Source organism: Pseudomonas mucidolens, from assembly GCF_900106045.1.
GTDB lineage: Bacteria > Pseudomonadota > Gammaproteobacteria > Pseudomonadales > Pseudomonadaceae > Aquipseudomonas > Aquipseudomonas mucidolens.
Genome location: NZ_LT629802.1, coordinates 967,468 through 1,021,295, shown reverse-complemented (window position 1 = coordinate 1,021,295; position 53,828 = coordinate 967,468). Strand labels below are relative to the sequence as shown.

The 53,828-nt window shown below is 56.1% G+C and carries 66 protein-coding genes and 3 pseudogenes (1 of these 69 running past the window's edge); 56 read left to right on the top strand and 13 right to left on the bottom strand.

Going from position 1 to position 53,828, the window contains the following annotated elements; translation table 11 throughout:
- Positions 1-269 precede the first annotated feature (269 nt).
- Together BLU75_RS05125 and BLU75_RS05120 are read right to left on the bottom strand one after the other, a co-directional pair.
- A pseudogene (locus BLU75_RS05125) lies at positions 270-655 on the bottom strand (DUF4113 domain-containing protein); the annotation flags it as partial.
- A 93-nt stretch (positions 656-748) separates the two neighbouring features.
- Positions 749-1,456 (bottom strand): N-acetylmannosamine-6-phosphate 2-epimerase, encoded by a 708-nt coding sequence (locus BLU75_RS05120; RefSeq protein ID WP_084380533.1) that lies wholly within the window; start codon positions 1,454-1,456, stop codon positions 749-751.
- Between the two features lie 327 nt (positions 1,457-1,783).
- Between BLU75_RS05120 and BLU75_RS05115 the strand changes: the two genes are divergently transcribed.
- The 11 genes and pseudogenes from BLU75_RS05115 (at position 1,784) to BLU75_RS05070 (ending at position 10,356) form a co-directional block, all read left to right on the top strand.
- The gene (locus tag BLU75_RS05115) at positions 1,784-2,524 is read left to right on the top strand and encodes a class I SAM-dependent methyltransferase (protein WP_084380535.1); all 741 of its coding nucleotides are present in this window, start codon (positions 1,784-1,786) and stop codon (positions 2,522-2,524) included.
- A gap of 1 nt (position 2,525) precedes the next feature.
- A complete protein-coding gene (locus BLU75_RS27165) occupies positions 2,526-3,692 on the top strand; it encodes a hypothetical protein (protein WP_130909174.1) in 1,167 nt (388 codons plus the stop codon).
- A 16-nt stretch (positions 3,693-3,708) separates the two neighbouring features.
- Positions 3,709-4,053: a hypothetical protein gene (locus BLU75_RS05110; RefSeq protein WP_084380537.1), complete on the top strand. Its 345-nt coding sequence runs from the start codon at positions 3,709-3,711 to the stop codon at positions 4,051-4,053.
- Positions 3,987-4,568: a pyridoxamine 5'-phosphate oxidase family protein gene (locus BLU75_RS05105; RefSeq protein ID WP_084380539.1), complete on the top strand. Its 582-nt coding sequence runs from the start codon at positions 3,987-3,989 to the stop codon at positions 4,566-4,568. The genes BLU75_RS05110 and BLU75_RS05105 overlap by 67 nt, the downstream gene beginning before the upstream one ends.
- 146 nt (positions 4,569-4,714) lie before the next feature.
- Positions 4,715-5,034: pseudogene (locus tag BLU75_RS05100) on the top strand (transposase); the annotation flags it as partial.
- Between the two features lie 373 nt (positions 5,035-5,407).
- Positions 5,408-6,379 (top strand): ornithine cyclodeaminase family protein, encoded by a 972-nt coding sequence (locus tag BLU75_RS05095; RefSeq protein WP_084380541.1) that lies wholly within the window; start codon positions 5,408-5,410, stop codon positions 6,377-6,379.
- A gap of 20 nt (positions 6,380-6,399) precedes the next feature.
- Complete coding sequence (locus BLU75_RS05090; protein WP_084380543.1) at positions 6,400-7,365, top strand: threo-3-hydroxy-L-aspartate ammonia-lyase; 966 nt, start codon at positions 6,400-6,402, stop codon at positions 7,363-7,365.
- Positions 7,366-7,502: 137 nt separating this feature from the next.
- Positions 7,503-8,774, top strand: coding sequence for a dicarboxylate/amino acid:cation symporter (locus BLU75_RS05085; RefSeq protein WP_084380545.1), 1,272 nt, complete (start codon positions 7,503-7,505; stop codon positions 8,772-8,774).
- A gap of 150 nt (positions 8,775-8,924) precedes the next feature.
- A complete protein-coding gene (locus tag BLU75_RS05080) occupies positions 8,925-9,158 on the top strand; it encodes a hypothetical protein (protein ID WP_090221383.1) in 234 nt (77 codons plus the stop codon).
- Positions 9,159-9,224: 66 nt separating this feature from the next.
- Positions 9,225-9,614: a RidA family protein gene (locus BLU75_RS05075; RefSeq protein WP_084380547.1), complete on the top strand. Its 390-nt coding sequence runs from the start codon at positions 9,225-9,227 to the stop codon at positions 9,612-9,614.
- A gap of 43 nt (positions 9,615-9,657) precedes the next feature.
- Entirely contained in the window at positions 9,658-10,356 is a 699-nt protein-coding gene (locus tag BLU75_RS05070; RefSeq protein WP_231982613.1) for an RraA family protein, read from the top strand.
- Positions 10,357-10,362: 6 nt separating this feature from the next.
- Here BLU75_RS05070 and BLU75_RS05065 read toward each other — a convergent pair whose 3' ends face one another.
- Together BLU75_RS05065 and BLU75_RS05060 are read right to left on the bottom strand one after the other, a co-directional pair.
- Positions 10,363-10,989: a helix-turn-helix transcriptional regulator gene (locus BLU75_RS05065; RefSeq protein WP_084380676.1), complete on the bottom strand. Its 627-nt coding sequence runs from the start codon at positions 10,987-10,989 to the stop codon at positions 10,363-10,365.
- A 52-nt stretch (positions 10,990-11,041) separates the two neighbouring features.
- Complete coding sequence (locus BLU75_RS05060; protein WP_084380551.1) at positions 11,042-11,950, bottom strand: LysR family transcriptional regulator; 909 nt, start codon at positions 11,948-11,950, stop codon at positions 11,042-11,044.
- A 96-nt stretch (positions 11,951-12,046) separates the two neighbouring features.
- On the opposite strand from BLU75_RS05060, the gene BLU75_RS05055 reads away from it, so the two are divergent.
- The 3 genes from BLU75_RS05055 to BLU75_RS05035 all read left to right on the top strand — a co-directional run bounded on the left by BLU75_RS05055 (position 12,047) and on the right by BLU75_RS05035 (position 15,933).
- Positions 12,047-13,183 (top strand): DSD1 family PLP-dependent enzyme, encoded by a 1,137-nt coding sequence (locus tag BLU75_RS05055; protein WP_084380553.1) that lies wholly within the window; start codon positions 12,047-12,049, stop codon positions 13,181-13,183.
- A gap of 774 nt (positions 13,184-13,957) precedes the next feature.
- Positions 13,958-14,410, top strand: coding sequence for an ester cyclase (locus tag BLU75_RS05045; RefSeq protein ID WP_307652825.1), 453 nt, complete (start codon positions 13,958-13,960; stop codon positions 14,408-14,410).
- A 701-nt stretch (positions 14,411-15,111) separates the two neighbouring features.
- Entirely contained in the window at positions 15,112-15,933 is an 822-nt protein-coding gene (locus BLU75_RS05035; RefSeq protein WP_084380557.1) for an RES family NAD+ phosphorylase, read from the top strand.
- Between the two features lie 962 nt (positions 15,934-16,895).
- Here the strand turns inward: BLU75_RS05035 and BLU75_RS05030 are convergent.
- Positions 16,896-17,204 carry a BrnA antitoxin family protein gene (locus tag BLU75_RS05030; RefSeq protein WP_084380559.1) on the bottom strand — a complete coding sequence of 103 codons (309 nt, stop codon included), beginning with the start codon at positions 17,202-17,204 and terminating at the stop codon, positions 16,896-16,898.
- Positions 17,182-17,391, bottom strand: a complete 210-nt coding sequence (locus BLU75_RS05025) for a BrnT family toxin (RefSeq protein ID WP_231982658.1) — start codon at positions 17,389-17,391, stop codon at positions 17,182-17,184. The genes BLU75_RS05030 and BLU75_RS05025 overlap by 23 nt, the downstream gene beginning before the upstream one ends.
- Positions 17,392-18,149: 758 nt before the next feature.
- On the opposite strand from BLU75_RS05025, the gene BLU75_RS27160 reads away from it, so the two are divergent.
- Positions 18,150-19,004 carry a hypothetical protein gene (locus BLU75_RS27160; protein WP_130909175.1) on the top strand — a complete coding sequence of 285 codons (855 nt, stop codon included), beginning with the start codon at positions 18,150-18,152 and terminating at the stop codon, positions 19,002-19,004.
- A 202-nt stretch (positions 19,005-19,206) separates the two neighbouring features.
- On the opposite strand, the gene BLU75_RS05020 is transcribed toward BLU75_RS27160, so the two are convergent.
- Both BLU75_RS05020 and BLU75_RS05015 read right to left on the bottom strand, forming a co-directional pair.
- The gene (locus BLU75_RS05020) at positions 19,207-20,256 is read right to left on the bottom strand and encodes a phage portal protein (RefSeq protein WP_084380565.1); all 1,050 of its coding nucleotides are present in this window, start codon (positions 20,254-20,256) and stop codon (positions 19,207-19,209) included.
- Positions 20,256-22,013 (bottom strand): terminase ATPase subunit family protein, encoded by a 1,758-nt coding sequence (locus tag BLU75_RS05015; RefSeq protein ID WP_084380567.1) that lies wholly within the window; start codon positions 22,011-22,013, stop codon positions 20,256-20,258. Before BLU75_RS05015 ends, BLU75_RS05020 begins: the two co-directional genes overlap by 1 nt.
- Positions 22,014-22,168: 155 nt before the next feature.
- Between BLU75_RS05015 and BLU75_RS05010 the strand changes: the two genes are divergently transcribed.
- From BLU75_RS05010 to BLU75_RS04885, 26 genes and pseudogenes are all read left to right on the top strand, one after another.
- Positions 22,169-22,999 (top strand): GPO family capsid scaffolding protein, encoded by an 831-nt coding sequence (locus tag BLU75_RS05010; RefSeq protein ID WP_084380569.1) that lies wholly within the window; start codon positions 22,169-22,171, stop codon positions 22,997-22,999.
- Between the two features lie 40 nt (positions 23,000-23,039).
- Positions 23,040-24,062: a phage major capsid protein, P2 family gene (locus BLU75_RS05005; RefSeq protein ID WP_084380571.1), complete on the top strand. Its 1,023-nt coding sequence runs from the start codon at positions 23,040-23,042 to the stop codon at positions 24,060-24,062.
- 4 nt (positions 24,063-24,066) lie between these two features.
- The gene (locus tag BLU75_RS05000; RefSeq protein WP_090221382.1) at positions 24,067-24,768 is read left to right on the top strand and encodes a phage terminase small subunit; all 702 of its coding nucleotides are present in this window, start codon (positions 24,067-24,069) and stop codon (positions 24,766-24,768) included.
- A 104-nt stretch (positions 24,769-24,872) separates the two neighbouring features.
- The gene (locus BLU75_RS04995) at positions 24,873-25,334 is read left to right on the top strand and encodes a head completion/stabilization protein (RefSeq protein ID WP_084380575.1); all 462 of its coding nucleotides are present in this window, start codon (positions 24,873-24,875) and stop codon (positions 25,332-25,334) included.
- Positions 25,334-25,546, top strand: coding sequence for a tail protein X (locus BLU75_RS04990; protein ID WP_084380577.1), 213 nt, complete (start codon positions 25,334-25,336; stop codon positions 25,544-25,546). The genes BLU75_RS04995 and BLU75_RS04990 overlap by 1 nt, the downstream gene beginning before the upstream one ends.
- Before the next feature lie 27 nt (positions 25,547-25,573).
- On the top strand, positions 25,574-25,927 hold the full coding sequence (locus tag BLU75_RS04985) for a putative holin (RefSeq protein WP_084380579.1): 354 nt from the start codon (positions 25,574-25,576) through the stop codon (positions 25,925-25,927).
- 1 nt (position 25,928) lies between these two features.
- Positions 25,929-26,207, top strand: a complete 279-nt coding sequence (locus BLU75_RS04980; RefSeq protein WP_084380581.1) for a phage holin family protein — start codon at positions 25,929-25,931, stop codon at positions 26,205-26,207.
- Positions 26,204-27,049, top strand: a complete 846-nt coding sequence (locus BLU75_RS04975; protein WP_084380583.1) for an N-acetylmuramidase domain-containing protein — start codon at positions 26,204-26,206, stop codon at positions 27,047-27,049. The genes BLU75_RS04980 and BLU75_RS04975 overlap by 4 nt, the downstream gene beginning before the upstream one ends.
- Positions 27,046-27,249, top strand: a complete 204-nt coding sequence (locus BLU75_RS04970; RefSeq protein ID WP_084380585.1) for a hypothetical protein — start codon at positions 27,046-27,048, stop codon at positions 27,247-27,249. The genes BLU75_RS04975 and BLU75_RS04970 overlap by 4 nt, the downstream gene beginning before the upstream one ends.
- Entirely contained in the window at positions 27,246-27,689 is a 444-nt protein-coding gene (lysB, locus tag BLU75_RS04965) for an Rz-like lysis system protein LysB (protein WP_084380587.1), read from the top strand. Before BLU75_RS04970 ends, lysB begins: the two co-directional genes overlap by 4 nt.
- Positions 27,604-27,789, top strand: a pseudogene (gene lysC, locus BLU75_RS27670) (Rz1-like lysis system protein LysC); the annotation flags it as partial. The gene lysB and the pseudogene lysC, both read left to right, overlap by 86 nt.
- Positions 27,786-28,268, top strand: a complete 483-nt coding sequence (locus BLU75_RS04960; protein WP_084380589.1) for a phage tail protein — start codon at positions 27,786-27,788, stop codon at positions 28,266-28,268. The pseudogene lysC and the gene BLU75_RS04960, both read left to right, overlap by 4 nt.
- Positions 28,258-28,716, top strand: a complete 459-nt coding sequence (locus BLU75_RS04955) for a phage virion morphogenesis protein (RefSeq protein ID WP_084380591.1) — start codon at positions 28,258-28,260, stop codon at positions 28,714-28,716. The genes BLU75_RS04960 and BLU75_RS04955 overlap by 11 nt, the downstream gene beginning before the upstream one ends.
- 61 nt (positions 28,717-28,777) lie before the next feature.
- Positions 28,778-29,356 (top strand): phage baseplate assembly protein V, encoded by a 579-nt coding sequence (locus BLU75_RS04950; protein WP_084380680.1) that lies wholly within the window; start codon positions 28,778-28,780, stop codon positions 29,354-29,356.
- A complete protein-coding gene (locus BLU75_RS04945; protein WP_084380593.1) occupies positions 29,353-29,697 on the top strand; it encodes a GPW/gp25 family protein in 345 nt (114 codons plus the stop codon). Before BLU75_RS04950 ends, BLU75_RS04945 begins: the two co-directional genes overlap by 4 nt.
- Positions 29,694-30,605, top strand: coding sequence for a baseplate assembly protein (locus tag BLU75_RS04940; protein ID WP_084380595.1), 912 nt, complete (start codon positions 29,694-29,696; stop codon positions 30,603-30,605). Before BLU75_RS04945 ends, BLU75_RS04940 begins: the two co-directional genes overlap by 4 nt.
- Positions 30,605-31,219, top strand: a complete 615-nt coding sequence (locus tag BLU75_RS04935; RefSeq protein ID WP_090221381.1) for a phage tail protein I — start codon at positions 30,605-30,607, stop codon at positions 31,217-31,219. Before BLU75_RS04940 ends, BLU75_RS04935 begins: the two co-directional genes overlap by 1 nt.
- Entirely contained in the window at positions 31,216-33,027 is a 1,812-nt protein-coding gene (locus BLU75_RS04930) for a phage tail protein (RefSeq protein ID WP_084380599.1), read from the top strand. Before BLU75_RS04935 ends, BLU75_RS04930 begins: the two co-directional genes overlap by 4 nt.
- Before the next feature lie 5 nt (positions 33,028-33,032).
- Positions 33,033-33,434: a phage tail assembly chaperone gene (locus BLU75_RS04925; protein ID WP_084380601.1), complete on the top strand. Its 402-nt coding sequence runs from the start codon at positions 33,033-33,035 to the stop codon at positions 33,432-33,434.
- Between the two features lie 113 nt (positions 33,435-33,547).
- Positions 33,548-34,717 carry a phage tail sheath protein gene (locus tag BLU75_RS04920; protein WP_084380603.1) on the top strand — a complete coding sequence of 390 codons (1,170 nt, stop codon included), beginning with the start codon at positions 33,548-33,550 and terminating at the stop codon, positions 34,715-34,717.
- Positions 34,718-34,774: 57 nt separating this feature from the next.
- Positions 34,775-35,290: a phage major tail tube protein gene (locus tag BLU75_RS04915; RefSeq protein WP_084380605.1), complete on the top strand. Its 516-nt coding sequence runs from the start codon at positions 34,775-34,777 to the stop codon at positions 35,288-35,290.
- Positions 35,291-35,335: 45 nt separating this feature from the next.
- On the top strand, positions 35,336-35,674 hold the full coding sequence (locus BLU75_RS04910; protein WP_084380607.1) for a phage tail assembly protein: 339 nt from the start codon (positions 35,336-35,338) through the stop codon (positions 35,672-35,674).
- Positions 35,675-35,682: 8 nt separating this feature from the next.
- Positions 35,683-35,802 (top strand): GpE family phage tail protein, encoded by a 120-nt coding sequence (locus BLU75_RS04905; protein WP_080520579.1) that lies wholly within the window; start codon positions 35,683-35,685, stop codon positions 35,800-35,802.
- Complete coding sequence (locus tag BLU75_RS27665) at positions 35,792-39,583, top strand: phage tail tape measure protein (protein ID WP_231982612.1); 3,792 nt, start codon at positions 35,792-35,794, stop codon at positions 39,581-39,583. The genes BLU75_RS04905 and BLU75_RS27665 overlap by 11 nt, the downstream gene beginning before the upstream one ends.
- 5 nt (positions 39,584-39,588) lie before the next feature.
- Positions 39,589-40,029: a phage tail protein gene (locus tag BLU75_RS04890; protein WP_084380609.1), complete on the top strand. Its 441-nt coding sequence runs from the start codon at positions 39,589-39,591 to the stop codon at positions 40,027-40,029.
- On the top strand, positions 40,026-41,297 hold the full coding sequence (locus tag BLU75_RS04885; RefSeq protein ID WP_084380610.1) for a phage late control D family protein: 1,272 nt from the start codon (positions 40,026-40,028) through the stop codon (positions 41,295-41,297). The genes BLU75_RS04890 and BLU75_RS04885 overlap by 4 nt, the downstream gene beginning before the upstream one ends.
- A gap of 67 nt (positions 41,298-41,364) precedes the next feature.
- Here BLU75_RS04885 and BLU75_RS04880 read toward each other — a convergent pair whose 3' ends face one another.
- From BLU75_RS04880 to BLU75_RS04870, 3 genes are all read right to left on the bottom strand, one after another.
- On the bottom strand, positions 41,365-42,228 hold the full coding sequence (locus BLU75_RS04880) for a DUF6236 family protein (RefSeq protein WP_084380612.1): 864 nt from the start codon (positions 42,226-42,228) through the stop codon (positions 41,365-41,367).
- Positions 42,229-42,597: 369 nt separating this feature from the next.
- Positions 42,598-42,906 carry a DUF2511 domain-containing protein gene (locus BLU75_RS28230; RefSeq protein ID WP_414860570.1) on the bottom strand — a complete coding sequence of 103 codons (309 nt, stop codon included), beginning with the start codon at positions 42,904-42,906 and terminating at the stop codon, positions 42,598-42,600.
- A gap of 47 nt (positions 42,907-42,953) precedes the next feature.
- Positions 42,954-43,274 (bottom strand): helix-turn-helix domain-containing protein, encoded by a 321-nt coding sequence (locus BLU75_RS04870; RefSeq protein ID WP_084380616.1) that lies wholly within the window; start codon positions 43,272-43,274, stop codon positions 42,954-42,956.
- 85 nt (positions 43,275-43,359) lie between these two features.
- Here BLU75_RS04870 and BLU75_RS04865 point away from each other — a divergent pair, with 85 nt between their 5' ends.
- The 14 genes from BLU75_RS04865 to BLU75_RS04795 all read left to right on the top strand — a co-directional run bounded on the left by BLU75_RS04865 (position 43,360) and on the right by BLU75_RS04795 (position 50,975).
- A complete protein-coding gene (locus BLU75_RS04865; RefSeq protein WP_084380618.1) occupies positions 43,360-43,572 on the top strand; it encodes a DNA-binding protein in 213 nt (70 codons plus the stop codon).
- A gap of 29 nt (positions 43,573-43,601) precedes the next feature.
- Positions 43,602-44,075 (top strand): YmfL family putative regulatory protein, encoded by a 474-nt coding sequence (locus BLU75_RS04860; RefSeq protein WP_084380620.1) that lies wholly within the window; start codon positions 43,602-43,604, stop codon positions 44,073-44,075.
- A complete protein-coding gene (locus BLU75_RS04855; protein ID WP_003183346.1) occupies positions 44,072-44,362 on the top strand; it encodes an Ogr/Delta-like zinc finger protein in 291 nt (96 codons plus the stop codon). Before BLU75_RS04860 ends, BLU75_RS04855 begins: the two co-directional genes overlap by 4 nt.
- On the top strand, positions 44,359-44,730 hold the full coding sequence (locus BLU75_RS04850) for a hypothetical protein (RefSeq protein ID WP_084380622.1): 372 nt from the start codon (positions 44,359-44,361) through the stop codon (positions 44,728-44,730). Before BLU75_RS04855 ends, BLU75_RS04850 begins: the two co-directional genes overlap by 4 nt.
- 75 nt (positions 44,731-44,805) lie before the next feature.
- Positions 44,806-45,039 carry a hypothetical protein gene (locus BLU75_RS04845; RefSeq protein WP_027912658.1) on the top strand — a complete coding sequence of 78 codons (234 nt, stop codon included), beginning with the start codon at positions 44,806-44,808 and terminating at the stop codon, positions 45,037-45,039.
- A 12-nt stretch (positions 45,040-45,051) separates the two neighbouring features.
- On the top strand, positions 45,052-47,775 hold the full coding sequence (locus BLU75_RS04840) for a toprim domain-containing protein (RefSeq protein WP_165447428.1): 2,724 nt from the start codon (positions 45,052-45,054) through the stop codon (positions 47,773-47,775).
- Between the two features lie 25 nt (positions 47,776-47,800).
- Complete coding sequence (locus BLU75_RS04835) at positions 47,801-48,619, top strand: hypothetical protein (protein ID WP_084380626.1); 819 nt, start codon at positions 47,801-47,803, stop codon at positions 48,617-48,619.
- A 25-nt stretch (positions 48,620-48,644) separates the two neighbouring features.
- Entirely contained in the window at positions 48,645-48,992 is a 348-nt protein-coding gene (locus BLU75_RS04830) for a DUF7673 family protein (protein ID WP_084380628.1), read from the top strand.
- Positions 48,989-49,195 carry a hypothetical protein gene (locus BLU75_RS04825; RefSeq protein ID WP_084380630.1) on the top strand — a complete coding sequence of 69 codons (207 nt, stop codon included), beginning with the start codon at positions 48,989-48,991 and terminating at the stop codon, positions 49,193-49,195. Before BLU75_RS04830 ends, BLU75_RS04825 begins: the two co-directional genes overlap by 4 nt.
- A gap of 57 nt (positions 49,196-49,252) precedes the next feature.
- Positions 49,253-49,696, top strand: a complete 444-nt coding sequence (locus tag BLU75_RS04820; RefSeq protein ID WP_084380632.1) for a hypothetical protein — start codon at positions 49,253-49,255, stop codon at positions 49,694-49,696.
- Positions 49,693-49,911, top strand: a complete 219-nt coding sequence (locus tag BLU75_RS04815; RefSeq protein ID WP_084380634.1) for a hypothetical protein — start codon at positions 49,693-49,695, stop codon at positions 49,909-49,911. The genes BLU75_RS04820 and BLU75_RS04815 overlap by 4 nt, the downstream gene beginning before the upstream one ends.
- 260 nt (positions 49,912-50,171) lie before the next feature.
- Complete coding sequence (locus BLU75_RS04805; RefSeq protein WP_084380638.1) at positions 50,172-50,411, top strand: hypothetical protein; 240 nt, start codon at positions 50,172-50,174, stop codon at positions 50,409-50,411.
- Positions 50,401-50,697, top strand: coding sequence for a hypothetical protein (locus BLU75_RS04800; protein WP_084380640.1), 297 nt, complete (start codon positions 50,401-50,403; stop codon positions 50,695-50,697). Before BLU75_RS04805 ends, BLU75_RS04800 begins: the two co-directional genes overlap by 11 nt.
- Before the next feature lie 2 nt (positions 50,698-50,699).
- Entirely contained in the window at positions 50,700-50,975 is a 276-nt protein-coding gene (locus BLU75_RS04795; RefSeq protein ID WP_084380642.1) for a pyocin activator PrtN family protein, read from the top strand.
- Here BLU75_RS04795 and BLU75_RS04790 read toward each other — a convergent pair.
- Positions 50,950-52,101 carry a site-specific integrase gene (locus tag BLU75_RS04790; RefSeq protein WP_084380644.1) on the bottom strand — a complete coding sequence of 384 codons (1,152 nt, stop codon included), beginning with the start codon at positions 52,099-52,101 and terminating at the stop codon, positions 50,950-50,952. The two genes, BLU75_RS04795 and BLU75_RS04790, sit on opposite strands and share 26 nt — an antisense overlap.
- A 103-nt stretch (positions 52,102-52,204) precedes the next feature.
- On the opposite strand from BLU75_RS04790, the gene dusA reads away from it, so the two are divergent.
- Positions 52,205-53,215 carry a tRNA dihydrouridine(20/20a) synthase DusA gene (gene dusA / locus BLU75_RS04785; protein WP_084380646.1) on the top strand — a complete coding sequence of 337 codons (1,011 nt, stop codon included), beginning with the start codon at positions 52,205-52,207 and terminating at the stop codon, positions 53,213-53,215.
- Between the two features lie 44 nt (positions 53,216-53,259).
- Here dusA and BLU75_RS04780 read toward each other — a convergent pair whose 3' ends face one another.
- On the bottom strand, positions 53,260-53,828 hold the 3' portion of the coding sequence (locus BLU75_RS04780; protein ID WP_084380648.1) for an undecaprenyl-diphosphate phosphatase. It continues 265 nt past the right edge of the window; the window shows 569 of its 834 coding nt (coding positions 266-834); the start codon falls outside the window, past its right edge; the stop codon is at positions 53,260-53,262.

Here is a 53,828-nt window from a genome sequence, read left to right as displayed (position 1 = left end):
CAAGGTTTAAACACCCCCAAAATGCCAAACAAGCACCCAGCCAGCCTCGCTTTTATCGGGGTGCAGAAGTGCGGAAAAAAAAACCTATTTAGCCCGCAGGCGAGGTGGGGAGACGACGGCGCGCGACAGCTCAGACTTGCACTACACCTCCCCCTTGTGGCACATCAACGCCCCCATGTTCAAACGTCCGCACAATCCCGGTCGGTCAGCCTCCTTCCGGTCAGCCAAAAAAAACCACCCATTAGGGTGGCGTGTGTGTTGATTCACGACTAGTGGCAGGAGATATGCCAGAGCTGGTCAAGCCGCGTTGTGTAGCTCTGACTCATCATGTCCCAGGCCCCCCAGTCAGGGTTCGTCGGCACACTGGCCGAGCGCAGCGTTCCCCTTCCCCACCGACCATTGATCTGGTTCAGCACCGTCATCACCCTGTTGGCCTCCGCTGACTGCGACACCGCGGTAGATCATCGGTGTATTCACCGGGCTGGCAAAGGTTGAGCAGCATCACCTCCGCCTTGCTCTATTTGAAGCCTGGCCGGTAGATGTGGTCGACCGCATCGACTGCCGCCTATGTCGGCAGGCGCACGTCATCGGTTGGATGCAGCCTACCGGTGCGGACGAGGTACGCATTTAGCGCGGAGGTGCGGATAGAAAAGCGCCACAAGACAGTGTGTACGGGTAGTTCAGAGCCGAATAATGCGTAAGTTTTTGTTTTTTGCCGAACGCCTGAAGCAAGTTGGTCGGAGTTTCCCTAGCTACGGTATCCAACCATTGCGTTAACAAAAGACTCAGTAATAACCTGCGGGCGGGTTATCGCGCTTCCCACCACGACTATATCCGCTCCTAATTGGAGGACGCGACGAGCGTGTTCAGGGGTGCCTATTCCACCTTCAGCAACCAAAGGGCACTGGGAAATGACCCGTCGTATGGCTGTAAAATGAGAAAAATCATTCTGACGCAGGCTCTTTCCTGCTGTGTTTTTGGTAGCACCATAGGCTGCCGTAGATAAGCAATCAAACTTTAACGATTGCACATAAATAGCTTCCTCCACCGTTGCAACTTCGGCCATCAGCAATAGATTAGGATATCGAGAGCGTATCATCTCAACAAAGGCCTCAAGGGATTCTCCGTTGGGACGTCTGCGATCAGTGGCGTCAAGCCCGATCATATCTGGGGCCTCTCTCGCCAAGGCCGTTATTTCTACAATAGTAGGTGTCAACTGGATAGATGATTCTGAGTAACCAGCGGTCATGACGCCGATTATAGGCAACGTAACAAGCTTTTTTATTGCAGAAATATCGTGTATGCCATTCGCTATAATACCCACCGCACCTGCCTGAGCTGCCGCTAACGCCATAGCGCTCATATGAGTAGAGCCGTGTAAAGGCTCATGTTCCAATGCTTGACATGAAACGATGAGGCCGCCCATTAGCGTGTCGAATAACGAACCAGTAAACATACCTAGGTTTCTCCCTGAAAAGGCTTCTCCTGCAATCGCCACCTTGCTGAACGATTTATCGACTCAAGCATATGGGTGCTTGATCAACGCACTCTAGCTTACTCTATTACACGGCATAGATTAATTTGGAATATAAGCAGCTGCATTATGAGCACGTCTAAAGCCTATATTACGGTTCAGGGCGACGACTGAGAGCCATGTAAAAATATTTTTATTTTTTTGCAAAAAGACGAAACCTACCTAGAATATCCAGCGACAGTAGTGAGCAAGGAGTACGCGGCCTCGTTGAGCACTTATTAAGGACTATGCTTTTAAAAGGAGTTATATATGCCTAGTCAATTTGATGAACTCGCAGCTCTGTACGAAAATATGGCCAACTGGCCTTTTAGAAAGCACTGTGAAATCCCTTCTGTTTTAGATGTTGTGGGTGATGTGTCAGATCTAAGTATCTTTGACTTTGGTTGCGGTAACGGTCTCTACTCCCGAATACTAAAAAAACAAGGCGCTAAAAAAGTAGTCGGTTACGACCAGTCAGCCGGCATGCTTGATTATGCAAGTCGGAGAGAGGAAAAAGAGCAGCTAGGGATTGAATTCAACTCCGAAATAACCTCAAGCCTTCTAAGTAAATTTGATTTAGCTATATCTATATATGTGCTTCCTTATGCAGCAAACGTTCAATCGCTCGATTCTATGTGCCAAGGTATGGCGTCCGTGCTTAAGCCAGGAGGAAGGTTAATAACGTTACCCATCCATCCTGATTTCTGCATGCGCGCAAATTACTATGAAGACTATGGTTTTCGACTTATACCTGGCCATGAGAGTCAAAAGAGCGACGCATCTACTGTAACTTTAGATTTATGCATGCCGCCATACGACACTCAGGTAGAAGCCTATTATTGGACTGCTGCGACCCTAGAAGCTTCTTTAAAACGATCTGGATTTAGTAGCATACACTGGAGAAAGCATTGGGTCGACAGAGCAGGATTTGAGTTTTTAGGACAGAAATACTGGAAAAACTACATCAACTCCCCTCACGCAGCGATCTTAGATTGCACACTGGGGGGCTAGCATGGGCGACTTTACTCATGCCGACCTAAAGACTCATAACTGTGAGTTGAAATCGGATATTTCTCACTCTATTCCATATATTGACCGACATGAGTGGGACGGGCTAACAGCGGATGATAATTTTTATAATTCGTATGGGTGGCTTGCAAGTTTGGAAGATGCTCAGGGTCCCACGGACTTTTTGACAGTCTATGGTTCCTCTGGACTCTTAGCCGGTTGTGCCCTATGGGCTGGAGAACCAGAAGGGCCAATGTTCAGCACGCAGGCACTGTTTCCAAGCATGTCTGAACAGTGGGGTAATAAATTTTTGTGGGGCGGCGCACGTCGCAGCACTCATAATGAGGTCGTTTGCACTCAAGGCGTTAGCCGTCGAAATGCACTTCGTCGCTTCTTTTATTCTGCTCAAACGTATGCAGGAGAACGAAATCTTTCCGGTTTCCTTATCCCATACATGCCCTTGAAACGGGCTCTGGAAATCGTGAGATACGTACCTGAGACTCACGCACTACTGCATTCCGCAGAGGCAACGATGCCTGTACCTAGAGGGGGGCTAGCAGAGATGCTCGGCTCGTGGGGTTCTCATGAGCGCGTACGTAGCAAGGCGGAAATAGCAGCATTTGAAAAATATGGGAATAGGACTCGGTGGCTCCCTCTGACGAGTGACCTTGATGAAAGTATCGCCACATTAATAACTAACAATCGAAGCAAATATGGATCAACTCAAGATAGGCAGTGGATGATAAGAAATCTTCAAGGACAAAGAAAGTCTGGAGTTATTCATAGCGCCATCGCTGTGCTTGCCGAGCGAGAGAACAAAGTATCAGCTGTAACTGTATTTTATAAATTTGGCCATTCGCTACATGCTCGATACTTCGGATCCGACTACACCTTGGCAGATAATGATTTTCGTTATTTTGTACTAACCTATTATCTTTCACTGGAGTACGCGGCATTTCACGGGTTCAGAAAATGCTGTCTCTCTACCTCCGCATTAGAAGCAAAAGCTAAGCGCGGAAGCGTAATTGAGCCTTTAGCAGTCGTGGTTATTCCTTGCAAAAGTCCCCTTGGGAGAGAGGCAGTAGAAAACCACAATCGTTTTTTTTACGAAGACTATGAACGTCGCTTCAGGTCTAACTTAAGCGCAGACTGGAAAACTATAACAAATTAAATAAAGGAGCTTTAATATGCTACATCTTATATATCTGCTTCGTCCCAGCGCAAAAGCCAGATCCAATCATGCGGAATTCTGGACCTGGGTTCGCGAAAGAGAGGCATGGTTTTATGATGGGCTGGAAATGGCTTTAGAACCCCGGTGGTATGTACAGACAATCGCTCCAGATGTGCATTCAATTGAACACTGGATCTCTTTTGAAGATGAGGCTGCATGGGGCGCATACCGAAAGGCAGTTTCAGAGCGATCCCATATTGCAAGCTGGGAGAAAAAGCGTATAGAGCAAGATCAATGGTGGGATATTATGGAAGCCCGCTTATTAAACGACGCCCCAGTTTCAAGAGGGCAGAAATCATGATGCCTTCCATAACAGAAAGGTGCAGAAGGCTGTTAAGCACCACCCGATTTATAACATTGGCAACAGCATCCGCACAAGGTTCTCCTTGGGCGTCTACCGTGAACTACGTATATCGACATAAAACCGAAAGCCTTTTATGGTACTCAATGTCTGATTCGCTGCACTCAAAAAATATCGACCGCGATCCAAATATATCTGGCTCTATATTTAGGACGGATTTTGGCGCCTCGGCTCCACCAGTCGGACTTGACGGCATACAGCTTTCCGGTCTTGCACGATCGGTACCGGATGATGAAATAGAGGTCATTTATGAAGAATACTATCGAACCAATTTTCCCGACGAACTTGCCAGGGCGCAATGGGCGTTACCTTTATCCGATTTCAAAAAAATCGGTAAACGAAGCTTTTATGTACTTACGGTACAAAGACTGTGGCTATTAGACTTAGAGCGATGGGCTTATGATAAAAATGACCAGCGCATCGAAGTTGAACTCCCGCTTCCGGATGCCAATTGATTTTTTACTACAAAATTATCAGTCGGTCGATAACTTTCTGTCTAATAGTAGCCTTAGGCTCTGTACGAAGTCATCTGAACCTCCTTTGAACCCAGCAAGCGTCGGGACTCAGTAAAGTCCGCATCCATCAAAGGCAGGAGCCCACGATGGCCAAACGGTACGAACTCCCGGACGCAGCCTGGGATTTGGGTGCAGACATATTCAGTGAACCCCTCCGTAACGGACGCCCACGAGCAGATGATCGACTGATGCTCAACGGCGTGCTCTGCTCGGGAGCTGCTTGGCGCGACATGCCTGCGCGCTTCGGCCCATGGTCGACGGTGTCAGCGCTTTCGTGACTGGCGCACGCGGGACATTCGCGCAGATGCTTAAGCGACTTCACATCAGGTTGAACGAGCAAGGGTTAATCGATTTGGAGACCTGGATGATTGACTCCACGGCGGTAAGCGCAACCCGGGAGGCTACTGATTGAGCTTGAGCCGCAACACACTGTTCCCTGACTTAAATCGGCACATCAGCAGATGTGGATTTGCGTAGAAACGCGATTTCTAGTCTGGTTTTGAGTACCTGTCGCACTGAAAAACGTTTTTACACAGCCTGGGCCACAAGCGGACATTCGAACCACACATCAATCCGGCGGGCTTGGCCAATCTACTAGACGAACACCGTGATCGATCCGTAGCGCGCAAAGCGCTACCTGTGCCACAAGACATCTTTCCAGGCTGTCCTAATTTTAGCTGAGTGGGCAACCTTTCATGACAGACGGGTGCGCCTCGACTTTACAGATTGTCTAGTTTTGGATATTGTGTCTGGAAGCTCTATTGTGCCAGGCGCGTAAAATGTCCAAGATCGAAATGCTAAAACTGCTGGATAGGGATAGTGTCAATGCCCTAGTGCTACCCGAGCAGATCCTCTTCGCCGTACGCGAAGCCTTCTACCTGCATAGCGCAGGAGATGGCCAAGTCTTCCCTGTGGTTCGCGAAGCGCTTAGCACGGGTGGCATCTTTGGAATCAAATCCGGTGGTATCGCTAATCAGGGCGTGCTCGGGTTCAAAGCAGCCGGTTTCTGGCCCACCAACCGCGCCCTGCAAAGTGAGCCTCATCAAGCGACCATTCTGCTGATCGATCCTGCGACTGGGCGGCCGCTGTGCGTCATTGACGGAAACGCTATTACGACACTCCGAACCGGTGCTGCCGGGGCTTTGGGTCTGGAGATGCTTGCTCGTCAAGACAGCTCGCAACTCTGCGTTTTCGGCACTGGCGTACAGGCCAGCATTCAAGTGGATTACGCGCTTCGCGTGATGTCCGGCATCAAGCATGTCACCTACCTCACGGCGGATGGCATACCGAATGCGCAATTTGAATCGCAGTTTTCAGAACGTGTCTCCGTGCGCCACAGCGCATCGGCAAACGATGCCGTATCGCAAAGTGATGTAGTCATCACAGCAACGCCCGGAAGACAGGTACTGTTTGACCTGGAAGCCGTCCAACCTGGTACGCATTTCAACTGCGTGGGTGCAGACACCAAGGGCAAACGGGAAGCACCGGAAGGGCTTCTGCCCAAGGCCAAAGTCTTTGTCGACGATAAAACCCAAGCTCGTCAGCTTGGCGAAACGCAATGGGTGCCGGCTTCACCAGTAATGGAAATCGGTGACCTGCTGACAGGGCAAGTTGAATTCATCCGTAGTGCCAATGACATCACCCTCTTCGACATGACGGGATTGGCGCTGCAAGACCTGACAGTTGCTCAGCTTCTGTTCAAGCAAGCCAGTATCGAAGGTATTGGCCACGATATTTCTTGGCCGTGGTAAATCTTTGAGGACATTTTGCTATGCAAATCACTCTGCCAACTTATCAAGACGTAGTCGACGCGGCTACGCGACTTAAGGGAGTAGCCAACGTCACGCCTGTTCTGACCTCTCGTACGATCGATGAGGAAGTCGGTGCGAAGGTATTTTTCAAATGTGAAAACTACCAACGTACTGGCTCTTTCAAATTCCGAGGGGCATACAACTCGCTCGCTAAATTCAGCGCAGAGCAACGTCGAGGCGGTGTTGTAGCGTTCTCTTCGGGGAACCACGCACAAGGCATCGCTTTGGCGGCCAAACTGTTGGAGATCCCTGCCACCATTGTTATGCCAACTGATGCTCCTGCAGCCAAAGTCGCGGCTACCAAAGGCTATGGCGCTGAGGTTGTGTTCTACGACCGTTATACCGAAGACCGCGAGGCTATCGGTCGGGCGCTGGCCGCCAAGCATGGTATGACGCTGATCCCGTCCTACGATCATCCAGACGTTCTGTCTGGCCAAGGTACTGCCGCCAAGGAACTGTTTGAAAGCGTCGGTCAGTTGGATGCTTTGTTTGTAGGCCTAGGTGGCGGCGGCATGCTATCGGGAACCACTTTGGCGACGCGTGCACTGGCACCAGAGTGCACTCTGATTGGCGTTGAGCCTGAAGCAGGTAACGACGGACAGCAATCGTTCAATTCAGGTGAGATAGTTCACATCGAAACCCCTGACACCATCGCTGATGGCGCCCAAACGCAGCATCTTGGTAATTACACCTTTCCAATTATTTTGAATGGAGTGAACCGAGTTGTAACTGTCACTGACGAAGAACTGATATCTGCAATGAAGTTCTTTGTTCAGCGCATGAAGATTGTGGTCGAGCCCACTGGATGCCTGGGCCTTGCCGCAGTAAGAAAGTTCAAGGATGAGCTCCAAGGCAGACGAGTCGGCGTCATTATTACAGGCGGTAATATTGATATCGACACGCTTGGAAAATTTCTCCAGCCCTAAGGAAAGCTAGCTTTAGCTACTGAAAAAAATCAGATGTTCAACAGCGCCTGACGGCACCGTCTTGCCAAAATCTAATGAACACACATTTAGCCCAAACAATATGGCCATTAATTAGGCCACTATAAAAAGAGGTGCACATGAAAAGCCGCCTTCTCGTTAAAGCGATAGTTATCGCGATGATTTTCGGCGTAGTCCTAGGAGGCACGCTCCACAGTCAGCTGGATGCTGCGGCCGCAAAAGAAATTTCCGGATACCTGAATCTGGTCACTGACGTGTTTTTACGTCTGATCAAAATGGTTATCGCACCCTTGGTGCTTGCCACCTTGGTGACCGGCGTTGCCAGCATGTCAGGGAACGGTTCGATGGGCCGTGTCGGCTTTAAAGCCATCACCTGGTTCATGATTGCCTCCCTAGGGTCCCTATCCATCGGTTTGCTCTTCGCCAATATTTTCCAGCCAGGTGTCGGTTTGAATCTGACTGTGAGCAGTGAAGCCGTGAACACGGGCTTGAACACTTCCGGCTTTAGCCTGCCGATCTTCCTCACCCATGTATTCCCTCGAAGCATTATTGAGGCAATGGGTACGAACGAAGTGCTGCAGATCGTTGTGTTCTCACTGTTCTTCGGCTGCGCACTGGCGTTCGTCAAGGGCAAAGGCAAGTCCATCATCGTGGACATGCTCGAAGAACTGGCCAATGTCATGTTCAGGGTCACCGACTATGTGATGTATGTGGCTCCGCTGGCTGTATTTGCAGCCATCGCCGCCACCATCACCGTGCATGGTCTAGAAATGGTCGTGACCTTTGGCAAGATGGTTGGACAGTATTTCCTGGGTCTGGCACTGCTCTGGTCGTTGATCACACTTGCCGGCTACATGGCCCTCGGCCCACGCATCAAAGACCTGTTCAAGCATATGCGTGAGCCAATTCTGATCGCCTTCTCCACGGCGAGCAGCGAAGCCGCGTATCCGAAAACCATTGCCGCCATGGACAAGTTTGGTGCCAACAAGCGCGTAAGCAGCTTCGTCCTGCCGTTGGGTTACTCATTCAACCTGGACGGCTCGATGATGTACCAAGCGTTCATCGTGATGTTCATCGCCCAAGCGTACAACATCGAAATGACCCTCTCGCACCAGATCATGGTGCTGTTGACCCTGCTGGTTATCAGCAAAGGGACTGCAGGTGTAGCGCGAGGCTCTCTGGTCGTCCTGGCTGCGGGACTGCCAATGATCGGCCTTCCGGACGCCGGCCTGCTTCTCATCCTCGCCGTCGACCCAATCCTGGACATGGGACGCACCGCCACCAACGTTTTCGGCTGCGGTGTCGCAACGGCGGTCATTGGGCGACACGGTAATGAAATCGAAGAAGTTGAAACAGCAATCGATGCTGAAAAAATTCCTCAAGCCGTTTAATCAACAAATAGCTCTAACAACAATTAAGAAAAAAATGACTGTCAAACCCCTAAACTTCAACAGCAGCCATACCTTTTGGCGGGTTTTATGCTCTCGATCTTGGCAGGCTTAACCGTTGGTGTTCCGTTTACGCTCGCCTAGGAAACAACCATGAGTTCGAATAATCAACAAGTGGAATTGCCACGTGTCTCGTTACTTGCAACGGTTGGAACTATCGCAGGTTCCGCCGATAACCGTGGCACGAGTGCCTACAATGCCGGCGCCATTGGGCCTCAGCAGTTGATGGCCGCTGTTTCGGGACTCGGGATTCTGGCACAACTACTTATCGCCAGCGGCGTCACTGAACCTAGCAAGGCTCAAGCAGCTTTCACAAACACTCATTGATACATCCAAGAGTTGACGCCCTGGGCATCGCCTGCAGCGTCGGCTCCACCCTATACAAGGTCACTTATGAAAATTGTTAGCACCGATGCGGCTTCCCAACCTGCCGGTCACTACTCGCAAGCGGTTATTCACCAAGGCTCGCTGTACATTTCGGGCCAGCTCCCCGTTAGTCCGGACGGCACTCACAACATTGAGGCGTCGTTCACCGAACAGGCACAAGTTGCACTGAACAATCTGTTGGCCATTCTGCATGCCGCAGGTTGCACTCCCTCCGACTTGGTCAAAGTCACTGTGTACGTCGCAGGCGTGAAGCACTGGCCAGCCTTCGACCGGATCTACTCCGAAATGCTGGGCAGCCACCGGCCAGCTCGCGCAGTGGTACCGGTGCCAGAGCTGCACCATGGCTATCTGGTGGAAATTGAGGCTGTCGCACGTATTGTGACCAACGCGGCTTGAAGCGTTGAAGGTACGCCCATTTCTGGCATTACAGAGGAGATCGATGATGCTCAATGTCGCGTCGAATGAAGCTTGGCCTACGGGCTTCCATATCAATCCGTCACCCGCCATCATCCCTGAAAAATGGCTGACTGCGTTCAGCCAAGTCCCCAGCGCAATCATCAGTGATTGCTTGGGTCGCAACGTCGGCGGGTTAGGTCTTCGTCCATTTCACGGTCGCGGCCACATGTGCGGAACAGCGATTACCGTGCGGGTGCGCCCCGGCGATAATTTGTTGACGCTTAAAGCTATACAGATGGCGCGCCCTGGCGACATCCTGGTGGTGGACGGTAGTGGTGACCAGACCAGAGCCGTCATTGGCGGGATCATGCGGGCAATGGCTCTCAAAGCCGGGATTGGCGGGATCGTCGTAAACGGTATGCTTCGTGACCATGATGACTGGCTGGACGGCAAGATGCCGATTTTCGCCCTCGGCTGCGTCCACCGCGGCCCAAGCACGGACGGTGCCGGTGAAATCAATGTACCAGTGTCGTGTGCAGGGTTGGTCGTTAATCCGGGTGACCTAGTGGTAGGCGATTCCGATGGCGTGGTTGCCATCTCTCAGGCTCAGCTCACAAGAGTTTATGAACGCTGCCGCCAGTTGCTGGATCGGGAAGCGTTGATCCTCAAGGGAATTGAAGAAGATACGCTTGACCCTGATCGGTTCAATGCGATGCTCAGGGCCAAAGGCTGTCCCGTGTAGCCGAGGTCACCTCGTATCGCTGTACACCGTTGCACGTGATACACCAAGGTGTGAAGCCACCGTTTCCATGGCCTTTCTGATATCCAGGAGGCCAGATTCCTTCAACTCTTGAAGTAAAACTCGCCGATCACCAGCCTTCAGCGCACGGGGAGACGTGGATAGCCGTGCAGCAAACTGATCAATGCGCGCGCGAATTGATTCTGCACCGCTCGATTCGAGCGATTCATGCGGACGATCGCCACTGAAAGATCCGAATTGATCCAGCATGCCCTGCAGTCCCCTGAACAGGGTGAGATCAACGTTCATGCAGAGCGCGGCCACGTACCGTCCAGTGGAATCCTTAATGCCAATCGAGGTGCTTTTGGCCTGCCGGCCATCTTTGAATTGATTGGGATAATTGGCAATAATCTGGGGATAGGCTGGATCAGCAATCCGGGCAAGCCCCAACTCGGTAGCAGGATGTCCGATCTCCCTGCCAGAAAGATTGTTGTGAATGGCCAGTATTGCGTGCTCGGGATCTCGCAGATCGTGCAATACGACCTCACAAAATGGGCTGAAGGTCTGGCTCAAGCCTTCTGCAATTTGCTCAAGCTGACTGATCAGCGCTTGTTGCTCGGGGGTCGTTTTCTTCATCGTGAAGATGTCCAGCAAAAGTAAAAGGTTTCAATAAGAGGACGATAACAGCCTATGACCGGCTTTTCTCAGTGCCTTTCGTTTTGAATGATTCGTTCAAGAATGAAGCAAGAGCCTGTACTTTTCGGGACCTGTGTTTTCTGGTCGGTATCAGCAGAAGAATCGGGGCGGTCTCGAACTCCCAGTCGGCCAGCACGCGAATCAGGCTACCCTGGGCAATCGAATCAACCACGTCCCATTGCGAACGCAGAACCAAACCAAGATCCTGCTCCGCCCATCTGCGCGCCACTCCACCATCGTTGCTGACCATGCTCGGAAAGATTCGCAGAGACTTGCTCTCGTTGTCCCTGCGCAAGTGCCAGTACGTCGCGTGTTCGTCATTCTCGCGAATACAAATACACCGATGAGCTGTCAGGTCTTCAGGCGCTATTGGGGCCCCATGCTCTTTCAGATAGAACGGGCTTGCACACAACCATCGTTCATTGGATGCCAGCACTTGAGCAGTCCATGAGCTGTCGTTGATGGAGCCAATGTGGATTACCGCATCGCAATTGCTCCGATCTGGCCAAGGGGTTTCTCGCAAATCGAGCTCGATTCTTAGTTTAGGGTGAAGCTTTGCAAACCGTGCCAGCAAGGGAGCTAAACGCAACCGCCCAAAGCCGAACGGTGCAGATAGGTGGATCACTCCCTGAAGGCGCTCGTCGTCAGCCACCATTGAGTCTGACAACTCCTCCAGCGCCTGCAGCAACCGTCGTCCTTCCTCGGCCATGCGCTCTCCATCCTCGGTCAATGCCAAGCGCCTGGAGTCTCTGCTGGCAAGCTTCATGCCCAATTCCGCTTCGAGTTTTCGCAGTCTCATTGAGAGAGCTGCCGTGGTGACTCTCAGCTTGCGAGCAGCCTCGCTCAATGAGCCGGAAACGGAAATTGCCGTAACCAGTTCTAGATCGGAGAACGTAATCATTAAGTAGTTCTTAACATTCGTTTAAGTGACCGTTAACCAAAAATATACCGTACTGCGTAGAGTTGCAAACACACAGACACCCACGAGATCTAGCTAATGACTTCCTCCATTGATTCCCTCGATACCCCCGTAGCCGTGGTGGATGTAAGCCGCATGCAGCGCAACATTCAACGCATGCAGAACCAGGCTAATCGCCAGGGAGTAAGGCTACGACCCCATGTAAAAACCACCAAATGCGAGCAGGTGGTAGCAGCTCAGGTGAAGGCTGGAGCCCAAGGCATAACGGTTTCCACACTCAAGGAAGCTCAAGCCTTTTTTGCCCAAGGCATCACCGACATTCTCTACGCCGTAGCAATGGCCCCCACCAAGCTCAACCAAGCACTGGCACTGCGCCGCGCCGGATGTTCCCTGACGATTGTCACTGATAGCGTTGCGGGCGCGAGAGCGATCACCGACTTTTGCCGCACCCATGGCGAGCGGTTTGAGGTTTTCATCGAAATCGACAGTGACCATCACCGCTCGGGTGTTCGTAGTGACGATCCTGTGCTGATCGAGATCGCCAGAATCCTTCATGAAGGTGGTGCTGTGCTCAAAGGCGTGATGACTCACGCCGGCGAAAGCTACAAGCTGAACACCCTTGAGGCGCTGCAGGAAATTGCGGAAATTGAACGTTCAGAATGCGGGATGGCTGCTGAGGCCATTCGGTCTGCGGGCTTGCCGTGCCAGGAAGTGAGTGTCGGCTCAACGCCCACCGCATTGTCCGCCGTTCACCTCGACGGCGTCACCGAGCTCCGTGCCGGCGTGTACGTTTTCTTCGATCTGGTCATGCACAATGTTGGCGTATGCCAGCTGGACGAACTCGCCTTGAGCGTCCTCACCACCGTGATCGGCCATCAGCCAGAGAAGGGCTGGATCATCACGGATTCCGGCTGGATGGCAATGAGTCGCGACCGGGGCACGCAGTCCCAGCAATGCGATTTCGGCTACGGCCTGGTTTGCGATACTGAGGGCAAGCTCATCGACGGGCTTCAGTTGCGCTCAGCCAACCAGGAGCACGGTGTGGCGTCTTTCGAGGAAGGCCAACAGGTAGAAATCGAGCAGCAGTTTCCTATTGGAACCCGTCTGCGTATTCTGCCCAACCATGCATGTGCCACAGGCGCTCAATACCAAGCATACGAGGCCCTAGACGAAAATGGTGAGATCAGTCTCTGGCCTCGCCTGAACGGTTGGTAGGGAACATTTCCCAAATAGATGCTGCTCTGAACTGGCACGTGAATCGCGAAAGGAAACAGTGACCGTTTGGCGCCACGCGCACCAAACGGTCAACCTCAATTCAAGTGTCCCCTTATGGCCGGTTTCTGCCTATCGACCTATGCAGCGATCACGGATGCAGCCCACTGTCTTCATCTGTTGCGCATTCGTTGAACACACCCTTTCGCTCAGCGAGTAGGTCGTCATCTATCGACTATTTGTTGTCGCAGTTCGCGCCTGACGTATGCCATCCAGATGCTCAGTCCATTTTCGTTAACGATACCGTCGGCACTGGACGTGGAAGTGTTGAGACTTGCCTCCTTCATCCGGTGTCGGATGATCGCTTCGATCTGCGGAATCAGGAAATGAGCGGCTATACCAAGGTCCCCTGCGAACCCCCAGTACAACCCCTTCCCGATCATCTGCGCTCGATTTGGAGGCACGTGCGACGACGCCTTGGCCCACTCCACCCTATCGATCTCTTTAACGCAGTGTTCTGAGATGATCGCAAGCGCCGGCAAAACTACACGCCTCACCGTCAGCTTGATAGTGTGTAAGTGATCGCTGACCACCTTGGCCTGGACTGTGTACTCATCAGTCTCAGTCAGTTCAGCACTGAAGGGCAACGGAGGTCGACGCTCATCGCTGCTGCAACCGGACCTTGCAGGCGGCCATCGTCATTGTTGATACTGTCGCAAAATTCATGTGCAGAACTGTAGTTATAATCGGGAGTTTTGCGACGAATAAAGAGAGCGGATGACGATGGAAAATCCGCTCGGTATTGGCCCACACAACGGCAAAGGGATTGATTTGATGATATCTGGAAGCATGACGCTGCAAGCGTTATATCGCGCCTACCTAGACTGCCTGAATCGCCAAGATTGGGATGCGCTAGGGCGGTATGTTGCCGACGATGTCAAACACAATGGCCGTCCGTTTGGGCTGTCAGGCTACCGCTCGATGCTGATCAAGGATTTCGAGGATATTCCCGATCTGCGTTTCGTCATCGATCGTTTGGCGTGTGACCCGCCGCTTATTGCGGTGAGGCTATTGTTCAATTGCTCACCCAAAGGATACTTCCTTGGCCTGAAGATCAACGGTCGGCGCATTTCCTTCGCAGAGAATGTGTTTTACGAGGTAAAGGATGGCAAGATTGCCGATGTGCTCTCCGTCATCGATAAAACCGCCATCGAAGATCAGATCACTTGAGACGTGTTTGTCGCGTAACTCATGAATTTGCCGCCAGATCGCCGACACTGAAAAATCAGGCGAAAGTTGGGCGCAAAAGCCGTGACATTCAGGGGACTTTTGCGACATCTGACGGCCGCCTCATTGCCAACCAATCCGAAAGCTGCCCGACCGGTATCCACCCCGTTTCTGCGATTTCCTATCCGCCAAATAACGCGTTCAAAATGCCGCCAAATAGGGTGAGAAAGGAGAAAACGGGACAGTTTTATTAAATTTCGACAATCTCAACGGATTTGGCTCTGCTCATCCTCAGCAGCCCATTCCTGCTAAACTGCCCTCCCTTCGCATTCGTCACCTCAGATCCTCATGCCCTCACACACCGCATCAACCCAAGCCCTCTCCCGTCGCTTCTCCGTCGCCCCGATGATGGATTGGAACGACTAAACTCAGGAGCCTTTAAAAACATGGCCTCCGGAAACCTCCAGCTATTCTCGTACCAATTCTGTACCTCCGAGGCCGTCAGCCCCCCTTGTTATGAGGTAATAGCCGGCTACGCTCTGTGGGTGACTGCTTCACATGAGGCAGATAACGGCCAGAAGCGAAAGCTGAAACATTTCATTGCAATAAGTAGCTTTTCGATATAGAACGCGCGAACCACCTCAACACACTTTTTCCAACACTCGATAAATATTAATAAAACATACTAATAAAGGATAAACAATATGTTTTCTTCTGACATTAACGAAGATAAAATTAGAAAACGCATTTTGGATTTCCGGACTCTCGCGCAAAACGGAATCAGCGATAAGGACTGTATAAACGCTGTATCTTCAATCTTTGGAAATGTGTACTCATATGTCACAGAAACCAGAACCTACGAACAAGGGACAACCTTTTTCCGCGCAAGGGCAATTCCGTCGAACGATACTATTACTCCACCCCGAACAATCCAAAAAGTTGGGGATGCCTGGGAACCGCCCCCGCATATAGTTAAAGTGCAAGGGCGACTTAACGCGATCAACCAAAGCATTTTATACTGCTGTGCGGGCGATCCTAACTTGGCAATTGATGAAGCCAGAGCAAGAGATCACACACATGTCGCAATTATGGTCTATAGGTCGTCCCGACCAATAAACGTTGCGGTTCTCGGTGATTATAACGGATCAACGCTACCGAAAGATCATAGATCAAATTTGTTTTATTCGTTTTTAGACGAAGAATTTTCAAGAGTTGTACCGACTGGTGAAGAGGCGCGCTACTCCATTACTCGTGCAATCGCGGACACCTATTTTAACTATCCAGAACAAGATGCTTGGTGCTACCGTTCCGTTCAGTCACCGGAAAAATTCAACGTGGCTTTCTTGCCTGGAAGATCAAAATTCAACCTAGATTTGATCGGAGTATTGATTTGCGATCTTAGTGCGTCATCCAATGACGCTCTGAGCGTCAAATTCGTTGTTGATTTCGACAAGAACTCAGGAGAAGCCCGCTATCATGCAATTGGCTCAGAGGAGCAAAAAAAGATATTTCCAGAGATAACGTAAAGGTAAGAACAGGTACCCTCCAAGCCAGCCAAATGAGATATCTCCTGAGCCCTCTAGTTTTAGAGGAGGCTTATTTTCTCTTGAAATGACGGGGTCGTACAGCGACGACAGAGAGATTCGAAAGTACCCGCACCCGCATTCGGTCAGCCGAGGCCCCGGAATACAAGGGCTCCAGCGGTGCCAGTTGCGCAAAAGCATTCCCACGCCATTCCCATGGTCATCAGCATGCATCTCTGTACGCGTGCGCATCACACGTATAGGGGCCTGACGTTCGGGGTCTGGAGGGGGGCAAAAAAAAGAGTAACATAAGTAATCTTGACCGTTTTCTACTCTCAAGCTATTGAAATTAAAGGGTTTTATATTTAGAGCAAAAGGTAATCTTTAAGTAATATTGAAGTAATCTGATTGCTCTTTATAAATGTAATTCTCTACTTTTATAAACCCCTTTAAAATCAATAGGTTTACAAAAAATTACCTTTTCAATTACTTCTCTGTTACTCCTTTTTGTAATCTCAAAACCCACGGAATACGTGGCCTCCAGACCATTTCTGTGGGGAGATTACTGAAGTTACTTTTTTTGAGACTCCCCCCCTCCCCCTCAACAGCAGAGCCTTTAGACGCCTTCAACGAAATACCCCCTCGGTGCAGGGTTCCGCAGGCTTTTGACCACCCCACAACGCCGAGCAGCCCCCCAGCCAGTGCCGCGTTGGGCTGTCCGCAGGGCCGCAGAAAAAACGACCCATTTAGCCCGCAGGCGAGGTGGGGGGACGACGGCGCGCGCCAGGTGCTGAAGCACGTCACCGTCTTAGCTTGTGACACGCCAACTCCCCCGGCACCAGAATACCGCTCCTGCCTCTGTGAGTGAGAGGAAAGCCGGACCTTTGCCGAGAGAAAGCTAATCGCCAGGCAGCAAAAAGCCGCCTCATGGGCGGCCAATTGTCTTTGAGAATGATCTTTGGCGACTAAGCCTTCAGTTCATCCGGTGTGTGCGTTTTGAGCCAATCGGCCAAAGCGGCGTTCATTCGCGTTTGCCAGCCTGGTCCAGAAGCCCTGAATCGCTCCAGTATTTCAGCATCAAAACGAACATTGACGTGCTCTTTAGTGGCTACCGACTTCGGCCGGCCACGCTTTGGCTTGAGCATTTCCTTTGCCTGGGCCTTGCCAAACAACCCAGCCAACACGTCGCTGGCTGGCTTGGCCTTAGCAAAGTCCTTGTCCGACCACTCAGGGTTTGCCGTGTCGACCATCTCAGGACTGGGTTTCTTGGTCATAATTTTTGACCTCTCGTTTGTTGGCTTTACGAAAGCTGATGACGTGGACCGCGTTACCCCGTGGGGTAAACACTACGACATGCAGCCGATCCCCTATGTACCCCATTGCCCGATAACGACACTCGCCGTAGTCGAATCGATCATCTTCCAAGATCAAGGCCGTAGACCATTCGAAGTCCCGCACCATGGCAAACGGGAGTCCACGTTCTTCAGCGTTGCGAGCGTCTTTGGCTGGATCATAAGTAATCTGCATTTTATTATTGTATCCACAACAAATCACCAGCACAAGGTGTTGACTCCCTACGGTCTATCGAGGAGTGCCTTTTAAACGCTGCTCATGCTGCGTAACTCGTTGCGATTGCTGAAAAACTGCGCAAAAGGCAACCACCGCCAGAGCGCATTCGCTTCCGAGTTAATGAGTGATTTTCTCTCCATGAGAGATCAGCAACTGTCCGGCGGCATTGACTCGACGTGTGCTATGAACTCGAATGTAGCCAAGGTCAAATGAGGGAAATCGTATGCAGAGTCATCTGATGCCTGTGCCGTTTTACGAGGCCCGTTTATCTGATCAGCAAAGACAATGAGCTCTATGTGGCAATTCGGCCAATCGTTATCAATGTCGGCCTGGGAAGGTCAGTACACTAAGCTGAGCAATTCTTCTGACCGATCAGGTGTTGAGGCTATCTCAACACCTTCGCTAGATAGGGCACAGGAGGCTCTGTGCTTCCCTCTTCAGAAGCAGGCGTATCGGCTGATAGCCCTCCCCCTAACAAGGTGCGCCTGATCCGCATAATAAAATCATCCGCTATGCTAAGGGTATCAATGATACCTTGTGGATCATCAAAACTTGCTTAAGCAGAAGAAAAACGAGGTCTCGAAATTTTATCACCCCCAACACAAGCTTGACAGAATTAATTAATAACACGATCAGGACGGAGCACTAATATGGCTAAACTCTCAGCAGATCAAATAACGAGTCTTTGCGAAAATTACCGAAAAGCGGCTTATGTCCAACCTGGTCGTGCAGAAATGGGACAAAAATCCGAGAGCTTTCGACTTCTTGAGCACGGACTGGAATTCCACAATCTCGACTTCGATGAGTTAATCGCTTCTATACTCGGACTTACAAGTACACTATCAGACCCTGGACTTTCAATAATATCTTCCGACCACACCGCACTATGGTCGTGGTGTGGAGAGTTTTTATTCGGAGTAAGATCTACTTTTTTTGAAGGAGAAAAACCCAACTTAAAACCATTATTCAAAAATGCAATCCTAGTATCTATCGCTCACTCAAAAGCTTATGACCCACGTGAAATCGATCTATCCCTAATTCTCTCTTACATTGTATTCCCACTACTTGAAGCCATCCTAAAGCGAGCGGCGTGTGAGTACATGGCACCAGACGGATCAGTTATAAAACCCTTTCATAAGCCGGATGGAAAAAATCTATATACTAATAAAAACACATGCAGCAATCTCTACGCCATGTTAACACTACATTACACACACATTGCCTCACCTGAATTAAAAAAAGACCTAGACACTTACAAAGCACACATCGAACTACTCGACAAAGAAAAAAGTCCTTTTGAAATGATTTTTTTCTGGCGAAATGACACTCTTCATGGAAACTTGCACTACCCAACCATTGCTGGCACCTTACTAAATCTATGCTTACTCATCATCATTCACGAACTCAAAGATCAGTATAATGAGCGCCGGGATACTTTAGTACAACGTATCGAGTGGTTTTTTTGCAAGAGCCCTGACGCTTTTTTATATTACCCACAACAATAAACTCATTTTAAGTCACAGCTTACAAAACCCTCAATAAACTAAAGCACCAAACGCATCTATCCAATAACCTTTCTGCATTAATTTTTCTTGTGGTTGGACCTCCCGCTTTCCCTGTCTAGGTCGCTCTTCAGTCCCGGGGAGCGACTCAGCATCGAGTAGGATGTGCCCCTCCAGTGCGCCACCTGTTTACTGAACCAAGGTGTTAGGTCCCCACAGGAATTTCGTAAGGTTTGAAGCGCACGACCTCCTCCCCAAGCCATTCATTCACTTGCGCCATGCGCGCCTGAATAGGCTCCAGTTCATTGGCTGCATAGATTTGCGCCGCTTCCCTGATTGATCCAAACCCACCCGCGTTCTGCGGCACGATGCCCATCAGCTGCGGCGGAATGCGCAAGCTGGCCAGCACATCGTCGCGGGTCTGGTTTTTGATCGAATTGAATTCATCTTTGGCCGTCACTTCGCTGACGGGGATGACCTGCAGCCCGTCTTTTTTTCCATTCGGCGAGTACACGAACAGGTTCCGAAAATTGCCTGGCCCCTTGGAGTCCTTCAGCGCCTTGCGCAGGGAATCGACGTCCGCTTCGTTCTGCGCGGCGTCGGTCATGTAGAGGATGAAACCGGCATGACTGCCGTTCTCGTAGTACTTGCGACGGAAAAGCGTGGCCGACTCATTCAGCAGCGCCGACTGCAAGGCACTGATCCACTCGGGGAGGCCATACACCTCCTGGTGCAGATCCGCCTCCCGAAGATGAAAAACGGTGCCTGGTTCAAATTCGTGCTCTTCCTTCCAGCCCTGGACCATGAACTGCCGGCCGTCCTTGCCCTGGCGCATGTATTTCGCCAATGGCGGTACCAGCTCGCGCACCGGGCCAAGCATCGAACGCCGCCCTTCCAGATAACCGTTGCCTAGGCAAAGGAAATCCAGCGCGAACTGTTCGAACGCCGCGCGCGACAGCAGCCGGTGCGGGATAAAGGTCTTGCTCAGCAAGTTACGCTTGAACATCAAGCCCGAATGCAGATGCACGCTGGAACCCACCGACCGTGCCAGGCCATCCAGGGATAATGGCGGCTCGTACCACCGCCCGTTAAACCAGCACTCCAGATAATCGAACACCTCCCGGCCGCTCAGTACGGGTGATGGTTCGCCGAAGCTGAACGCCTCCATCTTGCTGTCACTGCGAGGGATAAACTCCTGCGTTACCAAGGCGGGAGCCTGGGCCAGTTGCTTGTTATTTCTGCGGCGGTTCGACATCAAAAAATCTCCATCCGCCCGGTGTTGGCAGAGGTCTGCCCCTCCAGCGGTTCGTTGTGCAATGCGTGAAAGAGCGCCCATGCCAGGTCGGCGTGGCCGGTGTTGTCGTTACGGCCGGCGGTGTAGGTGAATTGGCGACCGCCTGCGGTGATGGTCTTGCGGATCGCCATCAGCGATTGCGCCATGTCGGTCCAGCCGGCGTCGAACTCCAACCGGCCCCGGTGGATCACGTCATAAGCCTTCAGCACCAGGCGGGTCTTGACCTCGGGCGAGTAGCTAAAGGTGGTGACGTTGGGGAAGAATTGGCGCACAAGCTGCGCCACGCCACTGCCCAGACCGGTGACGTCGATCCCGATGTAGGTTACCCAGTAGCGGTCGCAGACGGCCTTGATCACGCTGGCCTGATCGGCAAAGTCCATCCCGCGGAACTGGTGACGTTCCAACACCCGGAACTTGCCCCCCGGTACGAGCGGCGGCGCGACTACCACCAGGCCCGAGCAGTCGCCGGTTTCCGCGGGGTCATAGCCCACCCACACCTGACGGTCACCGAAGGGGCGCATGGCAAATGGTTTGTAGTCCTCGGCCCACTCGACCCAGCTGTCGACCATGCACGGCTGCAGCACCGTCAGCGGGAAGATGCTCGCGCCGTCGTCGACGAACTCGCACATCAGCAGGTTGGCGAACGCCTCGGGGCTGTACTCGCGACGCAGCTCTTCGATGTCGAACAGGTCGCAACCGCCCTGCTCTGCGTCGAGGATGGTGACGATCTGCCGCCACAATCGATCCTCACAGAACCGCCCTTGCTGGAGCGCGCCATGGGAAACATCGACCTTGGTGTGTTGCGCCGCCGGCTTGCCCTTGTTGAAGCGCTCACCCGTCCAGAAGGTGTATGCCTCGTGGGCCATGGTCGACGGCGTCGAGAAGTAAGTTTTGCGCCACTTCTTGTGCATCGCCATGCCAGACGCAACCTTGTTCAGCTCCTCAAACTTAAACGTCCAGAAGAATTCGTCGAAGTAGAAATTGCCGTGGTAACCCTGGGCGGTGCGCGCGTTGGTACCGAGGAAAAAAAGCTCTGCTCCGTTCGGCAAGACAATGGGATCACCCGTCAGCTCGACGCCGATAACCTCGCGGGCAAATGCCTGGATGTACCCGCGAAAAAGGTAGGCCTGATTCTTCGATGCCGACAAGAAAATCTGATTACGCCCAGTTTCCAGCGCATCAATGAACGCCTCGCGGGCAAAATAGTAAGTGGCGCCGATCTGCCGGCTTTTGAGGATGACGCGCGTGCGCTGATTGCCCGCTCGGTGCCAGTCTTTCTGGTAATCGAAGCACCCGTCGATAAACGCTTCGCGCAGCAGCTCGATCTGGTCTTCGCTGATGTCGTTTTTCGGCGTCTTTTTCTTCGGGCCTTCGTTGCGCTTGGCGAGATTGGGGTTGAGTTCGGTTTCGGTACCGCCGCCCTGGAAGCGCTGGATGCGTGCCTGGCGCTCCAACTGCCGGTGCAACAGGTCGATCTCTTTGAAGTCGCCGCCGCTCTTACCTTCCTTGAGGATCAGTTGCACCAATCGGGCTTCCAACGCCCCGCCGATCCGCTCGACATTGTCGGCCCGGTCCCACTCGTCGCGGACCTTCCAGCTGTGTAGCGTTTTTTCCTTTTCGCCCGTAGCCTCGGCAATCTCGCAGATACGCCAACCCATCCAATAGAGGAACTTGGATTGGCGCCGGGGATCAATGGGGAGTAGTTCGGTCGTAGTCATGGCCGCGATGCTGCCGCTCTGGCCTGCGAGTCAATAGCACCGCCCCTTGTAGCCCAGCCCCTTACAATCCCGTCCCGTTGCCGCAACTCGCGCGCGTCACGACCATGCCCCTCATTGCAACGCACTTAGCGCCCAACGCATTGAGGATTACCGGCATGAAGAAATTTCGCAGCAATTGGTTCCGCGTCGCCGTCGAGGGCGCTACCTCCGACAAGCGCACGATCAAACGCTCCTGGTTGGAACAGGCCGCGAAGAACTTCAACCCGTCCACCTACGGCGCCCGCATCTGGCTGGAGCACTTCCGCAGCCTGCTGCCCGACAGCCCGTTCAAAGCCTACGGTGACGTGCTCGCGGTCAAGACCGAAGAAGTGGAAATCAACGGCCAGAAGAAGCTGGCCCTGTTCGCCCAGGTCGAGCCCACGCCTGAGCTGATCGCTATGAACAAGGCCAAGCAGAAGATCTACACCTCTATCGAAATCGACGACAGCTTCTCCGACACCGGTGAGGCGTACATCGTCGGCCTGGCCGTCACAGACTCCCCAGCCAGCTTGGGTACTGACGTCCTGGCGTTCTCAGCTCAAAAACCTGATGTCAGTCCGTTCAAGGATCGCCATTACTCCTCTACTTCGATGTTCACCGAGGCAGTGGAAACCGAGCTGCAGTTTGAAGAAATCGAAGAGAAGCCCGGCCTTGGCGCCCAGCTTTTCAGCAAAGTTCAGGCGTTACTGGGCGGCAAACAGGCGAAGGACGATGCCGAGTTCGCTCAAATCGGCCAGGCCGTCGAAGCTATTGCCGACCACGTCAAAGACCTGCCGGACCAGTTGGCCGCAGAGAAGAAATTCTCCAGCGAGTTGAACACCAAGGTTGAGACGCTCAGCAAAGACCTGGCCGACCTGAAAACCACCCTCGGCGCCACACAAGACCACTCCCAAACCCAGCGCCCACCGGTAACCGGCGGCGGCAAACAAGCCCTGGCTGAATTCTGACCTGCGGCCTCAACCGCCCAGCCCACTATCGGAGACACCCATGCGTAACGACACTCGAAAACTCTACACCGGCTACCTCGGCCAGGTTGCACAGCTCAACGGCGTTGACTCGACCACCGCCACGTTCAACGTTGACCCAACCATTCAGCAGCGCCTGGAAACCAAGATCCAGGAGTCGAGCGAGTTTCTGACCAAAATCAACATCATCGGCGTTGACGAACAGGAGGGTGAAAAGGTTGGCCTTGGCGTCGGCAGCACCGTTGCCAGCCGCACCAACACCAAGGTCAAGAAGCGTGAGCCGAGCAGCATTGGCACCCTGTCCAGCGACAAATACCGCGCTGAACAGACCGACTTTGACACCTATGTCAGTTACAAGCAGCTCGACGCCTGGGCCAAGTTCCCGGACTTCCAGACTCGCCTGTCCAGTGCCATTGCCCAACGTCAGGCGCTCGACCGTATCCAGATCGGCTTTTACGGCACTTCGGCCGAAGAGCAAACCGACCGAACGGCGCACCCACTGCTTGAAGATGTCAACATCGGCTGGCTCCAGCAGTACCGCACTCACGCACCTGACCGCGTGCTGACGGAAGGCGCCGTCGCTGGCAAAATCACCATCGGTAAAACCGGTGACTTTAAGAACATCGACGCGCTGGTCTACGACGCTATTCAGTTGCTGGAACCTTGGTACCGCCGCAACCCGGGTCTGGTGGTGTTGACCGGCCGTGAGCTGGTACACGACAAGTTCCTGGCCCTGGTCAACAAGGACCAGGACTCCACCAATACCCTTGCGAGCGACCTGATCATCTCGCAACGTCGCGTCGGCGGCCTGCCGTTGTACGAGGTGCCCTACATCCCCGAAGGCACGATCCTCATCACCACCTTCGCCAACCTGTCCGTGTACTGGCAGATCGGCGCGCGTCGTCGCTACCTCAAGGAAGAGCCGGAGTGGAACCGCGTCAGCAACTTCGAATCGTCGAACGAAGCCTACGTGGTGGAGGAATACGGCCTTGGCTGCCTGCTGGAAAACATCACTCCAGTCGAAGAAGCAGGAAGTGAGGGTTAACCCTATGGCACTCAGCATTGCTCAAGCCCACCAACGCCGCGCTCGCGCGGCCATGGAGGCAGCAAAAACGGCACCCCGGCAGTCCATGGCCGGCGCCACAGCTTACGAGCATCAGTTGAATCAACTGCTGCAAGACCGTTTGCGCTTGAAAGCCATCCAATCCAACGAGGGCAAGGCCGCGCTCAAATTGCAACTGCTGCCCGAGTACATCCCCTATGTCGAGGGTGTGCTTGAGGCCGGTAACGGCCCCCAAGACGACGTCATGACCATCGTCATGGTGTGGCGTGTCGACGTCGAGGACTACAGCGGCGCGCTGGACATCGCCGACTACGTGCTCAAACACAAGCTGATCATGCCGGATCGCTTCGAACGCACCACCGGTTGCCTGGTGGCAGAAGAAATTGCCACGGCAGCGCTGAAGGCACAGAAAGCCAACGGCAGTTTCGACCTGAGCATCCTGCACCGTACCGTCGAGTTGACCGAGACCGAAGACATGCCCGACCAGGCCCGCGCCAAGCTGTTCCTCGCAACTGGCCGCGCCACTCTGCACGGTATTACCGCCGAGGAACCAGGCCAGCCTGGACAGATTCAAGCCGGTATCGACCTGCTCAAGCGCGCAATCGAATTGCACGACGGTTGCGGCGGCAAAAAGGATTTGGACGGCGCCGAACGCCTCCTGAAAAAACACGCTGCTCCCAGCAGCTAACCGAGCGTCCCCACGCACCCCGCCGGCTCGGGGCGGATCGGCCAGGCCGCTCCTCCTTAACGTGAAGCCCCGACCACCGGCGACCTATTTTTGAGTGTCGTTCTATGAGCGCCTTTGTAGCCAGCGGCTCCGTCGCAGGCGGCCATATCAACACCGATCCGTTCTGGCCGTCGATTGACCTGGAGAACCTGCGCGCCACACTGCGCATCGACTCCAGCGTCACCCCTGCCCGCTTGGAAACTGCCGTGATCGCCGCTGCCATCAACCTCAACCGCGAACTGAGTGAATGGCGGGAAGCCCAGCAAGCGGCTGGCTACGCCACGCTGGACGACGTGCCGGGTGATCGTATCAACGACATATCGGTAAAGGCCCACCTCTACCGTCGCGCCATTGAAGCCGGTACCGGCGCCGAAGTCTGCGAACGGTATCGCGATTACAGCGCCACCAACACCGGCAGCCAAAAGGCCGAAGAACTCACCCCCAACATCGACGACTACCGCCGCGATCTGCGCTGGGCCGTGCGCGACTTCCTCGGCCGCACCCGCACCACCGTGGAGTTGATCTGATGGCCGTCGCCGTCCGCGCCAATCAAAACGACACCGTCGATGCCTTGTGCTGGCGCTACTACGGCCGCACCGCGGGTGTCACCGAGGCGGTGCTTGAAGCCAACCCCGGCCTGGCCGACTACGGCCCAATCCTGCCGCTAGGCCTTGTCGTCAACATGCCCGAAGACCAAACCAGCGCGCCCCAACGGCAGATGGTGAACCTATGGGACTGATCTCCTACAACCAAGGAAACCCACACCATGGCTGACCCAACCTCCAGTGCCGTGACCGGCCTCCTCATGGGCCTGGGCCTGGCAACCGTCACCCCGATCATCGACGGTGAGGCGTTGTTTGGCGCGATCCTCGGCGCCTGGTTGGTGACCAGTATGAAACACGAACTCAAGGTCTGGCAGCGCCTGGGCTCTCTGTTCCTGTCGGCCGGGGTGGGCTACCTGTTCGCGCCCATGGCCTTGCAAGCAATCCCGTTTATCACCAGCGGCGGCGGTGCTTTTCTCTGCGCCCTGGTGGTCATCCCCATCAGCATCAAGCTCATGGTATGGGTGGAAAAAGCGGACATCTGGGATATCTGGCGTCGCATCAGAGGGGGCAGCTGACATGCCAAACATCGAATTGATAGTTCAACTGATCACAGCGCTGACCTATCTGTTCAGCGCCTTTCGCCTGGCCTGTTACACCCGTGGGACAGCCCGGTATCGGCTCCGAATTTCATTGCTCGCCAGCGTGTTTGGTTCTGCGCTCTGCATCAGCGGTCTGGAAATCCTTCTCTATCGTCAGCCGGCCAGCCTCTGGCAAGCCGTGTCCAGCGTGCTGCTCTGCACCCTGATTTTCCGTTCTCGCGGCAACGTCGCCGCCCTGTTGAGGCCCAGCGCATGACCACTACCCTTCGCCACGGCGACCGTTCGCAAGCGGTCCGCATTCTGCAAAAGAACCTCAACAACCACGGCGCCAAGCTGGTGGTGGACGGCGATTATGGCGATGCGACCGAAGCCGCTGTTCGTGCCTATCAGGTGAAAACCGGCCTGGTGGCCGACGGTGTCGCTGGCAGCAAGACCCAAACCAGTTTGGCCGGCGGTGACTGCGCGCAACTGCTGCGTAACAACGACCTGCTCGCCGCCGCCGAACGCCTCGGCGTGCCTCTGGCGAGCGTCTACGCGGTCAACGAAGTGGAATCCAAGGGCAAAGGCTTCCTCGACAACGGTAAGCCGGTGATCCTGTTTGAGCGGCACATCATGTACCGCCAGCTCGCCAAGGTGCGGCACGAGGGCGATGACCCGACCGAACTCAAACGCCACGCGGACCAGCTCGCCGCCGCCAACCCGGCTCTGATCAACCCGAAAGCCGGCGGATACACTGGCGGCACGGCCGAACACCAGCGCCTGGCAATGGCCCGCCTGATCGACGACACCGCCGCCCTTGAGTCCGCGTCCTGGGGCGCTTTCCAGATCATGGGTTTCCACTGGCAACGCCTCGGATACACCAGCGCTCAGGACTTTGTGGCTGCCATGAGTGCCGGCGAATCGCAGCAGTTCGACGCCTTCACCCGTTTCATTGAAACCGATCCGGTACTGCAAAAAGCCTTGAAGGCCCGTAAGTGGACCGAGTTCGCCAAGCTCTACAACGGGCCGAACTATCAACGCAACCTCTACGACGTGAAGCTCCTGCGCGCCTACGAACGGCACGCCAGTTGCGAGTGCGGGCAAGGGGTGGCGGCATGATCGACTTCGAAGCCGTGGAGAAATTACAGGTGCAGGACGGCGACCTGGTGGTGGTGCCGGAATCGACCGAACAGGACGACATGGTGCGGTTAGCCGAATGCATCCAATTAATGAACGGCGCAAGGGCTGTGATCGTGCGCGGCCCGATCAAGCTGCTCGACACTCCAACCATGAACAAGCTCGGTTGGTACCGCGCATGAGCACCCTGCGCCAGGCCCTGTACGGCATCGCCTTGCTCGGCGCCCTGGCGCTGCTGATATGGGGCCAGCAACAGCGCATCAATGTCGCGGAAGGCCAAGCCGAGCTGGCGAGAGGTGCCGCAACGACCGCCCGCCAAGACGCCGACCGCAACCTGAAATCCGCCAACACCCTCACCGACACCCTGAAACAGGAACGCGATGCACAGAGCGCCCTGCGCGCTCAACAGGATCAGTTGCGTCAAGGCCTGGCAAAGCGCGAGCGAACCATAGAGGAACTGAAACGTGAAAACGCCGAACTACGCAATTGGGCTGCTCGGCCTTTGCCTGACGCTGCTCGCCGGCTGCGCGAGCGCCCCGCCCTTACCGGCGCCGACGCTTATCGTCAATGGCTGTCCGGCCGTGGTGCCCTGCCAACTGCCAGCGACCAGCCCGCTCAATAACGGCGACCAGCTCACCGACCAAGACCGCGTCGAAGCCGCCTGGGCGGAGTGTGCCGCGCAGGTCGACATAATTTATCAACATCAGCAGGTCAACCCATGAACAAACTCGAAAGCCTGCGCACTCACCTTCTGGCCACCGTCGCCGAGTTCAAGCACAACCCCGATCGCCTGCTGATCTTTATCGACAACGGCAAGGTCCGATGCACCAATGCGGCCAGTCTGTCGTTTGAGTACAGCTTTGACCTGCAGATCATCCTCACCGAGTTCGCTGGACACCCTGACAGCGTGATGTTGCCGCTTCTGGGCTGGCTCAGCATCCACCAAACGGAACTGCTGGAGAGCCTTGATAAGGTCAATACCGGGATCCAGTTCGAAGCCGATATCCTCGACAAGGACAAAGTTGACCTCAGTATCAGCCTGGCGTTGACAGAGCGAGTCGTCGTTGCCACGGATGACCAGGGCAACATCACCGTCACGCATCCAGGCGAGCCGCAGCGTGTAGCGGGCTACCTCGATCCAAACTGGAAGCCTGGCGCCCAAGGCAACACCAGTGAATTCATGGTGCTAGATGGCAAATAATCTGGAAGCACTGGCAACGTGGGCGTCTGGACTGCTGCAACAACTCCAACCCGCCGCCCGTAGTCAACTTGCCCGGAGCATCGGCCAGGAACTACGCCGCAGCCAGCAAAAACGGGTGGTTGCCCAGCAAAACCCGGACGGCAGCAAGTTCGCACCGCGCAAAAAACGGGATTTACGCGGGAAACAGGGCCGGATTCGGCGCAGGCTGGAGATGTTCAAGAAGCTGAAAAACGCCACCTACCTCAAGGCGCGGGGCGACAGCAACGCCATTACTGTGGGCTTTACAGGGCGAATCGCCCGTATTGCCAGGGTTCACCAGTACGGTTTGAAAGACCGTGCGGAACGTGGCGCACCCGACGTGCGCTACGAACAGCGTGAGGTTTTGGGGTTCACCGAAGCGGATCTTGATGTGATTCGTGACAGCTTGCTCGCACACCTGACACTGTAAATACCCTTCCTACAAGGCAGTGAAGCTGCACCCGCACGCGCGTGGCGCCACCATCGGCGCCATGAACGATCTAGCCGCCCTCTCCCGTCTGCTCGAAAACCTCATCCGCTTCGGCGTCATCGCCGCCGTGCAGATGGAGCCCCCGCGCGTGAAAGTGAAAACCGGCACGCTGACCACCGCTTGGCTGCCCTGGCTCGCCCAGCGCGCCGGTACCGACCGGGAATGGGACCCGCCCACTGTCAACGAACAAGTGATCTTGTTCAGCCCATCCGGCCAGCTCGCCAATGCCATCGTCGTAACCGGCGTATTCAGCGACCACATCCCCGCCAACGGCAACCGTGCAGGCCTACACCGCCGCACCTACGCCGACGGCACGGTGATCGAGTACGACAGCGTCGCCCATCACCTCAACGCCACCCTGGTCGACGGCGGTACCACCAACCTGATCAGCAAGGGCGGCATCAACCTCGTCGGTGATATCACGCACCAGGGCGACTACACCCAGACCGGCAATCAGAACGTGACCGGCAAGGTCACCGTTTCGATTGACGTGGTTGCGGCCGGCGTCAGCCTGGTCAAGCACCCGCACACCGGTGTGCGAGCCGGCGGCGATCAGTCAGGAGCGCCAGTCCCATCATGAACAGACAGACCGGCGGCGCCCTCGACAACCATGCCCATATCGGCCAATGCGTGACCGACATCCTCACCACCCGGATCGGTACCCGCGTGATGCGCCGCGAATACGGCAGCCTACTCCCCGAGCTGGTGGACCACCCTTTCAACGACGTCACCCGCCTGCGCGTGTACGCGGCCACGGTCATGGCGCTGATGCGCTGGGAAACCCGTATCAGCATCAGCCGCGTGCAATTCACGGGCGCAAACCTGCAAGGCCAAGCGGTTCTGGATTTGGAGGGCAGCGTGGTCGACACCAATGAACCGCTGAGCCTGAGCCTGCCGTTGCAACTGGGAGCCAGTGTATGAACAGCTTCGCCGCCATCGACCTCAGTCAGCTTCCGCCGCCGCAGATCGTCGAGCAGATCGACTTCGAACAGATCCTGGCCGAGCGTAAGGCTTACATGATCAGTCTCTGGCCGGTCGAGGAACAGGCAGAAATTGCCACGCGCCTTGATATGGAATCGGAGCCCTTGACGAAGCTGCTGCAGGAGAACGTCTATCGCGAGACCATTTGGCGTCAGCGGGTCAACGAAGCCTCCCTGGCCAACCTGCTCGCCACCGCTCGCGGCACTGACCTGGAACAGCTGGCTGCCAACTTCAACGTCAAGAAGCTGGTAATTCAGGAAGGTAAGCCCAACGCCGTGCCGCGGGTACCGAAGCTGATGGAGGGTGACGACAGCCTGCGCGAACGGGCGCAAATGGCCTGGGAAGGCTTGAGCACCGCCGGCCCGCGCAACAGTTACATCTTCCATGCTCGAGCAGCTGATGGCCGGGTGGCCGATGCCACCGCGGAAAGCCCATCACCGGCTGTGGCCGTGGTCACCGTGCAGGCGTTGCTCGGCGACGGAACCGCATCCGCCAGCTTGCTCGCAGTCGTTAACACCTACCTGAGCGATGAGGATCGCCGGCCGGTGGCAGATCGCCTGATCGTCCAGGGCGCGCAAATTCTCAACTACCAGGTCAAAGCGAAACTCTACCTGCTCTCCAGCGGCCCGGAGTCGGAGCCGATCCTGGCTGCGGCAGAGCAACGCTTGAAGGCCTACGTCCACCAGCGGCGTCGCCTCGGCATGGAGGTCTCAGAATCCGCCTTGCACGCTGCCTTGCATGTCGAAGGCGTGCGCAAGGTGGAACTGGAAGGCTGGGCGGATATCGTTGCCACCAAAGCCCAGGCGCCCTATTGCACGGCGATCACCATTGCTCGAGGGGCTGAGTGATGAATGCCGACTTGCTACCGGCCAATGCCACCCCGCTGGAGCGCCAGGTGGCGCAGGCCCTCGCGCAGATCCGGCGTGTGCCTATCCCTCTGCGCCAGCTGTGCAATCCAGATACCTGCCCTGCCGAGCTGCTGCCGTACTTGGCCTGGGCGTTTTCGGTCGACCGCTGGGACGGCAAATGGACCGAGGCTGCGAAACGCGCCGCTATTCGCTCCTCCCACTACATCCATTCGCGCAAGGGAACCATCGGCGCACTGCGTCGCGTGGTCGAGCCGCTGGGCTACCTGATCGAGGTGCTGGAGTGGTGGCAGGCCGTGCCATTGGGCGTGCCGGGTACCTTTGCCATCAAGGTCGGCGTACTGGAAACCGGCATCACCGAGGAGATGTACCAGGAACTGACCTGGCTCATCGATGACGCCAGGCCAGTCACCCGCCATCTGACGGGCCTTGCTATTAGCCTGGAGACCACCGGCCACATACAAATCGGCGCCTGCATCACCGACGGCGACGAAATTGATATTTACCCACCAATGCAGCGTGACATCGAGGTCACCGGCTACATCCGTCAGGGTGGCCGTGAACACCAGATCGACACCATGGACATCTACTCATGACAGACGAAAACAGCCAGTTCTTTGCCATCCTCACCGCCGTAGGCAGGGCCAAGCAGGCCAACGCAGATGCCTTGGGCGTCGCCTGGACCTTTGCACAGATGGGCGTGGGCGATGCCAACGACACCGACCCGATCCCCAGCGAGCAGCAGACGCAGTTGATCAATGAGCGTCGACGCGCTCCGCTGAACCAACTGAGGGTGGACCCAGCGAACGCCAACGTCATCATCGCCGAGCAGGTCATCCCGGAAAGCGTCGGCGGCTGGTGGATTCGAGAGGTCGGGCTGTATGACGCTGACGGTGATCTGGTCGCGGTAGCCAACTGCGCACCGAGCTTCAAGCCTCTTTTGTCTCAGGGTTCGGGCCGTACGCAAGTGGTACGGATGAACCTGATCGTCAGCAATACCGCCAACGTTGAACTGAAGATCGATCCCTCGATTGTGTTGGCGACCCGTCAGTACGTTGACTCAAAGATTCTGGAGGAGCTGTACAAGCTTGACACCAAGCAGTCGGTACGGGTTGCTACAACGGCCAACATTGCCTTGGCTGGCCTCCTGAACATTGACGGGGTGACCTTGCTGGCAGGTGACCGGGTGTTGGTGAAGAACCAAACCGCCGCCAAGGACAACGGCATTTACATTGCTGCATCGGGCGCCTGGAAGCGCGCACCGGATGCCGATAGCAACCTTGAGGTCACCTCTGCGTTGCTGCTGTCTGTTGAGCAGGGTACCACTCAGGCAGACACCCGCTGGCAGTTGGTCACAGACGGTGCGATTGTTTTGGGCACCACGGCCCTGACGTTCCAGAACGTGAAACAGGGCTACGCGCCGATTGACTCGCCGGCGTTTAAAGGCACGCCTACAGTCCCAACGCTTGAGCCGACCGATGTCAGTACGAGGGCCGCGAACTCAGCCACAGTACGCGCGATTATGGAGCTTTTCGGCATCGGCGCGTCAGCCTCGAAAAACCCACTCATCACTGACTTCTCGGCAGATATCCTTCCGGGTATCTATCGTGCATTCGCATCAGGTAACGCTGCTGCATCCATAGGGGGGCCGCCAGATACTGGTGATACCTCGATGTCGGTGATTGCGGGAGGTGGTTTCACAAATCCCGGTTACAAGACGTTCATCGCGGTTATTAACTCGTCGGGCGTAACGCGATTATTCGTAGGTAGCAAAATCTTGGTCGGCGCGCAGCCAGTCTGGACAGAAATCACGCAAACCCTACACCTGCCGTTCCGAGGGACGACGAGCTATAAATCTGCGGGTGTGTTCACTTGGGAGGTTCCTGGTGGGGTGAAAAAAGCCTGGGTCACTGTGATCGGCGGTGGTGGCGGCGGCGGACGAGCGGGTTTTGCCGAAAACGGATCGGGCGGAGGAGGTGGCGGTGGTTTCGCGCAAGAACTCGTCGACCTAACAGGCATTACCAGCGTGACGGTAACGGTAGGCGCCGGCGGTGCTGGCGGCGCAACGGACGGCGCCACCGGTGGAGCTGGGGCCGCGTCGTCGTTTGGCTCCTATCTGTCTGCAACCGGGGGGGACGGTGCACAGGGCGGCGCGCCTTATACCTTGAATAATGGACCTGGCGCTGGGGGGCGAGGTTTCGGCGGGGACATCAATACATCTCTCGGCCCTGGTCAGGTAAGTTACGGCACTGTCGGCGGGTGTGGTGGAGGCCCCGGTGGACGCTGCACACAAGGACCATACCCAGGAAACGGTGGTATTGGGCCGGGCGGAGGTGGCTCTGGTGCCGTGTTCGGTAATAACGGCGGCCCTGGTGCTGCCGGCAGCGTAATTATTCAGTGGTGATCAACATGTGGGCAAGAATCGAAAACGGGACTGCGGTCGAACTCACCGACATTGATCCAACTGATCGTTTTCACCCGGAGCTGGTATGGCAGGCCTGTCCTGTAGAAACGCAGCCAGGTTGGACAGTCGTAGAAGGGGCGCTCACTCCACCGCCGGAGGATACCTCTGACCAGCAGGCCGGTGCCGAGCGGCAATGGCGCGATTTGGAGCTGGCTGGAACTGAATGGTTGGTATTGCGCCATCGTGACGAACAGGACCTGGAGTTAACCCCGACACTTGCGCCGGAGCTATTCACAGAATTGCTCTCATATCGCCAGGCGCTCCGGGAGTGGCCGCAGACAACGACCTTCCCTGACGCTGAGTTCAGACCAGTGGCCCCGCCGTGGATTGCTGAGCAGACTCAATGACAGCCTCTCTCCTTTCCCTGTAACACCCTTCCCTACAAGTCCCCGCGCTCGCCCAATCGGCGCGCGCGCGGCAGCCTGTGCACTGTCATTCCATCACAGCGCAGGCACAACCCATGGCCGATTATCTCCACGGTGTGCGGGTCCTCGAACTCAACGACGGCACCCGCCCCATTCGCACTATTCCCACCGCAGTCATCGGCATGGTTTGTACTGCTGAAGATGCGGATCCGCTTGTTTTCCCCCTGGACACGCCCGTCCTGATCACCAACGTGCAGACCGCTGTCGGCAAGGCCGGCGTTCAAGGCACCCTGGCAGCCAGCCTGCAAGGCATCGCAGATCAGACCAAGCCTTACTGCATCGTGGTGCGGGTCAAAGAAGGCGCCGACGAAGCGGCCACCACCAGCGCGCTGATCGGTGGCACTACCCCGACCGGCCAGTACACCGGCATGAAAGCCCTGCTCGCCGCCAAGGCCCGCGTCGGCATGACGCCGCGCATTCTCGGTGTGCCAGGCCTCGACAGCTTGCCGGTTGCCGCCGCCCTGGTCGCCATCGCCAAAGACCTGCGCGCCTTTGCTTATGTCAGTGCCTGGGACTGCAAAACCAAGGAAGAGGTGGTCGCCTACCGCGAAAACTTCGGTGATCGTGAAGTGATGGTGATCTGGCCGGACTTCCTCAACTGGGACACCGTCGCCAACAAGACCGCGACCGCCTCGGCCGTGGCCCGTGCCTTGGGCTTGCGCGCCAAGATCGATCAGGAAACCGGCTGGCACAAAACGCTCTCCAACGTCGCCGTCAGCGGCGTCACCGGCATCAGCGCCGACGTGTTCTGGGATCTGCAAAACCCGGCCACCGACGCCAACTACCTCAACAGCAACGAAGTCACCACCCTGATCAACGCCAACGGCTTCCGCTTCTGGGGCAGTCGGACCTGTAGCGACGATCCGCTGTTCGCCTTCGAAAACTACACCCGCACCGCGCAGATCCTCGCCGACACCATGGCGGAAGCGCACATGTGGGCCATCGACCGCCCGATGCACGCCTCACTGGTGCGTGACCTCGTTGAGGGGGTCAACGCCAAGATGCGCGAGATGAAGTCCCAAGGCTATCTGATCGGCGGCAGCTGCTGGTATCCGGACGACATCAACACCAAGGACACCCTCAAGGCCGGCAAGCTATGGGTGGATTACGACTACACCCCCGTGCCGCCCCTGGAGGATCTGACCTTCCGCCAGCGAATCACCGACCGCTACCTGATCGACTTCGCCAAAGGCATCAACAGCTAAACCGGGCCTCCCCGCGAGGGGAGTTCACCCTGCCCCTGAATCCCGGAGAACACCGCCATGGCTATGCCTCGCAAACTCAAGAACCTCAACCTGTTTAATGACGGTAACAGTTACCTCGGCGTGGCGAAGTCCGTCACCCTTCCAAATCTCGCCCGCAAGATGGAAGCCTATCGCGGCGGCGGCATGAATGGACCGGTCAAGGCTGACCTGGGCTTTTCCGACGATGGCATCCAGTTCGAATGGAAAACCGGCGGCATCGATCTGATCTCGCTGCGCCAGTTCGGCAGTGTCAATGCCTCGGGCGTGGCCCTGCGCTTCTCTGGCCCCTACCAGCAGGACGACACGGGCGAAATCAGCAACGTGGAAGTGGTCGTGCGTGGCCGGCACGAAACCATCGAGATGGGCGATGCCCAGCCCGGCGAAGACACCGAACACTCCATGACCACCACCTGCAGCTATTACAAGCTGACCGTCGACGGCGAAGAGATCATCGAAATCGATCTGCTCAACTTCGTCGAGAAGATCAACGGCGTGGACATGCTCGAGCAACAGCGCACCGCCATGGGCATCTGACCAGCCAACCCAACATCACCACCCTAACGATCTGGAGCTTTTTTCATGACCACCAAAGCAGCCACCGAACAGCCTGACGTACAACCACTGGCCGACGACAACACCGTCACCCTCGACACCCCGATCCGTCGCGGCACCACCACCATCGACAGCATCACCCTGCGCAAACCAGCCTCGGGCGAACTGCGCGGTGTGAGCCTGGTGGAACTGCTGCAAATGGACGTCGCCAGCCTCATCAAGGTGGTGCCACGCATCAGCAGCCCGAGCCTCACCGCCATTGAAGTCGCCGGCATGGACCCGGCCGATCTGCTGGCGCTCAGCAGCAAGATCTCCGGTTTTTTGTTGCAGAAGTCGGCGAAGACGGACGCATCCCTCGTTGCGTAGAGGACGCCATGGCCGACTTGGCCGTGGTTTTTCACTGGGCTCCGGCTGATATGGATCAGCTGGGCCTGCAAGATCTAATGGACTGGCGCGAGCGTGCCAGGGTGCGGAGTTCCACCGATGGCGAATGATCTGAGACTGCAGGTGCTGCTCAGCGCCATCGACAAGGCCACAGGTCCGCTGAAGCAAATCACGGGCGGTAGCAAAGAGACCGCCCGCGCACTCAAGGCCGCCCGCGACCGCCTCAAAGAACTCAACACTCAGCAGCGCGACGTCAGTGCCTGGCGTGAGCTGCAAGCGGCTACCCGCGCCACCTCCGATGCACTGGGCGCCAACAACACCAAGATCGGCGAACTGTCCCGCATCACCGCCAAGGTCCGACAGCAACTCGCGCCGACACAGGCGCTTTTCGAAAAGTCGCGGCACAAGGTCGACGCCCTCAAAACCAGCCAGCACGAACTCAAGCTTGAACTCACCGGTGCGCGCAACGCCCTTGGTTTGCTGGGAGACGAGCATCGTAAAGCCGGCAAACAGGTCGCGGCGCTGAATGCAGTTATGCAGAAGGGCAACACCCTTACCCACGAACAGCACGCTGAATACACACGCCTCACAGCGGCCCAACGCGAGCGCAAGACGCAGCTGGACCAGCTGGCGGCCAAGGAAAAGACCCTGGCCGACCGCTTCACCCTGAATAACGCACAGCTGCGCACCAGCCGCGCAGGCCATGCCGGCCTACGAGAGGAAATCCGCCGACTGGAAACTCCTTTCAAAGCGCAACTGGCGCAGTTGAAGCAGCACAGCGCCGAGTCGAAGCGCCTGGGCGAGCAGTACGGCCAGCAGAAAGGCAAACTCGCCAGCCTGAGCGCGCAGCTCAAGAGCGCCGGCATCAATACCAATGCCCTGGGCGCATCGGAATTGAAGCTCAAGCGCGATATGGACAGCGCCACACGGGCCATGAAGACCCAAATGGACAGGCTGGATGCCCTGAAACGCAAACAGGAGAGTCTCGCCAAGGTCCGTGGGGCTTACGACCAGGGCAAGCAGTTCGCCGGCAGCGCCGCGGTCGCAGGCGGTTCCAGCTTAGGCGTGGCCTACGCGGCAAGTCGGCCAGTCATCGGTGTGGTCAGGGACTATGTCGATTTCGAGAGCGCCATGTTGGGCGTCGCCAAACAAGTCGACGGCGCGCGTGATGACAACGGCAAGCTCACCAGCACCTATTACGAATTTGCCGACGCTATCAAAGCGGCCAGTAACGAAATGCCCATCGCCACGACCGAGTTCGCCGCCTTGGTTGAGGCGCAAGCTCGGGCCGGTATACAGGGCAAGGAAAATCTTTTGACCATGGCGAAGGTCTCGGCCACTGCGGCTGTAGCCTTCGACTTACCTGCCGGACAAGTCGGCGAAGATATGGGCCGGATTGCCGGGCTATACAAGGTGCCGATCAAGAACATCGCCGAATTGGGCGACGCGCTCAACTATCTCGACGACAACACCCGCTCCAAGGGGGGCGACATCATCGAGACGCTGACCCGTATGAGCGACGTGGCCGACAAGCTCGACTACCGCAAGGCGGCGGCACTGGGCAGCACGTTCCTGTCGCTGGGCTCCGCACCTGAGGTCGCCGCCAGCGCTTCGCGGGCGATGGTGCGAGAGCTGGCTATCGCTACGATGCAGGGCAAGAAGTTTCAGGAAGGCATGGCGATGGTGGGTCTTGACTCCAAGGCGGTGCAGACAGGTATGACGAAGGACGCGATGGGCACAATCATGGGGGTCCTTGAGCGCATCAAAAAACTGTCACCCGAGCAGCGGACAGAAGCCTCAACCCGCTTGTTCGGCAAGGAGTTCGGCAAAGACGCCAGCAAACTGGTCAACAACTTGGAGGAGCTGCGTCAGCAGCTCAAGTTGGTGGATGACGCTGGTGCCACGGGCTCGATGCAGAAAGAAATGGACGTCCGCGCCAATGCTATCGAAGGCCGTTGGCAGGTTTTGCAGAACAAGTTGTTCAATACCAAAAGCGGTGCGGGGGAGTCCGTGCGAGCAACCATGGTCGATGTCATGGATGCCCTCGGCAATGGGCTGGACAAGGTCAACGGGTGGGTAAAGGCTAACCCGGTCCTGACCGCGTCCTTGCTGAAAATCGTCGCCTCTGTAGTGATATTGTCAGCGGTGTTCGGTGGGCTAGCTCTCACAATTGCAGGCATTCTTGGGCCGTTTCTGTTCCTTCGTTTCGGCCTGGCAATGCTTGGCATACGCCTGCCCGGTATCATCGGTATCTTCAAGGTGTTCGGCACAGTCCTGCGAACCTTGGGAGGGATTCTGATTGGTCCGGTCGTTACCGCACTGCGTACGGTCAGCATCGCCTTGTGGGGACTCGCAGCAAACCCCGTCGTCCTGGCTATCGCAGCCGTTGTCGCCGTGCTCGCAGGCGCTGCCTATCTGATCTATAGAAACTGGGATGCTGTAAAGGCCTACTTCACTGATGCCTGGGCCGAGATCACGGCTGGCTTCCAAGGTGGATTCGGCGGGATCCTCAAGACGCTGACGAATTTCAGCCCGCTGGGCTTGATCTACCAGGCCTTTACCGGGGTATTGAGCTACCTGGGTATCAAGCTGCCAAGCCGCGTTACCGATTTGGGTCGAGCGATCATCAACGGGCTGATCAACGGAATCTCCGCAGGGTATGAATCGATCAAAACAGCCCTAGCCCCTGTCGTCCATGCGCTATCAAGCGGGGCCACCCTTCTTTACCAAAGCTGGGACGCAGTGAAGAATTATTTCTCCCGCTCCTGGGCAGAAATAAAGACCGACTTCAGTGGTGGAGTCGGCGGAATTCTCAAGGCACTGATGAATTTCAGCCCGCTGGGCTTGATCTACCAGGCCTTTTCCGGAGTACTGAGTTATCTGGGGATCAAGCTGCCAAGCCGCTTTACCGAGTTTGGCCGGATGATTATCAACGGACTGATCAACGGAATCTCCTCAGGGTATGAATCAATCAAAACAGCCCTAGCCCCTGTCGCTCAGGCGCTATCAAGCGGTGCCAATCTCCTCTACCAAGGTTGGGATGCAGTGAAGGATTACTTCTCCCGCTCCTGGGCAGAAATAAAGACAGACTTCAGTGGTGGAGTCGGCGGGATCCTCAAGGCGCTGATGAATTTCAGCCCGCTCGGCTTGATCTACCAGGCCTTCGCCGGCGTACTCAGCTATCTGGGCGTGGATTTGCCAAGCCGCTTTACTGAGTTCGGGGGCATGATCGTCAACGGCCTGGTCAACGGTTTGAAAGCTGGCCTCGGTGCCGTCAAAAGCGCTATCGGTTCAATCGGCGATTCCAGCATTGGTTGGTTCAAGGAAAAGCTCGGCATTCACAGTCCGTCGCGTGTTTTTGCGCAGCTGGGCGGTTTCACCATGGCGGGCCTGGCCCAAGGGCTGGAAGGTGGCGAGAAAGGTCCACTGAAAGCGCTGACACAGATCAGCGAAAACCTGACTGCCGCCGGAGGAGTAACACTCAGTGTCCCCGCTGCTCCTGTCCTACCTGCAGGAGTTGAAGACGCCCGCAAGCACACTCAGCAACTGCCGCGATTGTCCCTGGAGCCTGTCGCGCGGGCAGCGAAGCCAACACTGCCCATAAATGACGGACTGCTGAACCTGATAGACCTCGGCAAGCAGATCGCGACGGCCGGTGCTCTCGCGGTGGGCGCGTTTAGCCTCCCGGCACTGGCGGTCGATGATCGGCCACCCATCGCCAGTGCCCCCGTACAAGTGGTGCACGACAGCCATGACGTCTACCAGATCAACATCCCGGCCACACCAGGGATAGACGCCCAAACCATTGCCCGCGCTGTACGGACTGAACTTGCCCGCATCGAAAGCGAGAAGAAAGCCCGCAACCGCAGCAAGTTATCTGACTTGGATTAATCGCCATGATGCTCAGCCTCGGCATGTTCGTATTCAGCCTCTCGACACTCGCGTACCAGGAACTGCAACGCCAAACCGAATGGCGCCATGCAAGCAACAGCCGCGTCGGCGCCGCTCCGGCTCGGCAGTTTGTCGGGCGCGGCGACGACACCATCACCCTACCCGGCGTCATCCTCCCGGAGCTGGCCGGCAGCGCCCTTAGCCTCGACGCTCTGCGGCTGATGGCGAACACCGGCAAGGCCTGGCCGATGGTCGAAGGCAGCGGCCGCATCTACGGCTTGTGGATTATCGATGGTCTGAGCGAAACCAAAACGCTGTTCTTCCGTGACGGCACGCCTCGGCGTATTGAATTCACGGTCAACCTCAAGCGCATCGATGACGACCGGATCGATCTGCTCGGCGCCGGTACCAGCGCAGGCGTCAACATTTTGAGGGCGCTGCTGTGATTGATGCTGCCCTGTCCAAGGTTACCGGCTACGTCGAAGACCTGGTCGAACGCTACCGCCGCGATGCGGCCTACCCGGTGCCGGCGTTTCGTATCACGGTCGATGGCAACGACATCGCCCAATTGATCAGCCCACGACTGATGAGCCTGGAGCTGACCGACAATCGCGGGATCGAGGCCGACCAGCTCAGCATCACCCTCAGCGACCACGATGGGCTGCTGGCGATCCCGCCCAAAGGCGCGACCATCCGACTGTGGCTGGGTTGGAGTGATACAGGCCTGGTGGACAAAGGCACCTACACCGTCGATGAAACCGAACACAGCGGCGCGCCGGATGTATTGAGCATCCGCGCCCGCTCGGCGGACCTTCGCAAAGGCCTGAAGACCAAGCGCGAGCGCAGCTGGAGCAACACCACCCTCGGAGATGTTCTGGGCGATATCGCCCTGGGCAACGGCCTCACCGCCACCATCGCCGGCGCCCTGGACGGATTGCCCATTCTTCAGCTGGACCAGGCCAACGAATCCGACGCCAACCTGATCAGCCGCGTAGGGGAAGAGTTCGACGCGGTGGTCACCGTCAAGGCCGGCTGCCTGCTATGCCTGCCGGCGGGCGGCGGCAAGACAGCCACCGGCGCCGAGCTGCCGCATATCACCCTCACTCGCGCCGACGGCGACCAACATCGCTACCTGCAAGCTGATCGCGACAGCTATGACGGTGTGCGCGCCTATTTCTACGATGTGAACAGTGCAAAGAAACAGGAGGCCATCGCCGGCGGCGGTGAAAACCTCAAAGACTTGCGCCACACGTTCAGCGACCGCCAGTCCGCCCTGCGCGCAGCCCGGGCAGAATTCAATCGCCTGCAACGTGGCAGCGCGACGCTCAGCTACACCCTCGCCCGGGGTCGGCCGGACCTCATTCCCGAACTGACCTACACGCTTCAGGGCGTTAAGCCGGAGATCGACGAGATCATCTGGTACGGCGGAAACGTGCAGCACACCCTCAGCCCGGACAATGGATACACCGTCAGCCTGGAGCTGGAGAGCAAGCTGCCCGAGGATACGGTTGAGGGGCTGGCCGAGGAAAACAAAGGCAATTACACCGGGATCATCGCGTACTACCGCGACAAGAATACTGGGAAGGAAAAGACTGTGACGGCGGGGGATCAGAGCAAGCCAAAGCGGTTGCGGTGGTTGTATGCTGGTGAGAGAACCGCGAAGCGAGCAGTTGAGCGAGAATGGCTTAGAATGGAAAATAGCCTCAACGGATGAGGTAATAAAATAGCCAAAGCCTGAATTAAACTTTGGCAACTAAACAGCAACCAGAACCTTGCACGGATCAGCCCATAATAATTTTTTCCGCATGCGCATGAGAAAGGTATGACAACTTATTTTCTTTTTGAGATGCCTGAATAGCTGTTGAATGTCCTGATTTAATGCTGAGCATACTTATAAAAGGAGCAGCAAGCGTACCAACTGGAGCTGTAAACATATTACTAAAAAAATCGAACGCAGCACCTGCCGCAAACGCGCTTGCGATTTTACCACCATCCAAATTAAAATTTACTGAGAAGTCGAATTTCGATGTAACGCTCCACCTCTCGGAAGAAACTGCATTCAGATCAGAAATAGCCTTCTTTAAATCAACCACAGCTTTTTTTGCCGAAAGATCTTGATCTGGAGATTTAAGTACCTCCAAGTAGAGACTGTCAATAGCATCATGTAGAATGTGCAATTCATCTGCGCGCCGTTCTTTGAAGTCCAGAATATCAGGAACTAATACAGTCCCCAACGGCACTGGCAAAGCATTGATCAGCTCAAATCTCAGAGATCTCTTTTGGTCCACTGCCACGCCTGGTAGAATCAACTTATCACCTACTTGATGCAAAACCCAATCCACATCACTATTAGACTCGATAAGACTCTTCGCTGTATCTACCTGAATCTTTGACAAATGGGACGGAAGATCCTCTGAGTTTATACTCTCGTTAAAAATAACACGAGGACGCTCGATCAGACCACAATCCACGAGCATTGCCTCGTCATGCACTCGAACATTCATAATATTATTCGTGGGCAATACTACACGATCCCAGTACAACGCATAAAAGCTTACCTCCTCAACGCTAACGCCCCGTTCAAGCGTAAAACCATCACGAAGGGCACTTATTACATGCGCGCTAGCTACCACACCTCTTTTCATAGCAACTCCTTATTAAATAATCGAGACTGAACACGTAAACGATGAAGAGTAGAGTCCCGGCATAAAGCCGGGAGATTTTTATTTGGTAGACAGTAGTACGTTTAGAAATCGTATTATATCGTTCTGACTTACATCATCGAGGAATCTGAATAACTGCACGACCATTCTCTCGCGCTCATTCAGCTCATCCAATGCGATTAAATCCGATTGTTTGGGATCTATCTCGTTCATCACTGACATGTGTCACTCCATTCAACACGCTCGGGCGCCCGGCACCAACATCGGTACCAACCAAAGCCCCCGGGGAGTGAGTCATTCTCAGCATGTTTATGTGTGCCACCAGCCGCTTGATGAATAATTTATTGCAAATTACGCCTCACCGCAGAGCGCCTGAGCACGCTGGACAATATCACTGTAGTCCATTTTGATAGACGGTATCGTAGGATTGGGTTTCGTGATGTCCTGGCCGTCCGACCAACCGCGATCTTTTGCCTGACTCCGTGCACTCCCGCTCAATGCGTAGACGGTCCCATCCGACGTCCGGGCCAACGCCTTAGGCGACGGTCCAAAGCACAACAGGTCAACGCTATCGACCGTAAACGGCCAAGCGTCTCCGTAGTCCTTACTCGAAACCTCCTCAGTCCTTTCCTTGGCACCGCACACACCCGAAGCGAGCATTGCCAGCATCACTACCGATAACGTCATCCTTTTCATGTCAAAACTCCTTATCTGTTAACTGTAAAAGCCCTGAGAAGGCGCATCACCGCCCCCTTATCCTCATCGCCCAGGTTGCGTACGTGCTTCACGATTTCTAAGTCATCGTTCGACAGCTGATTTTCGCCCATAGACAAGCGTTGGCCGGTCACCACATAGAGAACATCCACACCCAATCCCTCAACAGCAGCCAAATACTTGGCGTCCGGTGTCCCGGCGCCCTTTTCGTAATTGATTTGGGTGGTTTTACCGACGCCACCAGCAGCGCCTAAATCAGTCTGGCTAAGTCCCAAGCGCGACCTTTCTTCCTTCAGTCGCTCGCCAATGGTCATATTTTTTGAACCTCAAGCATTGACAGGTTCAAATATCTGAACCAATATCTTCGCACCATTACGCGAAATCACACGAATCTGAACTATGCACGCCACCTACGCACCCGAGCAAGCCTGCCAGGCCGCCAGAAAGCGCTTGGAGCTTCGAGGCATTTCCGTCAAGGACTTCGCCATTGAGAACGACCTTCATCCCTCGACCGTTTATGCGGTGCTGAATGGGCAGAAGAAATGTCTGCGCGGTGCAGCTCATCGTGCGGCTGTCCTGCTGGGCATTAAAGCTTCCGAGACTACAAACTAGAGCCTTGGGCTCCTGGGAGAAACCAGAAGATGAAACGCCCAGTTCTAGTGACCAAACGCCAAGTCATGAGCGCGGTCATTTGCGACTACCCCGGCGGGCGCGAATGCGCTGCAGCCCGGCTTGGGTATGAACTCAAAAAATTCGACAACCATGTTTACGAGAATGCCGGTAGCCGGCCTCTCAGCGATGAACAAATACATTTGCTCGAGCAGGACGCCGGCACGACTCACCTGCCTGAATACATCGCAGCCATGTATGGCGGCATGTTCGTGCCGCTCGCTAAACCCGAGACGCTAGACAACATCGACCTTTACAGCCGGTCGGTACATGTCGCTGCGAAGCGCGGTTACGTTGATCAGATCATCGCGAAAGCGCTGGAAGACGGGGTGGTTGAACCAGGCGAGGCTGCGGCGATTCTCGGCGCTCACAATCGCTACATGGCTGCGCGCCACTCCGAAGTGCTTGCCACCATCCAACTGCACAGTAAGGAGCGCAAGCATTGAGCACTTACAAGCTGGTATGCCCTCACTGCCTCGGCCGCATGCGTATCCGCACCAGCGAAGGCACACACATTTTCCTGCGGGTGGCCTACCTGCAATGCACCAACGAGGCCTGCGGCTGGTCGGTGCGGGCTGAGTTCGAAATGACTCATGAAATGAGCCCCAGCGGTATGGCTAACCCCTCCGTCAAGTTGCCCATCGCCGACATTGCCCTGCGCCGTGCTGCGATGAAGTCCGCCAACGATCAACCCGACCTGCTCGACCAAATGGAAATGGAGTGTGCGCAATGAACCATGAAGAGCTTGACCACGACTACCGCAGCAGCATGCAACGGGTGGCGTTCGCCTACCTGCAACGGCACGAAGCGCAGCACCTGGTGGACTCTGACCTGCTGTACGAGAACTGCGTTCGGCACATGACCACCGCGCTGGAAGTGCCGGTGTTCATGGCGCAGAAGCTGGTGCATAACGCTTGGACAGAATTGCAGGTCGTCAACCAGCGCAAGTGTATCGGCGTGGACTGGGGCAACAGCCCAGGCAGCACTGTCGTCCACCTGATCGATACACGGGCCGACCTTCGGTACCCGGTTCCGGCAAGGCTGCTGCCGCAGACCCTGCTCGCCCAGCGCGATAACGCTCTGAAGCAACACCCTCAGTAACCCCCGTTTAAACAACCCGCCCTGCCCCGCTTCCCGTGGGTTTGGGTGAGCTTTGCCCGAAATCCGAGGTGGACCATGCAAATCGACGTCGCCATCACCGCAAAACTGCCACGCGAAGAGGCCGAAGCGCTGCTCCAAGCGCTACGAAGCCAGTACGCCCAGCAGTTCAACGAGCATTGGTACGACGACCGCTTTCGCAGGATCCCCGAGGGTTTGCGGCATGGCTCGTTGCTCGCGGCCTTCCCGGTGATGGCCGCGCAAAAACGCCTGATTGGCGCCATTAAACACAGTCTCGACGAAGCGAAGTAAGCCACGATGGAAATGCAAGAAAGGCTGCGAGCCGACGTCATCCAACGCATTGAGCGGGATTACCAGCTCAAACACATGCCCGGTACCAACTACATGCGCAAGGGTGTATGCCCTGCGCCAAGCTGCGGCCAGAAGACCCTGTACACCTTCTACGATTCGCCCTGGACGCTGATCTGTGGACGGCCGGAAAAATGCGGCCACCGTGTCCACGTCAAGGACGTCTACGACGACTTGTTCAACGACTGGAGCAAGACCGCACCGTCAACGCCAGATAACCCGGTTGCCACGGCACGCGCCTACCTTGAGTTTGCGCGGGGCTTTAAATTTGAGCTGATCGCCGGTTGGTTCACCCAGGAAAACTACTGGGATAGCCGGCTGAACATTGGCAGTGCCACGGTGCGTTTCCCCCTGGAAAAAGGTGGCTACTGGGAGCGTCTGATAGACCGGCCTGACCGATTCGGCAAGATGAAAGCTCGCTTCCGCCCAACCGGCGAAGGCTTGCCAGGTTACAAAGGCGTCTGGTGGTGCCCGCCAAGCGTGAACCTGTCGAACGTCGATGAACTCTGGATCACCGAGGGCATCTTCGACGCCATCGCACTGCTGCATAACGACACCTCGGCCGTATCGATGATGTCCAGCGCACCCTGCCCGACCGACTCGCTCAAGGCCTTGGTCACACTTCGCCATGACGCTGACAAGCGCCTGCCACGCCTTGTCTGGGCGCTTGATAACGAGCCAGTCGCAAAGGCCAACATGCGCCGCTGGGCAAAGGAGGCCCGCGACCTGGGGTTCACCTGCAAAGCGGCAGTGATTCCGCAGCCCAACGGCAAAAAAGTGGACTGGAACGACCTTCACCTACGGTGGAAGTCGATTGAGGGCGACGACAAACGCGCCGAGCAGATCGAGCGAGACTTCGACGAAGCCGTCCACCACGGGGACTTGCTGCTGGCTGATTCCGCCGAGGAAAAGGGTTTTCTCATCTACCTGCGCGACGAGCGCAAGGAATTCCATTTTTCGTTCCGTAAGCGCTTGTACTGGTTTCGGCTGGACCTTGAACGGTACGACCGAGCCATGGGCGATCTGGAAAGCTCAGAACGTCATGAGGATCAACTGCTCACTGACGAACAGCGGCGCTACAAGGCACTGCGCCAATCTGGCTCAGTGACCAGCATCGCCAACTGCAATTTCCAGGCGCTGTATTACATGCGCAACGACCTCACCGACGAGGCCTGGTACTACTTCCGTATCGAGCGCCCGCAGGGGCCGGCGATCAAAAGCACCTTCACGGCCAAGCAACTCACGTCAGCACCTGAGTTCGCGAATCGCCTACTCAACGTCTCGAATGGCGCGATGTTCGAGGGCAGCGCCCAGCAACTAAAACGGATTCTGGCGCCCCAGCTCGACTGCCTGAAAACCGTCAACACCATCGAATGGATCGGCTACAGCCGCGACCATGGCGCCTATGTCTTCAACGACTTGGCCTTTCACGGCGGGAAGGTGCAGGTGCGCAACAAGGAAGATTTCTTCGACTTGGGCAAGCTGAGCATCAAGTCACAGAGCCAATCACCGGTATTGCATATCAATACCGACCTCAATGCTTACAACGAAGAGTGGTTCGACATCTACTGGCGCTGCTTTGGCGTGCAGGGGTTGGTGGTCTTGGCTTGGTGGCTGGGCGCGCTGCACGCCGAGCAGATCCGCCAGATTCACAAATCACTGATGTTCCTTGAACTCGTGGGCGAAGCCGGCTCGGGCAAGACCACCTTGGTAGAGCTGCTGTGGAAGTCCGTCGGGCGTACTGATTACGAAGGCTTCGACCCATCCAAAGCAACCGCGGCGAGCCGTGCGCGCAACTTCTCGCAGGTGAGCAACTTGCCGGTGGTGCTGATCGAGTCGGAGCGTGAGCAGAAGGAAGGCCAGCCGGTTAAACACTTCGACTGGGACGAACTGAAAACCGCCTACAACGGCCGCAGCGTTCGTTCCACCGGCGTGAAAAATAACGGCAACGACACCCACGAACCGCCATTCCGTGCCGCGTTACTTATCGCCCAGAACAACCCAGTGAACGCATCGGAACCCATCCTGCAGCGCATCTGCCATGTCCACCTGACGCGCGAGCACCACACGCCGGAGACCAAGCAGTACGCCGAGCAGTTGGAGCGTATGCCGATGGATAGCATCAGCGGCTTCCTCCTAAAGGCGTTGCAGCGCGAAGCCGAAACCATGCGCCTGTTGGAGGAAAACACCTCCGGCTATGAACAGGAGCTGCTGGCCCAGCCCGGTGTGCGCACCGTCCGTATCGCCAAGAATCACGCCCAGCTGCGCAGCCTAGTGGATGCATTGGCCGGTGTCGTCCCGCTTGGCGAACGCCGCAAGGCCCTCGCTCACGCCGAAATCAGCCGCATGGCCCTCGAGCGGCAGCAGGCAATCAATGCCGACCACCCGACCGTTACCGAGTTTTGGGACCTGTACGACTTTCTGAACGGCATGGACGAGAAAGGCGCGTTGAACCACGCGCGCCGGGACGGGTTGATCGCGGTGAACCTCAACGAATTCGTCGAGATGGCTGCCAATAAGCGCCAGCAGATTCCCCCGCTGAGCGACCTGAAGCGCCTGCTCAAAACCAGCAAATCACCCAAGTTTCTGGAGTCGAACAAGCCCGTCAACTCGGCGCGAGTGCTGGACGCGTTCGACAAATCGAAAACCATTCGCTGCTGGGCATTCCAGGGCGTGTAACCACCGCAACAACAGGAGCAGCACCATGCAAAACAAACTGAAAACCGCCATCCGCTTTAACGATTTTTTGGCGTACTTCGGGCCCCGTGGAGTAGTCGTTATGGCCTGGTGGCTGGGGGCGGTCCACGCCGCTCGCATTCGCCACGATCAAAACAGTTTCCCGTTCCTGCAGATCATCGGGGATGCCAGCGTCAGCAAAACTCTCCTGCTCAACTACCTCCAGAAGCTGACAGGCCAAACTCCGTACGCTTACTCGCTAGCCCAATCAACTCCGGCGGCAAGAGCACGCGTAGCAGGGAACTCCGGGCAGCGGGTGATCATCTGCGAACAAGAAGGTGAATCGGATGAACGGATTGACTGGGACGAGCTGAAACCGCTCTACAACGAAGGTAAGTTCGTTGTCAGACCAGGAGATAGCCAGGCCGAGCTTCGCCCCTTCCAAGGTGCATTAACGATCACCGGCAATCAGCCATTGCAATGCAGCGATGCCGTCACCAGTCGCATGGTCACCGTCAACTTTTCGGACGATGGCCCACATGCAATCCGAGTCTCGCCGAAAGCTCTAAACGATCTCAATGGAGAAAAGGCTATCGCATTCGGTATCAAGGTGGACCAGTCCGAAGAATGGGTATCCAGCAACTTGGAGACTCTGTTGCCCCGGTACCAGGCCCAACTAATCCACAAATACGGGCATGGCCTCAGCCTCCGGACTGCCAAAAATTGCGCCCAAATGCTCGCTCTGATCGATCTGCTTTGCACGCTTCTTTCGATCTCAGAAGGGCTTCGACTTGAAGTCAGGAAAGTGATTCATGACATCGCTTTTAACGACACCATTCCTTATTGATCCGGCCTTCGAAAGGAGAATCCGTATGAATACGCGTGCCCCAAAACAGCAGCCCAACTGGTTCCAGCAACTGCAGGAGTTCGAAGCCAGGCGCCCCGCCATTCGCAAGGCCGGTATTGAAGCACTGGCCCGGCTGGTCCCTGTCGCACAGCGTGATACAGGCCAGAGCGCGGTGATCGGTCGCTTCCTGCTCGGGCTCTACAACGGCCGCGACTACCCCTTCGTCCTGACCAGCCTGCGCGGCCTCGACACCGCACTTTTCGACGACTGCCTGGCGGTGCTGCAACTGGACTACTCGCCAGAGCAAGAGGTGCACACGTACCTCCCTGACGGCGATGCCATCTGGGAAGAACTGATCGGGACGTGGGCATGAAGTGGGCACCGAAACGCAATAAGGAAGGGCAAGTCCAGCAGAACTGCTGGGTTACCGACAGCGGCTACACCGTCGCGCTGTGCCGGCTGCCAGAGTCCCGCTACCCCGTCACTCGCCCAGGGGGCGAACTGCCCTTCGCTTATGCGAAAGACCGAGACGAAGTCATAACGATCATTGAGCAAGACCAAGCCAAACCGGCCTGAAAGATGGTGTCGAGGAGCGCCAACTCCCCGACACCTACCACCAAAAGGAGAAGCACCATGCAAGTGAATCAACCCCAAAGCGGCAACGCAGAGGCTACCACACCGCGATACGACACCATCGTTATCCGTGGGGCCCAAGGAAATGCCGTTCCGAAAGAGGTAGACGGCGGTGAAGTCACCTCTTGGAGTCGCGGCCATGAACTGGCGGCCATGGACGCCCTAGAAGAATTCGTTGAAGACCTGGCCGCTGGCGACTGCTCATACCCGACTGTCATTGCTGTGCGAGCACAAAACGCCCTGAATCTCATGACGCTGCGCCGGCTTCATGGCTGGGATGCAGACGCAGTCAATGCTATCGAGCAGCAGGAGAGTGACCGCAAAGCAGGTGTTGATGAACTGATTAAGGTTTTAAACCCTTACGTAGGTGCGTGCTTGACCATCTCGCAAAGCGCGGAAGCTCTGTATGACGCTGGCTACCGCAAGCAGATGGCCAAACTATGAACCGCCCAGGCATAACCCTTAATCCCATCGTGGTGGAAAAAGGCCTGACCTGGCACATGTTCCCGGTCGACTTCACCACGCTGGAGGGCACCTACAGCGTTTACATCTACGCGCTCGACCGTGAGCACGCAGTAGCAGTCCTATCCGAACTGAAAGCTACTGCCGCATTGCGTGACGGTGATCTGATCAGTGTCACTCCGGGAGCAACGTCATGAGCGTCCTACTTCTGTTGTACCTGTGCACAGATGCAACTCGAACAAATTGCCAGGTGATACCGGCTGAGCGCTGGAAAGGTCCGGACGCGTATGAGCAATGCATTGGCACCGTTCCTGGCCTGACCAAAGCACTGACCGCCCCCAACCGGGAACTGCATCGGTTTGTCTGTGAGGTCCAGGTTGAAAGCGCACAACCTGCAGAACACACGGCCCGACCGACGTTCATTCATCAATCATTTCGGATGTGAGGGAGAGACCTAATGCACGCAATCTCTCCGTACAAAATATCTGGACCGACAGTGGTGAGCTTCTTCGGCGGCCGTAGGGGCGGCCACGGGTCGATCCCCGGCTACATCTACAACGCCACGGTACAAGAGCACTTCCGATACATCTGGGAAAGCACCGGCGGCGACTACTTTGCGAATCCTTGGGTTTGGGTGATCGATTTCAAACGGGTCACTCAAGGCCGGCCAGCAGAGGGCGACCGCGATGACGCATAAGTGCTACCGCCGCGATCCGTCCGCGCGCGACATCACCGATCTGGTGAGCGATGAGCAAATGCAAGCCGCTTTCAAAGGCACCAACTTCGGGCACACAGACTTCCGTGGGCTCCTGGCCCAGGGCTGCGTAAAGGCGTTGGCCGGTTGGCACCAGGGCCACACCCTGACCACCATCCTGCAAGAGCTTCGCCTGATCAGCTGGAATAAACAGGTGGGCAAAATCAAGGTTACCGCTAAGGGTCGCCACTACATTTGGCTTGCCTTCAAAGGCCGTCCGGGAGTTTAGCTATGAATACAGCGTTCATCCTCATGGCCCAATACGACGGGCAGGCGATTATCTCGCTGGAACTGGTGTGCCGGGATTACTTCACACATCTGACGCCGGACATGTTCCAGCGCAAGGTGATGAGTGGTCAGATCAAGCTACCCATCACCCGCCTGGAGCCGAGCCAGAAGTCGGCGAAGGGCATTCACCTCACCGATCTGGCCGTCTACCTCGACCTACAGCGCGCCGCTGCAGTTAAAGAACACAACCAACTCAACGGGTTAAAACCCGCCGTTTGAGCCACTTCATTGATGCGGCGCCCAGTTGGACGGGTGCCCTCAATATCTTTTCGTGCCACTCCCACCCCACGTAACGGTCACCCTTTCCACGCAGGTGTGTGTAGCGCCTCATCGAATTCCAATCCCTGTGCCCGGAAACACTCGCCACACGAGGGATATCCCAGTCCATTTCAAACAGGCGGCTCACACCTTCATGACGAAGGTCGTGAAAGTGCAGGTCTGCGACTTCCAGAAATTTGCAGGCTTTCGCCCAGGACGTGGAGATAGATTCAGGGCTGTAGGGGAATATGTCGTCGCCGGCCTTCGGCATTGTCTGGAGAATCTGCCACGCCTCGTCCGGCAGGTAGCACCAAACATCGTTGCCGATTTTCTGCCCGGGGTTCTTCATATCGCGCACGAGCACCCGCTGACCAGCCTCGTCGACATCCGACCAACGAATACGGGTTATTTCATCCAGCCGGCGCGTGGAGAACAGAGCAAAGCCCACGACCTTCAGCATATTGGTGACAGTTGGGCGCCTCGCCTGCATGGCCTGGTAATGCTTCAGCACCTTTCCCAGTTCGTCCAACGTCGGCCGGCGGTCACGCTCGCGGCTTTTCAGGTTGTAGCCCAGTTTCCGTAGCACCCGTCGGGCGCCGCCCATCGCGAGAGGATCGACCTGGTAACCCCACGCGTCTTTGGCAATCGACAGAACAGCACCGAGGTGCGCCAGGTCATTGCCGGCGGTTTGTGGCTGAACCCCTCCGCCCTCCTTGCTCATCCGCCACAGTGCGAAATCGACCAGGCACTGAGTATTGATGTCCGTGTCGGTCAACTCACCCAGGTACGTCTCACCGATGGCATTGAGTGTTGCGCGCTTGGTCTTGCCCAGCGGCCGGGCTTTCTCTACTTCGACCAGGTAGCGATCGATCATCTCTTTCAACGTAGCGCCCTTGCGACTCGCCCGCTCGATCGCACCAGGCTCATCCAGCTCCGATTCGCGCTTACGCGCCCAAGCCTGTGCGGCCTGTTTTCGGGCGAAGGTCAGGCTCTCTTGGTAGACTTGCACTCCGTCGCGCTTGATGCGGATCTGAGCGGTGTAGCTCACAGTCCCATCTGCCAGTTTTCTTGCCCTGATAGTCGCCATATCGAAAGTGGTACGCGTCAGTTTTTGAGTGGTACATCGTACCACCGAGACTTAAAAAACGCCTGAAAACGCCCAAAAACACGCCGAAAACACGTTGAGTAAAATGATTCAAAAACATAGCTTTAGCCCAGCAGAATCAAGCACCGCACTGTCTCGGCGCTTCAGCGTTGCACCCATGATGGATTGGACCGACCGCCACTGTCGCTTTTTCCTGCGCCTGCTCTCCAAACACACCTTGCTCTACACCGAGATGGTCACCACGGGGGCGATTCTGCATGGTGATCACGAGCGTTTCCTGCGGCACGACGAAGCCGAGCATCCGCTCGCCTTGCAGTTGGGTGGGAGTGTTCCGGCGGATCTGGCAGCCTGCGCGCGCATGGCTGAAGCGGCGGGTTATGACGAGGTGAACCTGAACGTCGGCTGCCCCAGTGACCGTGTGCAGAACAATATGATTGGTGCTTGCCTCATGGCACACCCGGGGCTGGTGGCGGAGTGTGTGAAGGCGATGCGCGATGCGGTGTCGATTCCGGTGACGGTGAAGCACCGGATCGGGATCAATGGCCGGGACAGTTATGCCCAACTGTGTGATTTTGTCGGGCAGGTGCAAGACGCAGGGTGTACCAGCTTTACCGTGCATGCGCGGATTGCGATTCTGGAAGGGTTGTCGCCGAAGGAAAATCGGGACATTCCGCCGTTGCGTTACGAGGTGGCCGCGCAATTGAAGCAGGATTTTCCACAGCTTGAGATTGTCCTCAACGGCGGGATCAAGACGCTTGAGCAGTGCGAAGAGCATTTGCAGGCGTTTGACGGGGTGATGCTGGGTCGGGAGGCTTATCACAATCCGTACTTGCTGGCGGAGGTCGATCAGCGGTTGTTTGGAAGTTCGACCCCCGTGATCAGTCGGGCTGAAGCATTAGCCCAGCTGCGTCCTTATATAGCCGCGCACCTGGCAACGGGTGGATCGATGCATCACATTACGCGGCATGTATTGGGGTTGGGAACGGGGTTTCCGGGGGCGCGCAAGTTTCGCCAGTTGTTATCGGTAGATATTCATAAGGCCAGCGATCCATTGGCCTTGCTGGACCAGGCGGCGGGATTATTGGAGGGGCGGTAACTGGGCGCATGTGCATATACCTGCGCCCCTGCGAACGAGATCGGTCAACCCACAGAAACTGCTGTCCAGTTCACCCACCCGAACCCCCAGGTCGCCAAGATCAGCAAACCGAAGACAATCCGGTACCAGGCGAATACCGCGTAGCTATGGTTGGCGATGAATTTGAGCAAACCACGCACTGCGATCATCGCGAAAAAGAACGCGGTCACAAAACCCAGGGCAAATACCGGCAGGTCACTGGCCTGGAACAGATCCTGGTACTTGTAGCCTGAGTACACGGCGGCGCCAACCATGGTCGGCATCGCCAGGAAGAACGAATACTCGGTAGCGGTCTTGCGCGACAGGCCAAAGAGCAAGCCACCGATAATGGTCGATCCGGAGCGGGAAGTGCCGGGTATCATCGCCAGACACTGTACAAAACCAACCTTTAGCGCATCGGACCAGCACATGTCATCAACATGTTCGACGTGTACCGCGTGTTCGCGCCGCTCTACCCACAACATGATAATGCCACCCACCACCAGCGCGACGGCTACGGTTATCGGATTAAACAGGTACTCATGAATTTTATCGGCGAACAATACCCCCAGCACCACCGCAGGAAGAAACCCGA

What these genes read in the sequence shown, in the direction of transcription:
- BLU75_RS04955 (WP_084380591.1), top strand. Translation starts at nt 28,258, where the DNA reads ATGGCAAATAATCTGGAAGCACTGGCAACGTGGGCGTCTGGACTGCTG.
- BLU75_RS27165 (WP_130909174.1), top strand. Translation starts at nt 2,526, where the DNA reads ATGGGCGACTTTACTCATGCCGACCTAAAGACTCATAACTGTGAGTTG.
- BLU75_RS04850 (WP_084380622.1), top strand. Translation starts at nt 44,359, where the DNA reads ATGAACCATGAAGAGCTTGACCACGACTACCGCAGCAGCATGCAACGG.
- BLU75_RS05015 (WP_084380567.1), bottom strand. Translation starts at nt 22,013, where the DNA reads ATGACTACGACCGAACTACTCCCCATTGATCCCCGGCGCCAATCCAAG.
- BLU75_RS04905 (WP_080520579.1), top strand. Translation starts at nt 35,683, where the DNA reads ATGGCCGACTTGGCCGTGGTTTTTCACTGGGCTCCGGCTGATATGGAT.
- BLU75_RS04990 (WP_084380577.1), top strand. Translation starts at nt 25,334, where the DNA reads ATGGCCGTCGCCGTCCGCGCCAATCAAAACGACACCGTCGATGCCTTG.
- BLU75_RS04880 (WP_084380612.1), bottom strand. Translation starts at nt 42,228, where the DNA reads ATGAAAAGAGGTGTGGTAGCTAGCGCGCATGTAATAAGTGCCCTTCGT.
- BLU75_RS04795 (WP_084380642.1), top strand. Translation starts at nt 50,700, where the DNA reads ATGAATACAGCGTTCATCCTCATGGCCCAATACGACGGGCAGGCGATT.
- dusA (WP_084380646.1), top strand. Translation starts at nt 52,205, where the DNA reads ATGATTCAAAAACATAGCTTTAGCCCAGCAGAATCAAGCACCGCACTG.
- BLU75_RS04980 (WP_084380581.1), top strand. Translation starts at nt 25,929, where the DNA reads ATGCCAAACATCGAATTGATAGTTCAACTGATCACAGCGCTGACCTAT.
- BLU75_RS04975 (WP_084380583.1), top strand. Translation starts at nt 26,204, where the DNA reads ATGACCACTACCCTTCGCCACGGCGACCGTTCGCAAGCGGTCCGCATT.
- BLU75_RS04920 (WP_084380603.1), top strand. Translation starts at nt 33,548, where the DNA reads ATGGCCGATTATCTCCACGGTGTGCGGGTCCTCGAACTCAACGACGGC.
- BLU75_RS05080 (WP_090221383.1), top strand. Translation starts at nt 8,925, where the DNA reads ATGAGTTCGAATAATCAACAAGTGGAATTGCCACGTGTCTCGTTACTT.
- BLU75_RS04935 (WP_090221381.1), top strand. Translation starts at nt 30,605, where the DNA reads ATGAATGCCGACTTGCTACCGGCCAATGCCACCCCGCTGGAGCGCCAG.
- BLU75_RS04865 (WP_084380618.1), top strand. Translation starts at nt 43,360, where the DNA reads ATGCACGCCACCTACGCACCCGAGCAAGCCTGCCAGGCCGCCAGAAAG.
- BLU75_RS05095 (WP_084380541.1), top strand. Translation starts at nt 5,408, where the DNA reads ATGTCCAAGATCGAAATGCTAAAACTGCTGGATAGGGATAGTGTCAAT.
- BLU75_RS04890 (WP_084380609.1), top strand. Translation starts at nt 39,589, where the DNA reads ATGATGCTCAGCCTCGGCATGTTCGTATTCAGCCTCTCGACACTCGCG.
- BLU75_RS04815 (WP_084380634.1), top strand. Translation starts at nt 49,693, where the DNA reads ATGAACCGCCCAGGCATAACCCTTAATCCCATCGTGGTGGAAAAAGGC.
- BLU75_RS04925 (WP_084380601.1), top strand. Translation starts at nt 33,033, where the DNA reads ATGTGGGCAAGAATCGAAAACGGGACTGCGGTCGAACTCACCGACATT.
- BLU75_RS05020 (WP_084380565.1), bottom strand. Translation starts at nt 20,256, where the DNA reads ATGTCGAACCGCCGCAGAAATAACAAGCAACTGGCCCAGGCTCCCGCC.
- BLU75_RS04970 (WP_084380585.1), top strand. Translation starts at nt 27,046, where the DNA reads ATGATCGACTTCGAAGCCGTGGAGAAATTACAGGTGCAGGACGGCGAC.
- BLU75_RS05000 (WP_090221382.1), top strand. Translation starts at nt 24,067, where the DNA reads ATGGCACTCAGCATTGCTCAAGCCCACCAACGCCGCGCTCGCGCGGCC.
- BLU75_RS04840 (WP_165447428.1), top strand. Translation starts at nt 45,052, where the DNA reads ATGCAAGAAAGGCTGCGAGCCGACGTCATCCAACGCATTGAGCGGGAT.
- BLU75_RS05045 (WP_307652825.1), top strand. Translation starts at nt 13,958, where the DNA reads ATGACGATGGAAAATCCGCTCGGTATTGGCCCACACAACGGCAAAGGG.
- BLU75_RS05115 (WP_084380535.1), top strand. Translation starts at nt 1,784, where the DNA reads ATGCCTAGTCAATTTGATGAACTCGCAGCTCTGTACGAAAATATGGCC.
- BLU75_RS27665 (WP_231982612.1), top strand. Translation starts at nt 35,792, where the DNA reads ATGGCGAATGATCTGAGACTGCAGGTGCTGCTCAGCGCCATCGACAAG.
- BLU75_RS05055 (WP_084380553.1), top strand. Translation starts at nt 12,047, where the DNA reads ATGACTTCCTCCATTGATTCCCTCGATACCCCCGTAGCCGTGGTGGAT.
- BLU75_RS05010 (WP_084380569.1), top strand. Translation starts at nt 22,169, where the DNA reads ATGAAGAAATTTCGCAGCAATTGGTTCCGCGTCGCCGTCGAGGGCGCT.
- BLU75_RS05025 (WP_231982658.1), bottom strand. Translation starts at nt 17,391, where the DNA reads ATGGTGCGGGACTTCGAATGGTCTACGGCCTTGATCTTGGAAGATGAT.
- BLU75_RS04995 (WP_084380575.1), top strand. Translation starts at nt 24,873, where the DNA reads ATGAGCGCCTTTGTAGCCAGCGGCTCCGTCGCAGGCGGCCATATCAAC.
- BLU75_RS05065 (WP_084380676.1), bottom strand. Translation starts at nt 10,989, where the DNA reads ATGAAGAAAACGACCCCCGAGCAACAAGCGCTGATCAGTCAGCTTGAG.
- BLU75_RS04830 (WP_084380628.1), top strand. Translation starts at nt 48,645, where the DNA reads ATGAATACGCGTGCCCCAAAACAGCAGCCCAACTGGTTCCAGCAACTG.
- BLU75_RS04860 (WP_084380620.1), top strand. Translation starts at nt 43,602, where the DNA reads ATGAAACGCCCAGTTCTAGTGACCAAACGCCAAGTCATGAGCGCGGTC.
- BLU75_RS05085 (WP_084380545.1), top strand. Translation starts at nt 7,503, where the DNA reads ATGAAAAGCCGCCTTCTCGTTAAAGCGATAGTTATCGCGATGATTTTC.
- BLU75_RS04945 (WP_084380593.1), top strand. Translation starts at nt 29,353, where the DNA reads ATGAACAGACAGACCGGCGGCGCCCTCGACAACCATGCCCATATCGGC.
- BLU75_RS04985 (WP_084380579.1), top strand. Translation starts at nt 25,574, where the DNA reads ATGGCTGACCCAACCTCCAGTGCCGTGACCGGCCTCCTCATGGGCCTG.
- BLU75_RS27160 (WP_130909175.1), top strand. Translation starts at nt 18,150, where the DNA reads ATGGCTAAACTCTCAGCAGATCAAATAACGAGTCTTTGCGAAAATTAC.
- BLU75_RS05070 (WP_231982613.1), top strand. Translation starts at nt 9,658, where the DNA reads ATGATGCTCAATGTCGCGTCGAATGAAGCTTGGCCTACGGGCTTCCAT.
- BLU75_RS04790 (WP_084380644.1), bottom strand. Translation starts at nt 52,101, where the DNA reads ATGGCGACTATCAGGGCAAGAAAACTGGCAGATGGGACTGTGAGCTAC.
- lysB (WP_084380587.1), top strand. Translation starts at nt 27,246, where the DNA reads ATGAGCACCCTGCGCCAGGCCCTGTACGGCATCGCCTTGCTCGGCGCC.
- BLU75_RS04800 (WP_084380640.1), top strand. Translation starts at nt 50,401, where the DNA reads ATGACGCATAAGTGCTACCGCCGCGATCCGTCCGCGCGCGACATCACC.
- BLU75_RS04930 (WP_084380599.1), top strand. Translation starts at nt 31,216, where the DNA reads ATGACAGACGAAAACAGCCAGTTCTTTGCCATCCTCACCGCCGTAGGC.
- BLU75_RS04910 (WP_084380607.1), top strand. Translation starts at nt 35,336, where the DNA reads ATGACCACCAAAGCAGCCACCGAACAGCCTGACGTACAACCACTGGCC.
- BLU75_RS04940 (WP_084380595.1), top strand. Translation starts at nt 29,694, where the DNA reads ATGAACAGCTTCGCCGCCATCGACCTCAGTCAGCTTCCGCCGCCGCAG.
- BLU75_RS04870 (WP_084380616.1), bottom strand. Translation starts at nt 43,274, where the DNA reads ATGACCATTGGCGAGCGACTGAAGGAAGAAAGGTCGCGCTTGGGACTT.
- BLU75_RS05110 (WP_084380537.1), top strand. Translation starts at nt 3,709, where the DNA reads ATGCTACATCTTATATATCTGCTTCGTCCCAGCGCAAAAGCCAGATCC.
- BLU75_RS04950 (WP_084380680.1), top strand. Translation starts at nt 28,778, where the DNA reads ATGAACGATCTAGCCGCCCTCTCCCGTCTGCTCGAAAACCTCATCCGC.
- BLU75_RS05105 (WP_084380539.1), top strand. Translation starts at nt 3,987, where the DNA reads ATGGTGGGATATTATGGAAGCCCGCTTATTAAACGACGCCCCAGTTTC.
- BLU75_RS04960 (WP_084380589.1), top strand. Translation starts at nt 27,786, where the DNA reads ATGAACAAACTCGAAAGCCTGCGCACTCACCTTCTGGCCACCGTCGCC.
- BLU75_RS04845 (WP_027912658.1), top strand. Translation starts at nt 44,806, where the DNA reads ATGCAAATCGACGTCGCCATCACCGCAAAACTGCCACGCGAAGAGGCC.
- BLU75_RS04915 (WP_084380605.1), top strand. Translation starts at nt 34,775, where the DNA reads ATGGCTATGCCTCGCAAACTCAAGAACCTCAACCTGTTTAATGACGGT.
- BLU75_RS05060 (WP_084380551.1), bottom strand. Translation starts at nt 11,950, where the DNA reads ATGATTACGTTCTCCGATCTAGAACTGGTTACGGCAATTTCCGTTTCC.
- BLU75_RS04835 (WP_084380626.1), top strand. Translation starts at nt 47,801, where the DNA reads ATGCAAAACAAACTGAAAACCGCCATCCGCTTTAACGATTTTTTGGCG.
- BLU75_RS05035 (WP_084380557.1), top strand. Translation starts at nt 15,112, where the DNA reads ATGTTTTCTTCTGACATTAACGAAGATAAAATTAGAAAACGCATTTTG.
- BLU75_RS04825 (WP_084380630.1), top strand. Translation starts at nt 48,989, where the DNA reads ATGAAGTGGGCACCGAAACGCAATAAGGAAGGGCAAGTCCAGCAGAAC.
- BLU75_RS04820 (WP_084380632.1), top strand. Translation starts at nt 49,253, where the DNA reads ATGCAAGTGAATCAACCCCAAAGCGGCAACGCAGAGGCTACCACACCG.
- BLU75_RS05030 (WP_084380559.1), bottom strand. Translation starts at nt 17,204, where the DNA reads ATGACCAAGAAACCCAGTCCTGAGATGGTCGACACGGCAAACCCTGAG.
- BLU75_RS05120 (WP_084380533.1), bottom strand. Translation starts at nt 1,456, where the DNA reads ATGTTTACTGGTTCGTTATTCGACACGCTAATGGGCGGCCTCATCGTT.
- BLU75_RS04805 (WP_084380638.1), top strand. Translation starts at nt 50,172, where the DNA reads ATGCACGCAATCTCTCCGTACAAAATATCTGGACCGACAGTGGTGAGC.
- BLU75_RS05005 (WP_084380571.1), top strand. Translation starts at nt 23,040, where the DNA reads ATGCGTAACGACACTCGAAAACTCTACACCGGCTACCTCGGCCAGGTT.
- BLU75_RS28230 (WP_414860570.1), bottom strand. Translation starts at nt 42,906, where the DNA reads ATGCTCGCTTCGGGTGTGTGCGGTGCCAAGGAAAGGACTGAGGAGGTT.
- BLU75_RS05075 (WP_084380547.1), top strand. Translation starts at nt 9,225, where the DNA reads ATGAAAATTGTTAGCACCGATGCGGCTTCCCAACCTGCCGGTCACTAC.
- BLU75_RS05090 (WP_084380543.1), top strand. Translation starts at nt 6,400, where the DNA reads ATGCAAATCACTCTGCCAACTTATCAAGACGTAGTCGACGCGGCTACG.